The sequence below is a fragment of the Acetatifactor aquisgranensis genome, from assembly GCF_943193215.1.
Classification (GTDB): domain Bacteria; phylum Bacillota; class Clostridia; order Lachnospirales; family Lachnospiraceae; genus Acetatifactor; species Acetatifactor aquisgranensis.
The window spans coordinates 1-46,295 of the sequence record NZ_CALPDH010000037.1 but is presented as its reverse complement, the minus strand read 5'-3'; the positions used below and the strand labels follow the sequence as shown (position 1 = coordinate 46,295).

Sequence of the window (46,295 nt, the reverse complement as noted above, 5' to 3'; positions counted from 1 at the left end):
CTGCCCTGCCTTCTGCCCTGCCTTCTGCCCTGCCTTCTGCCCTGCCTTCTGCCCTGCCTTCTGCCCTGCCTTCTGCCATTCCAGATTCTCTGCTCTTGTTTCTCTCTTCCTCGATTTCTTCCTTCATAAGCGCTCGTAGTGCATCACACATGGCAAAATCCCTCCTTACCTCATCGTAGACTTTCTCATTCGCAGAAATGCTGACCTGCAGGACTGCCTCCACATTGTCCCTGTCCCCCGGTGCCGTCAACAATGCCGCCTTGCCTATGAAAGTCCTGATATCTTCCTCTCTGGCATTTCTGGATAGAATGCATAGCTCGCTGTGGGCCTTAGGGCTTAGCTGCCCTGTCACCACAATCTGTGTGGCGAACAGCACATTCCCCTCTATATAGTATATTCCCGGAAAACGCTGTTCAACCTTAAGTCCCGCTTTTTTCAAAGCTTTCAGCAATTCCCTGGGACATCTCTCCCGGAAAATCGATACTGTCAGCTCTTCCGCGGGAACTTCGTCCACCGTCTCCCCGAATCCTTTGTACAGACATGCATATCCTATCGTCTTGTAGTCGTCGTCTATGGACAGTCCATCCTCCGGACTTTTGTACTCTACTATATAAACGGCATTTAATTCTTGCCAGTCGTATAGCACAGCCAGTCATGCCGTTTATCCGGTTTTGGGGCAAGATTTAATCGCTACATATATATACATTGTATCTTTTGAAAATGCGCCCAATCTCATTCTCAATGCGTACATCCGCCAGCTTCTTTATAATGAGCAGATCCATCCGAAGCGGCGCTTTGCTCAGATTGTATTCTCTCTCAAACGCAAGCGCGTCTTTATTGGAAATCAATTCAAGCTCTGCCGCACTGTAGAAACCCGGGTGCCATTGAATCGTTGCCTTTTCAAAGGAATGCCCTTCTTCAAAGGAATGCCCTTCTTCAAAGGAATGCCCTTCTTCCTTGTTCCCCGCCACCGCAAGCACCTCCTGTCTGTACCTCCATTCTATCATCCGCCCCCCGGAAATGGCAAGTGCTTCGGTTGCTTTTTTCCGCCGATTTGTTTATAATGGAAAAAAGACATTACAAATGCAGCCCGTTTTCAGATAAGAGGTAGGTCATGTATCAGGTCATCATAGCGGAAGACGAGTTTTTCGTGCGTCTGGGCATCAAGAACAGCGTCTCCTGGGAAAAATACAATATGCAGGTAGTCTGTGATGCCGGCAATGGCGCGGAGGCCCTCCGGGCTATCCAAAAAAGCTGTCCTGACGTCCTGATCACCGACCTCCTGATGCCCGGCATGGGCGGACAGCAGCTGATTGAATCCGTGCGGGACGCGGGGCTGGAGCCCTATATCATCGTCATCACCTGCCTGGAGGAGTTCAAGACCCTCCAGAAGATGATGTCCCTGGGAGTGCGGGACTATCTGCTGAAGGCCACCATGACGGAGGCCGAGATACAGGCCTGCCTCCAGAAGGCCAGGGAGGCGCTGGACAAGCAGGCCAGGCAGCTCGAACCTGCCCGGGCTCCTGTGGGAACCCGCTTCTCCCAGCTCATGCAGGCCTATCTGGCAGATGAATCCCTCTGCAGGCAGACCCAGGGCGCGCTGGAGGAACTGAACTTATCGGCGGCAGGAGCCATCCCTGCCATCCTGGGATACATCGAGGAGATTTACCAGGGGGACAGCCCCGCCTCCGGTTTTCCTGCCGGGCATGCCTGCCAGAAATGGCTTATCAAATGGACACCCTGATGGGCAGCCTGTCGGGTATCCGTCTTCAGTTCATCCAAAACAAGGACATACGCTTCCTTTACGCCAGGTACGCGGACGCAGGCGCTTCCATCACCCTGTACGATGAAAACGGCAATTCTCTCCTGTCCGTCCCCGAGGCCTCCCCTGCGTCCGCCAGCCCCGGCTCTTACAAGGTATTCCAGGATACAGTCATTACCATCCCCCTGACCCGCACCGGGTGGTCCCTGACCGGCAGAATCCCCTTTTCCGTATTTCTGCAGGGCTCCCTCCCTCTGCTTTTGACAGTAGGCTCCATATTTCTGGTTGCAATTTTTATGGCTGTCCTGCTCTCCTCTGTGGCAGGGCGCAGACTGTTGAACCCTTTCCAGGAAATCACGGCTCAGATGGAGCCGATTAACTCCTGGGGCGACCGGCAGGCGCTGTTCACGGAAGAGGGCATCCGGATCAAAGGGCTCCGGGAATCGTTCCTCGATGCCGCCGGGTGCCCCACGCAGCCAAAAGCCCGGGAAGACAGAATCCTTTCCTGCCATGAAGGCCATAGGTATGCGCTCCGTGTGGCGGGCGGAACCGTTGCCGCCAAGGACGGCGGCTTCTTGATTTTGTCTCAGGAGGAAGAATTCACCCTTTTCCCGGAAAACATTTGACGTTAAAAGCGGGCAGGAACTTACCCTGCCCGCTTTTAAGCCTTCTTACTTCTAAATCACTGTCAAAATCCCCACCGATTTCAGGAAAAGAATCACCAAAAGCACTGGCGCGATGAACTTCACCATCACCACATACAGCCCGCGCCTGCCGAACCTGTCTCCCGTCTTCTCCACCTCATCGATGACAGCTTTGGGCTTCAGCAGCCATCCCACCAAGAGACAGGTTCCGATTGCCACCAGCGGCATGAACAGATTGTTGCTCAAATAGTCCATGACGTCCAGAATCTGCGCTATGGCCCCATTGGGCAGCTCCAGCTCGAAATACCACTTGTTATAGCCAAGACATACCACGATTCCCGCGGCAAGGGCCACCGCCATCTCAATCAGAGACGCCTTGAGCCTTGACCAGCGGAACTTGTCCATCAGGCTGGAGACCACAGCCTCCATTACAGAGATGGCGCTGGTCAGCGCCGCGAACAGCACCATGGCGAAGAACAGGCCGCCGATGACATTCCCGATTCCGCCCATGGCCGAAAAGACCTTTGGCAGCGATACGAACATCAGGCTGGGCCCGGAAGCCTCCATTCCCTCCCTGCCCATGAAAGTGAATACCGCCGGAATGATCATGACTCCGGCAAGGAAAGCAACCAAAGTGTCAAAAATCTCAATCTGATTGATAGAGCGCACAAGATTCGCGTCGTCCTTTACATAAGAGCCATAGGTCACCATGATTCCCATGGCCACGCTCAGGCTGAAGAACAGCTGCCCCATGGCGTCCAGGAGCACACTGAAGAACCCCTTCAGCGTGATTCCGCTCAAATCCGGCACCACATAGATCCGGAAGCCCTCAAGCCCCGTCCTGGTCACGCCGTCGGCATCTGTATGGGAAATCGTCAGGGAAAAGACGGCGATTCCCAGCACCAGAAGGATCAGAACGGGCATCAGCACCTTGGAAAAGTTCTCAATCCCCTTATTTACGCCCAGGATGATGACTACAGATACCACCGCAAGGAAAATCGCCAGCATCACGATGGGCGAGACCTCGGCGGTGATGAAACTGGTAAAATAGCCGTCCTCCGCCGCCTGCATGCCCTCCCCCGTCAGGTACGCCAGAAAATACCTGATCACCCAGCCGCCGATCACGCAGTAATAGGGCAGGATGATCACCGGCACCAGCGAGGCCAGCACTCCCAGGAATCCCCATCTGGGCCGCAGCTTTGTGTATGCCGTCAGGGGACTCTGCTTCGTCTTCCTGCCGATAGCGATTTCCGTGACCAGAAGCGTGAAGCCGAACGTCAGCGCCAGAATCAGATAGACGAGCAGAAACAGCCCGCCGCCGTCCTTTGCCGCCAGATAGGGAAACCTCCAGATATTCCCCAGCCCCACGGCGCTTCCGGCCGCTGCCAGCACAAAACCTACTGAGCCTGAAAACGCGTTTCTTTTTTGATGTTCCATAGTTTTCCTCCAACCTTTCTCCGACATGTCTGTTTTATGACAGAATTTCGATTATCCAAATGCCATTGTACCAATTGTCAAAAACTTTTACAATAGTCTTTTGATAAAGAATCTGCCCTTTGTCTGAAAGGAAAAAGGATTCGCGCCGATACGGCTTTGTTCAGCCCGCGGGTCTTCCCCCTACCCGCTCTCCCAGCCGAACTCTCGTCTCCCATCCCCGGCGGGAATTCTCCAGGATATCCTCATCCGGCAGGGCCGCGCCTTTCTTCGTCAGGAGAATGACCGTGGAGCCGCCGAAAGCGAAACGCCCTTTCTCCCATCCCCGGCGCACACGCTCTCCTCTGAAATGGTTATGAATCTTCCCCACCAGCATGGCTCCCACTTCCATCTGAATCATTTTGCCGAAATGCTCTGACCTTATCACACAGTACTCCCTGGTGTTCTCCTTATAGACAGGATACCTGTCGTTGGCCACAGGGTTCACCGTGTGCAGCACTCCCGGAATCCTCACGGATCCTGTCACCCTGCCGCCGTCCGTATAGATATACCGATGATAATCCTCCACGCACAGCCGGAACACCCACACATACCCTCCGGCGTATTCCGCCGCCAGCCTGTAATCCCGCAGGAGGCTCTGCGCTGTGTACCGTGTATGTTTGATTGTAAATTCGCATTCCCCGTCCACAGGATAGACGCTGACTCTGCTGTCGCAGGGACTGACCAGCGCCTGGGGAGAGGAATCTATGCTGCGCGCCCCTTTCGCCATTCTCCTGGTGAAGAAATCATTGTAGGATTCATACTCCTTTTGCTCATAATCCGCCATGTCAATGGAATGGCTGCGCATGAACCAGGGAATCAGCGCTTTTGAAAACCCTGAATCCAAAAAACCCCCAACCAGTCGCGAGACCGCCGGGGATACCAGGGGCTTCAGCAGCGCCCTGCCGAGCACATGGCCGTACAATCCCTTCAGGATACGGTCCTGCAGGGATTCAGCCTCCACGATTTTTCCTCTTCTGTCAACCACCAGACCCATAAGATACCTCCTTTACAGACTCCCCTTGATCAGGTTCCGCCAGCCGTGCCAGGCAAAGAGAATCACCGTCACTGCCACTGCCACCACAGCCACAATCAGGAGTACTTCCCTGACGGAGGGCTTGCGGAGCTGGAAATTCAGGATAAAAAGAAAACCCACCAGCGCCACCACGATATGCAGCGCCACCACAAAAGCCATATGGCTGGGAAACAGCGGGGAGACAACGAACAGGATGGGCAGCGCGATGGCCATGGAAGTGATGGGCAGGCCCTGATAATACTTACGCGCCCCCCCTTCTTCGGCCTGGCGCTTTGCCTCCATCACATTGAAATACCCCAGCCGGATCAGTCCGGCCAGCCCATACAATGCCAGAATCGCCATGCTCCAGATGCGGTCCATCCCCAGTTTGAAGCAGATGACAATCGGCAGTACGCCGAAGCAGACGATATCGCACAGGGAGTCGATCTGGATTCCAAAGCTCTTCTCATCCTCCGTGCGGTTCTTCTTGGTGCGGGCAATCTTCCCGTCGAACATGTCGCACAGCCCCGATAAGGCCAGGAAGAAAATCGCCCAGCGCAGATTCATGGTGCTGGCGCTGAAGATTCCCGCCACCGCCGATATAAAGCTGATATATGTAAGTATCACCGTGTAATCATAAAATCCTATCATGCGAACCCCTCCTCACATTCCGTCGCCCGTTCCAAAAGTCCTGTCTATACAATATGCCCGTCATCCGCGCAAATAGTCGTAAATAGCCATAATTAAACAAATAATACAAAGTATATATCGGCAGAGTTCCCCGATTATTTTAGCCCCCTTTTTCTGCCCGCCGGAAAGTGTAGTACAGCTGGGCCGCAATCGTAAAGAACGCGCTGATCAGAAGCTCTCCGTAATACCCCATCCCTCTGGACAGAACCATGGCCGGCAAAAGCACCGTCCCAAAGACCGGGGCGAATATGTTCATGAACAGGGCCTCGCTGATTCCCATGCCCCCCGGCAGCGGAAGCATATCCACCGAGACGGATATCACAGCCTGCAGGAACACCACATCCCACACAGAAGTGCCCCGCATGCCAAAGGCCTGATATACCGTCCATGTCACTGCGAACAGCGCCATACGCTGGACAAAGGTGACAAATATCACCCGCCAGATCACTCCCGCATGCTCTTTCAGGTACAGAGCAGTCTCCCGGTATACCTCCATGGATTCGCCCAGCTTTCTGCCCCTCTCCTTCTTACGTTTCAGGAAACGCCGCCGCTCCAGCCATTTCATCCCCCACCGCAGAATGGACTCCGTCAGGACCGGATGGAACACCAGCACTGTCATGAAAGTGACGCAGAACACATTCAGCGCAAGTCCCAGATAAAAGACCGGGAGGATTCCCTCCAGATACCGGTGCAGGAAATTCCGGCCGAAACAGACGACCCCCAGGCCGATGACCACAAGCACCAGCTTGTAGGTGATGGTCACCACCATCAGTATCACTGCTGCTACCGGGATGGGTATCTTCTCTTTTTTCATATAATATATCTGCATAGGCTGGCCGCCGCTGGCCGAGGGCGTGATGCAGCTGAAAAAGAATCCCACAGAGGAAAACAGAAAGCAGATTCTCTTCTTCAGGCGGATGCCAAAAGAGCCCAGCATATGCCAGAGAATGACGGACTCGCCCCAGATGAAGAACAGCACCAGCGCGGCGCCGGGAATCAGCCACCTTATGTCCGCCTCCCTGATGGCATCCATCATCCCTTCCAGGTCCTCCCCGTGAAAGACGCCGTAAACAGTGAGCGCGAAGACCGCGGCCACAAAAAGAGCATTCCCGATTATTTTTTTCCTGGAATTCTTTTTAACCTGGAATTCTTTTTCTTCCATAATCTCACGAGTCTCCTCCTTCCAGCCGAAGTCCTCTGTTGATTTTATTCAGAATCTTTTCATAAGTACCCCATACTTTCGGTTTTTTTCCGATGAAAAGACAGACTTCCGCAAGGAGGATTCCCCCGATTACATCCGGTACCACATGCTGCTTCGTGGTCAGCGTAGAGACGCAGACCATCAGCGCCAGCACACAGGAAAGCCCGCGGTACCATAAGGAGACGCTTCTTTTGCCCCGCAGCCCGATATAGCAGAACCAGCTCACCAGACAGTGGATGGACGGGAAGAGATTGTCCGCCGCGTCCGTGGCATACAGGCCGATTATCACCTGGTTCCAGAAGCCCCCCTGCTCCACCAAAGGCCTGGTATTCGTGGTGGGATAAAGCAGATAGAAGGCCAGGCACACACACCTGGACAGGAAATCCGCCGCAAAAAACTGACAGACATGTCGTTTCCCCTGCCTGGCAATCAGGATGTAATTGGCGATCCAGAACAGATAGCAGCCCAGGTAAATCACTGCCGTCCACGGCACGAAAGGTATCAGCCGGTCCAACTTTCCCTCTATATTATGGTGGGGCCATCCTCCGGCAATCACCCGGGATCCAAAGTACACCGTCATATTCCAGACGACAGCCACGATAAGCGGAATCCTGCCATAGGGCGGAATGACGGCATTCCATATTTTTTTCAACTTTTCCATATCTATTCCTGTTTTCTCTTTCCTATAAAATCCATTTCCTATAAAATCCATATAAGAATATAGCAAAATTTTCCCTGTGGCTCAATACGTTTTCCCATATCTTTAATAAATCTTTAGAGAATATTAAGTCCGAATCCCTCCCGCCCAATACGCAAATATGCCAACGTCAGAGGCAAGCCGTCCAACGTTGGCACATGGATTTATCATCTGTTTTTCGTATCTCTCACGCCCTCCGGCAGCGCAGATACTCAGTCCGCTTTCGCAAGCCTTGGCATCTCCGCCATGCGGAGGGTGGTGCATCCGTAAGGGTAGAGGCGCTTCGTCACCGCCGCCCCCGCAGGCCTGGCGGATTCCGGCTTTTCCTTACACATGCCGTCTTCTTTCCTCCAGTCCAAAGGCACCATCTCCATCTCCAGCATGACAGGGGGCTTCTCCCGGTCAAAGGGCATAGCGGGGAACTCTTCATGCACTACATTTATGTCTTCTTTCCCGAAGCCGAACGCCCAGTCCGACTTAGGTCTGATAGCGTAATCGCAGTAAGGGAACTTCCTCTCCACGCCGTCCCTCTCGTACTCAATCCGCTCATACTCCGCCTCTATGGGCAGCGCGTAGAACAGAGGGCCTCTCCGCAGAGCCGCCATGCCGCTTGGCCGTTCCACGAATTCCGGCTCAAAGGTAAAGGAAATCTCTATCTCCTCTTCTCCCCACATTTTCCGTTTCGTAAAGAAGGTGCCGGGGCAGGCCTGCTGCACTTCCTCTCCCATGCGTACCCGGGCCGACTTGGCGAAGCCCGGAATCCGCACAGAGATTTCAAACTCGAACCGCTCCTGCGGCAGGACCTTTATCCGGAGCGTATCCCGGAACGGATACCGGGTGTCCACCCACAGGCACACATTCTTGCCCAAAACGGATGTCTCCACCCGCACAGGCGCGATGGCCGTCACCGCCAGCCCCTCTTTTGTCCCCATCACCGCGGACAGGGCGAACTTGGGCCAGCCCTGGTTGAAATTCGCCGTACAGCAGCCGAAATTGGGCTCCAGGCCAAAGTTGTGGGACTCTCCGCTGTTGGAGCAGAAGACCACTTTCTCCTCGGGCACTCTGGTGCATTCCACCTGGTTGGTCATCTGGTCATACTGATGGGTCCACATGTCCGCGCTGACCGTAGTAGCCAGACCGTTAAAAGCTGCCTGTTCCAGCAGATCTCCCCAGAAAGGATTCCCGCCGACGGAAAGCAGTTCCTCGTAGGAATACATGGCCTCCACCACGCTGCAGCACTCGCTGCCCTGCAGAGGGCTGGTCCCGGCCAGGCACTCATCCCCCGTGAAATGTCCGATCGCCATGCCATGCTCCTTCATCAGCTTCCGGTAGAACTCCAGCGCAAAGGCATCGCAGTCCTCCCCTGTCAGGAGGCTCATCTCCGCCCTGGACTTTAACGCCATGGCTACATTCACCACATGATTCACATAAGTCCAATAGCGCTTCACATCGGGCTTCTTAAAGGAAAGCTTTGTATACAGCTTCTCATAGTCGATGCCGCAGCCCTCCAGCACATAGGCCAGTTCGTCCATCCAGGGCTCCGGTCTCCTCTCGTGGAGCCACAGCAGCGGAATCATGCACTCGAACCACCGGGCCGCGCCCCAGCCGAACAGGGTCTTTGCGCTGATATGGCAGAGCAGCTGCTTCAGCGCCCTGTACACCGCTTCCTCGATGCGCTCATCTTTGCTGCAGGCCTCATAGACCACCAGCACCTTGCAGATCAGGAAAGCCGCCCACACATCATACCGTTCCCTCTCCTCCACGCTGCAGGGACAGATCCAGCCGTCCTCCTGCTGCCCGGAGAGGATTGCGTCTATGTAGCGCTTCGCCCTGGCCTGCAAACCGGCATCCTCCAGAAGCCAGGCCAGCGGGATGAAGCCGTCCAGCCAGTAGGGCACTCTCTCCCAGCCCTCCCTGTCGCCTCCGATCCACTTGCTGTCCCGCACATCCGGCCAGATCAGGTCCAGATGCCCGGATAAGCCCCTGGCCTGGAGCTCCAGCTGTCTCTTGAGCCAGCCCTCCGGTCTGATATCTGCGGGGCTTAGATAAGTCAGTTTTCTGTTCTTCCACTTTGCCGCATTCTCTTCCATCGCTATCTCCTTTATCATCCTGGTTCATCCTGATCCACAGTATACCATGCCTGAATTCTTTTTACAATTTCCTTTCACAAAAAAATCCTGCCGCCCCCAGGGCACACTTGTCCGCACGAATCATTCCGCGCCCCTCAGCTCCCGGCAAGCGCATGCTTCACGGCTCTGTCGAAGTCCTCCTGCAGCAGATCCGCTCCCTCAAGACCGCTATGCAGACGGACCAGTCCCTTTTTCATGGTTTACCACGCTCACTCCAGGGCGTTCTTCATTTCCGGCGTTATGCAGTATATCTATTCCATCGGCGCCTGTCCCCTATTCTTTTACCGCGCCCGCGATATTTTCCACAAAAACTTCTTTCATGAAGCCGAACAGGACAATGGCGGGGAGCATGGCGATCAGGGTCCCTGCCGCCACATTGCCCCAGTTGATATCATACCGTTTCCTCTCGGGGAACGGAAAGGTCTACTCCATCGGGTGCCCTCCCCAAAATGCCGGCCGGATTCCCGGCGACGCGGACTGGAAGAGCCTGGAAAATGAGCTGCGGTGCAAGAGCCCTCAGGAAACCGCGGACAGGCTATGCTCTTACATCGACGGCTTATACCCTCTGGTGTATAACTTTGTGTACCTCATCCAGCCTATTTATGAATTGCTGATCCGCCTGAACTATGCTCCGTCAAAGGCGAACTGGGACTATTTTACCGACAATGCTTTCTGGTCCTCCCATGAGAACAGGAACGAGATTCTTCTCCTGATTAAAGAGGAAATCTCCCTCACCTGCCTCTCCAAATCCCCGGAGGACGATCTGCCTGTGACGGAGCGGGCCAAGGCTTTCCTCACGGAGCATTACCGGGAGCCGATTTCCATGGAGATGCTGGCGGAATCCTTCCATCTGAATCCCCGGTATTTTTCCACTTTGTTCAAAAAGAAAGAGGGGGCTCCCCTCTCGATTACCTCACCGGGATACGGATGGATGCCGCCAGGAATCTTTTGCTGAACACGGACATTCCTGCCTCTGAAGTCTCTTCCCTTGTGGGATATGAGGATCCCAGGTATTTTTATAAGGTGTTCAAAAAATATACGGGACAGACGCCGACGGATTTCCGCAGTTGACACTGCGCAGCTCCCTGCTCTTCCATTGAGGCATGGCTTTTAACTTATTTGTTTTTAAATTATACTTTATTGCTATAATACATCATATACTTATAAGGATGCATTCTCTTTTTCCGATTTACTGCACATCATTGCCATTCTGCCCATATACTGCCGGAAAGCTGGCAAAAGCTATTGACTTTTATATATTATTATATATACTTTAATATATTCAACTTTCCTTATCAATACGCTGTCCCACCCATATCCTACCACTTACGGAGGTAACTGACTATGCAAAATATGCACTGGATCCAGGGCGACAATATCTGCGAATCCCCTCTCTTCCGGAGAAACTTCTCTCTGGAACAGCTTCCCGCAAAAGCCCGGCTGGAAGTCTGCGGACTGGGCTATTTCCACCTGTACGCAAACGGAAAGCGGGTGGGCGACCAGGAATTCGCCCCCGCGCCCACCAATTATGCTTCCACTTTGGGATGCGATGCGGGCTATCCCATCTGGGAGGAGCGGACGGCCTACCGCTGCCTGTACCTGGAATATGACCTGCTGCCCTGGCTGGCCGAGGGAGAGAATGTCATCGGCTTCCACCTGGGAAACGGCTGGTTCCACCAGACCAGGCGCACCGCGGAGGGGACTTTTCCTTTCGGCTTCCCGAAGCTCCGCTATGAACTTCACTTAAGTTGGGCTGACGGAAGAGAAGTCCTGCTGGAAAGCGGCCCGGAGACTCTCTGGAAACCCAGCGGGATTCTGGAAAACAATCTGTTCTATGGAGAGATCCAGGATTTAGCCCTCCTGGAGGAAAACTGGTGCACGGCAGATGCCGACAGGTCCGGCTGGCAGCCCGCAAGGCCCTCCCACGGGCCCCAGACACAGCTCGCCAGGCAGGACTGCCCTCCGGACAAAGTCCTGGGCAGCTTAAGCCCCGTCCTGCTGTGGGAGGATGAGGGCAGAAAGCTGTACGACTGCGGCGAGAACATTGCCGGATGGGTCACGGTGCGCTGTTCCGGCAGGCCCGGGGAGGCCGTCACCGTGAAATACGCGGAGGAACTGACCCCGGACGGGCACAGCCTGGATTTCGCCTCCGCCGGCGGAGACGGCCAGATTCAGGAAGACCGTTATCTCTGCGGCGCGGCGCCCCTGGAAGCCCGCCCGCGGTTCACCTGGCACGGGTTCCGCTATTTCCAGACAGAGGGGCCGGGGGAGGCGCTGTCCGCGGCGCTGGTGTGCACGGACGCGGCCGTCACCTCTTCTTTCCGCTGTTCCGATTCCACTTTGAACTGGCTGTACGATGCCTATATCCGGACGCAGCGGAACAATTACCACGGCTGCATCCCCTCCGACTGTCCCCACAGAGAACGGCTGGGCTACACCGGGGACGGACAGCTGACCTGCGAGAGCGCCATGATGACCCTGGACACAAAGGGATTATATCGGAAATGGTACCGGGATATCCTGGACAGCCAGGGCGCGGACACCGGGCATATCCCCCACACCGCCCCTTTCCTGGGCGGAGGCGGAGGCCCCGGCGGCTGGGGCGGGGCGGTCTATCTCGTCCCCATGGCCTATTACAAAGTTTACGGCGACACCGCGCTGATAGAGCAGGGTTATCCCGCCGTCCTGCGCTGGCTGGAATATATGGACTCCCGCAGCAGCGGCGGCCTGATTGTCCGGGAGGAAGCGGGCGGCTGGTGCCTGGGTGAATGGTGCGCCCCTCCCGCGGAGGAGGGCATGGTCCCGCCCGAGTTCATCAACACTTATTACTATATCCTGGGAATGAAAGCTTTCCGACAGATGGGCCGGATGCTCGGCCAGACAGAGCCCGTCTGGCTGGAAGAGCGCATCCGCGCTTCCGAAGAAGCCCTCCTGCAGGCCTATTTCGATGAAACCACCGGGGATTTCTGCGGCGGCCGGGGCGGAGCCAACGCCTTTGCGCTGAACCTAAAGCTGGGGGATGCGCGGACAAAAGAAAACCTGGCCGCCAGATACAGCTCGCCGGAGAATCTGGACACAGGCATCTTCGGCACGCCTGTGCTGTTGGAGCGTCTCTTCGCGGACGGCCAGGCCGATCTGGCTTTCCGCCTGCTGACCGGCAGCGGCCCGGCCTCTTTCGCGCGGATGATGCAGGCCGGAGCCACAACGCTGTGGGAAGACTGGGACGGACATACCTCCCACGACCACCCCATGTTCGGCAGTCCGGTGAAACTGCTGTTCACGGAAATCCTGGGGATAAAGCAGCGGGAAGACAGCTCGGGCTTTGCGGACTGCTTCCTGGAACCGGCCGACATAGCCGCTCTCCAGTGGGCGGAGGGCTCTATTCGGACGGCTGCCGGAACCATTTCCGTCAGATGGCGCAGAAAGGACGACGGGAGCATGGAGGTCACTGGCGGCCCGGACTCCCGCTGCCCCTGACTCCCATACCAGGGCGGGAAATGCGTCCTGCCCGCGCAAAGGGGCACCTGTCAGCCCAGGTGCCCCTTTGTCTGCCTTATTCCTCTCCGTTCCTGTACTGGGACGGAGTCAGCCCCAATTCTTTCTTGAATTTCCTGCGGAAGCTGGACACGTTTTCATATCCCACCGCAACGCAGATATCCTCCACGGAATCCTGTGTGTTCCGCAGCAGAAATTTAGCCCTTTCCATGCGCATATTCCAGAGATAATCCGAAAAATTCTCGTGGAAATACTTCTTACACAGATAACTCATATACGCAATACTGATATGGAACCGATTGGCCAGCATGGCGATGGAAAATTCCGAGGAAGCGTAATGGGCTTCGATGAATTCCTGTATCTGCCCGCTCTGTATCGTCACTCCGGCCAGCTCCTCCTCAAACAGCTTTATCAGCGAAATCAGGGCATCGTAAATCTCTTTATTTTTCTCCTGGTAATCAAAGCTCCTGATATAATAAAGGGCCTCAAAATACGTGCCGTTATAAGCGCTGAACTTGATGTTCTGCTGGTTCATGTCCGTGATGATGGTCGTCAGCACCTCCGTCAGCACGCTCCTGTAATAAAAGGCCGGAAAGTCCGACTGCTCCAGGGATGCAAAAATATGACCCAGGGCCTGCCCGGCCTCCTCGAACTTCAGCTGCATGAGCCGTGAGGCGAATCCGTTCAGCTCACGATAGGGATAGGGGAATCCGTCGTCGCCGATATCATCCCCCAGCTCATCATAGAACAGAACGGAGGCGTTCTCCCGGTGATTCCAAGCGGAGCACACATTCGTGTACAGATTCGGAATGTCCAGAGGGGAGGGGGAACCGTTGCTCAGCACCACCAGGCACCCGGACTCTTTCTGATAGTCCCGCATCAGTTCCTTTAACACCGCGTGTTTGTCCCTGTCCTGCCCTCCGTAGTAAATCAGCCAGGAGAAATATTCCGGCGTCACTTCCAGGCAGACGCAGAAAGAATCATTGTCAGGGAAAGCCCTGAGGACATAGTCCTGAAAATCTTTTGCCGCCGAATCAGTGGCTTTTCCGTCTGCCGGCATGATCCGCACGATATAAATCAGGGAACTGGGTTCTCCGTTAAAAAGCCTCTCCATATTTTCCGCCGTGATTTCCTCCCCGTTTTCGTTTACGATAGTGTCCAGTATGGATTCTTTCATGATGCCATAATACTTATCGATTTTTTCCTGCAGCTTTTTCTGTTCCAGGAGCGTGGTGGAAAACATCGTGTCCAGCTGTGTCTCCAGATTCTTTTCCTTTTCCCGCCCGTCCGTGAACTTTTCGTGGAGCCTGTACAGCGGCGAGTAGGTCATGCGCATTCCGAACAGGATGAACATCAGTCCGATGCATCCTATCACCGAAAATACCAGATACAAATCGAAAAAAGCCCTGTTAGCAATCCCGATCAGGATGTCCTTGGAAAAGCATACTGACAGATCCAGATTCGTGTGCAGGGGCAGCGTGTATATCCAGTCATTTCCCTCATCTATCCTCTGGAGTTCATAGGAGCGTAGCATGGAAGAGGCCGGAAGTTTCCGGCTCTCCCCCAGGAAAGAAATCATATTGTCCTCTCCGTCGGTCAGATAGATGCCGGAGATTTCCTCGGACAGCATGTTCGTGCATCGCCTTGTTATCTCCTCTGCGTCAATGATATAGAAGAGGTCGTATCTTTTGCTCTTTGTGCTGGGGAACAGGAGCAGCAGGGAGGATTCCCGGTTCTTCACATATACCATGGAATTCCTGTTCTCATGCCCGTACTTTCCCACAGGAAGTTTCAGCGGATTGCCGTCCAGCATGATATAGTAGTCGCCTTTCGATTTGTATACATAATTCTTGCAGGCCAGGATAATGTCTCCGCCGTCCTGAATATAGATAATGTCGGATATCAGATGGTTCGCATCGGTAAACTGCCGCATGTCCTTGACCCCCAGCGAACTGTACCAGGAGGAATCGGAGGAATGCCGGAGCATCTTCAGGTTCGTGTTCTCACACAGATTGTAATGAATGTTGAACACCGCATCCAGATCGGTCTCAAAGCTCTGCCGGAACAGCAGGAGGTTCTGGCGGATGCGATTGTCCTGTTCGGTATAGTAAATTGTTCGGAGCTGATGCCGGAACGTGATGAAGAAACACATCAGCAGGGCGCTGAGCAGGAGAAAATAAGATAAAAAATATTTCAGCAGCGTGCTGTAATTGATCATCCGCAATTTTTTCCTTATTTTCTCCATATGCTCCTCCCCAAAAGGCTACGCAGGCATGGTATTCCTGCAGATATAATTTCCCTCTTTCAGCTCTTTCTCACAGAAGCCGTCCTCAAATTCCCAGCCGGCAGGCAGGCATATCCTGCCGCTTAAATTTCCTGAAATACGTATGTTCATCGATACTATTTCGTTTTTCTTTTGATTCTGCCCGTCCCTCTCCCATCTCAGGGCGATTTTGCCTGACGGCGTGCGGAAAGCCCCTCCGGCATGGCGCAGCTTCCGGATGAAATGGGGCGATACCAGAATACTGTCCGGATCCTCCAGATAAGGATTGGGCACGATTCCCGCCACAGCCTGCAGGAACCATCCGCTGATGTCTCCGAAAAAGTGGTGGTTCCGGGAATGGATGTCCGCTTCCGGCACCAGGAAGTCCTCCCAGAGAGAAGTGGCCCCTCTGGCGATCCAGTTGCCGTAGGAGGGATAATCCGGCCTCGTGATCATCTCGTATGCCAGATCCGCCTCCCCGCAGTCCGTAAGCACATGGAAGAGCACCCGCAGCCCCAGCGCCCCTCCGTTCATGTACCCGCCGTTCTGGCGGATGATTTCCAGGAGCCGGGAGAACGCCGCCCTGCGCTCCGACTTTCTGAACAGGCCGTAGCAGATTGCCATGGCCTGGGACGCCTGACAGCTTCCGGCCACGGTCATGGTAGAGAAGTCGATCAGATAACGCCTGAAGGCTTTTTTCAGTTCTCTCCGCAGCCTGTCCGCATATTGATACTCGGCCTCTCTGCCCAGCGCCCGGAACAGGACTTTCGCCTCTTCCAGGAGATGGACGCCCACGGCGGTGGAAGTCACCTCCACAGGGGCTTTCTGGCCGCCTCCGCTCTTGCCGGTCTCGCACCAGTCCCCCAGCCCCGTGTCCACCAGTCCTCTGTCGTTCCGGAGCCCTGAGAGACAGAACAGATACCGGAAGACGGACGGCGCAGCCTCTCGCGCCGTGTCCAGGTCCCCGCGGAGACGATACAGGCAATAGGGAATCTCCACAATCACCTGGTCCCAGGCAGGGCCGCATCCGTCCCCCCATTCCCCTGTGGGGACGATTCCGGGCAGGGAGCCGTCTTTCCTCTGGGCCGCCATCACATTGCGCAGCCACTCCCGGAGGGAATCCTCCACGGAAAGGTTCAGGAGCATATGCTCCGCGGAGAGGGCCGCGTCCCCTGTCCATCCGTTCTTCTCCCTGTGGGGGCAGTCCGTGGGGAACCAGAGGAAATTAGAGAGAGTCGCTCTCCTGGTCATCTCCCACAGCTTGTCAGCCGTGGCATCGGAGCTGGAAAAGTCAGCCATCTCCTGAAAGTCCCCGCCCAGCACATGGTAAGCCAGCAGGTTTTCATCCGCCTGCTCCTTATCGATTCCACGAACATAGGCATACCGGAAACCGTAATAGCTGAAAAAGGGCTTCCAGCTCTCCTCCCCCTCTCCCCGGCAGATATAGCAGGTATCCTGGACTCTTTCCTTATAGGGGGAATCGGATTCCGGGAACATCAGGTTCTTCCTGTCAAGAATCCCGTCATGAATCCATTCGCCATAAGATATCCTGATTTCCTGCCCGGGCCTGCCCCGGACTGTCAGCTCGCAGATTCCCGCCGTGTCCACGCCGAAATCATACAGATAGCCCTCCGCGCAGGGGGTGATGGAAACTGCCCTGCGTATCTCCCATACTTTCACAGGGGAGGCGGTGCACAGCCTCGGCTCCCCTCTGGGCGGCGTCCTTTTGACAACCGCATGCCATCCCTCCTCCCACAGAGAGGGCGAGCACCAGTCAGGGATTTCCAGCCTTGCGTCGTATATTTCACCGCTCCTGATGTCGTCCTCCAGAAGCGGTGACGGATGGGCCAGGAAAGACTCATCGCTTTCTATGGATAAAATATTTCCGTCCCCATACACCAGATCCAGGCGCAGCGCCGTCATGGGCGCGCCCCTCCACCGCGCCTTGTGGAAGTCCCATATGAAGCCCCCAAAGGCATTGCACATTCCGTTTCCCAGAATGATTCCTATCACATTGCCGCCGGTCTCCAGCCAGGGCAGCACGTCGTAGGCATCATAGTAGATAATGTCGTCCGGATTGCTGATATACGGCGCCAGGGCACATTTCGTAATCTCTTTTCCGTTGATAAATACACGGTAAAATCCCAGTCCTGTAATCAGCAGCTCCGCTTCCTCCGGCATCCGGTCCAGCGCGAATTTTTTGCGGATATAAGGTGCCGGCACCTGGCGGTCAAAATCCGCGTATTCTGTCGAGGCAGAGATGAACTGCATCGGAAACTCCTGTCTGTTCTCCATTCCTTCTTTCCTCCGTCGTTTTTTCTGTGTGTTCGGAATCCCGCAGCTTATCTTATTTTATGTTCCCCCGGTCCCATCTGTCAACCTTTCACGGATCCAATCATGATTCCTTTGACGAAATGCTTCTGCACCAGAGGATACAGACACAGCACAGGAACCGTGGATACTATGATAGAGCTGTATTTCAGCGTCTGGGCCAGCTGAGTCTTGCGCATGATTTCGTCCGGGCTCATGGAGCTGGAAATCTGCAGGGTCATCTGTGTGGTAAGCAGGAGCTTCCTGAGGACAGACTGCAGGGGCAGGAGCTGCTGGGAGTTGATATAAATCAGCGCCGAATAGAAGTCATTCCAGTGCCCCACCGCGTAGAAGAGCCCGATGACGGCCAGGATAGGCTTCGACAGAGGCAGGACCACCCTGAACAGATACTGCATGTTGCCCGCTCCGTCCAGCTGGGCGGCCTCCCGCAGTTCTTCGGGGATGCTGTTCATGAAATAGGTCCTGGTGATGATGATATTGAACACGGAAATCGCGTTGGGAATCACCATGGCCCAGACCGTGTCAATCAGCCCCAGCCTGTTCACCACCAGGTAGGTGGGAATCAATCCGCCGCTGAAATACATGGTCACCATAAGAATGAATATCAATATCTTCCGCGGCGGGAAATCTTTCCTGGACAAGGGATACGCGCCGCAGACAGTGAGCGCCATATTGATGGCCGTACCCAGCAGGGTATACAGGAGGGTGTTCAGATAGCCTGTCCATATGGTCTTATATTGAACGACTTCCTCATAGGCGTCCAGCGTGATTCCCCTGGGGAACAGGATGACATGTCCCTGCCAGACTTCTCCCGGATCGCTGACGGACGCAATCACCACGAACCACAGCGGCCATACGAAAACCACAAGGAGAATCAGCATAATCAGTAAATTCACAGCATCGAATACGCTGTCCGAATTCACCCGTTTCCTTTTTATCGTCTTTCCTTTGCTCATACGCACTCCTTTTACCACAGGCTTTCCTCAGTCAGCTTTTTGGACAGCTGATTGGCCGCAATGACCAGCGTCATGTTGATGACAGAATTGAACAGTCCCACAGCCGTCGAGTAACTGTAATTGTTCTGTATCAGACCCACTCTGTATACATAGGTATTGATGACATCCGAAGCTTTCATATTCAGATCATTCTGCAGCAGGAAGACCTTTTCAAATCCTACATTCATCAATGAGCCCATCTGCATGATCAGCAGCATGACGATGGTGGATTTGATACCGGGCAGGTCGATGTGCCAGATTCTCTGCATCTTCGTCGCTCCGTCCATAATCGCAGCCTCATGGAGAGAGGAATCCACCCCCGCCAGCGCGGAGATATAGATGATGGAACTGTAGCCCATGCCCTGCCAGACACCGCTCCAGACATAAATGCTCTTGAAATATCTCGGATTGCTCAGGAAGTCTACGGATTCCCCGCCCAGAGCAACGATAATCTGGTTAAAGATGCCCGTATCCGCGTCCATAAATATGGCGATCATGCCGCAGATTACCACTGTGGAAATAAAGTATGGCGCATAGGATACCATCTGCAGGGTCTTCCGAAGACGTCCATATTTTAAATAATTCAGAAGCAAGGCGAACAGAATGGGAATCGGGAATCCTGCCAGCAGAGAATATAAGCTGATTCCTATGGTATTCTGTAAGAGCAGGCCGAAGTTATATCCACCGAAAAACCGCCTGAAATGCTTCAGTCCCGCCCACGGGCTCCCGAAAATGCCCAGCTTCACCTTGAAATCTTTAAATGCCAGCACCACACCGCTCATGGGTATATAGGCAAAAATGATGAAATATGCCATGACCGGCAGAATCATCAGGTATAAGGCCCAGTTCTTTTTCAATTCACATGCCAGACGCTCGGACAGCGGCTTGCATGGCTTTCTTTTTTTTGCATTTATGGCAGATATCCTGTTCACGATTCGCATTCCTTTCCTTGTTGGTCATGTAACAGGCAAGGGCGCCGCTATAGCCGTGGCGCCCTTCGGCTGTCGACATATCATTCAGTTGTACCTGTTCTACTGAGCCTCCTGGAACGCTTTCAGATAGATATCGTAAAGTTCGGCAGCTCCCATGGTCTCCATGGTGGATTTATAATCGTCCCAGCTGGCATCCAGATCCAGCTCCCCGGTGATCACCTGCGCGCCGTACTGGTTGACATAGCTGTCCAGATCCGCTTTCAGGGAGGCAATCGTCTCGGTCTCTTCCGCCGTGTAGGACATCGCGGGAAGAGGAAGCTTACCCCACTCCAGCATCTTTCCTCTCTGTCCGATCAGATAGGATTCATCGGGATCCGTGATGCCGGTGAACCAAAGGTCAGGCTGTAAGCCGGGGAAAGCCGTCTGGTCTTTCAGGGTTCCTTTTTCACGTATGGTCTCGATATCATCACCAATCGGTCCGCCTATATTCCAGGACCAGGTACCGTCTTCATTCTTTACATGGGCACGTCCCTCTACACCAAGCCAGTAGAGCTCTCCTCCCTCTTCCGTGTAGAGCCGGTCAGCCCATGCAACCAGAATTTCTGGTTTCTCGCAGGCATCCGTTATCATCATGCTTCCATGCATGATACCTGTGGACAGCGGATAATCCTGTCCCTCAAAAGGATCGATAATCTGATATTTCTCGTCCTGCTCACGCCCGGCAAACTGGAAAGACGCCAGTGCGCAGAAGCACCCCAGCACATCGCCCGCGCTTCCTTTCGCCGCAATCTGATCGTAGTTCTGTGTGAAGCTGGCGGGATCCAGCAGGCCCTCCTGATAAAGCTGTGTGAAGTATCTCAGGAATTCCTTATAGCCGTCATCCGTGGGCACGTATACCAGATTACCATCTTTCGCGGCACAGCGGGTGCTGCCATCCATGTTATAACCAAAATAAGGAAGATAGTTCAGCAGATACCCCATTCCGTCAGGCACGGAAAGGGGAATTTCGTCGTTGGCATCCCCATTCCCATTGGCATCCTGCTCTTTGAACGCTGTCAGGATATCATGGAGATCCTCCAGGCTCTTCGGCGCCTCCAGGTTCAGATTCTCCAGCCACTGGAAGTTCAGCCAGATATGGAAACCAGCCTCCAGCTCAGCGCCGGAATTCAGCGCGGGCATTTCATAGACATGTCCGTCGGGGGCGGTGATGAATGGCCACAGTTCTCTTTCATCCAAAAGAGCCGTCAGGTTCGGCGCATATGTTCTGATATAGTCCTCCAGCGGTATGAACACGCCCTCGCTTCCGTACCTGTCGATATTATCCTTGCCCAGGCTTGAGAAGATGAACACATCCGGGTAGGTTCCCGAGGAGATAATCAGGCTCTCCTTTTCGGCCGCGTCCCCGGACGGAACGCTGTTCACTTCAAATGTCACATTGCTCTGTTCGTTCAGATACTGGAACGCGTCCACCTCCTCCATGGGGGTGTCTCCATTGATGACACACAGCATGGAGAAATTCTCCGTTTCGGCAAGAGGGAAAGTAATCTGTCCGCCAGCGCCGGCTCCGCTTTCCGGTGACGCGTCCGCCGCCTCGGCTCCCGCGTCTTCCGAAGATACAGATTCCTCCGGTGCAGCAGATTCGCTATCATCCGAACCTGCCGATTCAGAACCTGCGTTCCCGGCCTCCGGGCTGCTGCCGCAGCCGGTAGCCAATGACGCCAGCATCGCGGAAGCCAACAGTACCGCCAACATTTTTTTCTTCATAAAATCCTCCTTTTTATCGTCTGAAGAAACGACTTGTCAGTTACGAGCCTATTATAAAAAAGCAAACGCATCCTTCACAAGAGCCATAGTATTTCTTTCAGCCATAATACGGCACTGCCAAAAATCCAGTATTCATCAGCATTTTTCCACTTCCGTTCTGATGGTAGTACATTATTTCACATTATTTATGAAAATATAGCACCCTTTGAGCGCAAACAGACGGATTGCCTTTCAGCGTTCTTCTCAGCCGTCAGATTGCCAAACCAATCGTTTATTAATCTTGTTTTTTCTGTTTTTATAATGTATACTTTATTATAGTTTTACAGCAGAGCCATACAGAGCAGTCAGGGGGAATCGAACATGGAGACTAAGGCGACAAAATATGCCATTGTAAAACAGTCCATAAAGCAGCAGATTAAGAACGGCACTCTGGCCATAGACGCCAAACTGCCCACAGAGGCGGAATATGCGGAAATCTATCAGGTGAGCACCATCACCGTCCGCAGGGCCCTGACGGAGCTGGCGAAAGAGGGGTATATCAAAAGGCTCAAGCACAAGGGCACCTTCGTGACCTCTCCCGTAAGCGCCGCTGCCACCAGCCATCTGATCGCCCTGCTTCTGTACTCGGAGGACCGCAATGACAGCTCCTACATCCAGATTATCCGGGGAGCCCAGAACATGGCCGCCTCTTTCGGTTACTCCCTCATCGTGGAATGGATTGACGCGGATGCCGCACAGGAAGCGGAAGCCATGCGGAAAATGCTGGACCTGAATGTAGAGGGACTGCTCCTCTATTCTTTCGACCCGGCCAAAAGCGTGGAAAACTACCGCTATCTGGAGGGGAAGGGAATCCCTTTCGTGCTGCTGGACCGCTACGATCCCGGCTATCCATGCTATTTCTCCGGCTGCAACAATTATGACGGCGGAGCCATGGCCGCCCGTCTGCTTCTGGAACACGGGCATGAAAAAATACGGTTCGCCGGATATCATTTCTTCCTCAAATCGGAGCAGGAACGCTATGACGGCTTCTGCAGCAAGATGCGGGACGCCGGGCTGAATGTCTCCGGAGAAAACCTGATCATGGATATAGACTACGATATGCTGGCCGCACAGATCAGGGCCGGGGAAGTCACTGCCCTGTTCTGCTGCAATGACAGACTGGCAGTGAAGACAATCCGCAATCTGCGGGAAAGAGGCCTGCGCGTTCCGGAAGACATATCTGTCATCGGTTTTGACGACTGGGCGGCATGCCCTGACGTGGAGAGGGAACTGACCACGGTCAGACAGGACTTTACCGAAATCGGAGCCAACACCTCCTATCTGCTCCTGAGCAGGCTTCAGGGGAAGTTGACCGGAAACCCGGTGAAGATTCTCTCCGATGTGTCTTTGGTGGTGCGAAAATCTGTCTGCAGCAATCCTTTCCGGAATCCATGATGCCTGAGCCAAGACTTTCCCCATGATACGCCCATGGCAGGCAGGCGGTGAAGACCCGCCGGCCAGGCCACCGCACCCTAATCGGCTTCGCGCCTGACCATGGCTGCCATGAGACCGACGGCGGCCCGGGCTCCCGGCATCCTCTATTGAAACAGCAGCGGGCAGATTCCCTTTCCGTAATCTGCCCGCTGTTTCATATGTCACATTTTTCCTTATACTGCCCTCACCGTGAACCTGGCCCTCACCTCTCCTGCCTGCCCCGCTACAGGCACCTCCCACTGAATCAGCCACACATCCCTGCGCTGCCCGCCGTGGTCATAGAAGTCTCTGCGGATACAATCCACTTTTACCTCCTCTCCCTCTATAGCCACTGTGCAGCCGCTCTCATCTCCCCGAATCCGCACTGTATTTCCCTGCACTTCCGGCTTCCAGTGGGTTATCAGATTCTCCCGGATGGACTGCAGGCGCTCCGTCACCTGATAGCAGTCCTCCACCTGCAAAGTCCCGTCCGCCTCATCCCAGTCAAGGGTGCGGATCAAAGATTTCAGCGCAGGATTGGCATAGGCCCCGGCAAAACTGATGACCATCCTGCCCTCTTTTCCTGCCTCAAAGCAATCACAGCCGTATTCCCCTCCCGCAAGCTGCTCCCTGCCGTCAATGATGGGCACATTATGGCCCTCAGAGCGGCAGCACAGATGTTCATAACGCTTTTCCGAGAAATATTCTCTGGTATATTCTCCACATCCCAGATCCGTCAGCAGAAAATCCTTTCCTTTGGGCATCCGGCAGCACAATCCGGCCGATGGCCGCCTCTGCCGCAAATCCCTTTCCGGCCTCTGCCCCTGCCGCGTCGGCCTCTCCCTCCGCTGCACTATCGGCTTCTTCCCTGCTCAGGAAATCCATGTATTCTTTCGTCCAGATCAGATTGCGGTACAGCCCCATAAAACGGTAACAGTTGTCATCGTTCAGACCGGCCGCCCGTTCCATGGCCGGAATCCCGGCGCCGGGATATTTCATGGCCAGCAGGCAGCGCCCAGCACTCTTCGCTGCAGATATCCCTCAATATCTCCTCCAGCTTCAGGATATCCTCTTCCTGCCGGTCCAGAATGGCCTTCAGGCCAAAGACGGCAAGGAATTTTCTTCTCCTGAAATAAACATCCTCATAAATCAGGCGGTTCCCCGTATTTTCATAAACGGCGAACAGGTCCTCCGTAGGTTCCGGCATCTTCTCCTCCTGCAGGGCCTTCGCCTCCCGGCGGATGCTGCCGCAATACTCTTCATAAAAACGCTCCAATTCCTGTAACATATGAGCGTGCATCAACGTCCCATCCTTTAGTCTTCCTATGCCTCATCAGCCCAGGACGGTGCCTTCGGGCCGTCCTCCTCGCTGACGGTATCCGGCCCCCTGACACCAGCTTGACCATCTCCCAGATAGATTAGAAATGGGCGGACTTGTTCCTGTCCATCCAGGTGATACACCCCTGCCAGCAATAGTTCCGACAGTGCCGGACATGGATGGTGAACGTCCCAAGGGGCTTTTTATCCTTCTTGCTCCTCCATCAAAAACAACACCGCATAGCTCAGCGTCAGGTGGAACAGAGAAGTGTTCCACTTGGCGTCCTTCCCCCAGCCCTCAAAGGTGGTGGTGGCCCCTTCCCGCAGCATGCGCTTCCATGCCCCCTCGTCCTTCAGATACCGGTACAGCAGCTCCTTTCTGCCCAGGCGGCGCAGCCCCTCCAGGATGGGATAGGCGCCAAAGAGCATGACGGAGGTGAATCCTTTCTCCTCAATCAGTCCCAGAATCGCCTCCTCCGTGCCCTCCTCCGGGAACAGTCCGTACATGAACGGAAAAACGTTTGCAATCAGGCTGATGTGGTCATCCCCCTCTTTGTCCCGGAACAGCTTCTTCCCGGCATCATAGAACACTCCGCAGAACGCCTCCGCCACCGAAGTCTCGTCACAGTATCTCTCCCGCCCCGTTATGGCCGCGATCCGGTTCATGCACTGCAGCGCGCCGATATAGTGGGCATTGATCACATTGTGCAGTTCCGTGCACACTTTCCCCTCCTCCACACAGGCTGCATAGCCGCCCCGATACGCGGCGGGCCACTCCACCACGCACCATTTGTCCAGGTTGCAGAGCAGCCCGTCGTCCCGGGCGTACTGTTCCCGATAGAAATCCAGCACGCCGCAAAGGGCGTCATAGCATTCCTCCAGATACGCCCTGTCGCCGGAGAGCTCGTAATAGCGAACCAGCATATGGCACACCATCAGGGGAAATTCCGCGATTTCCTGCATGAAGGAGCAGGCGGCGCAGGTCATGAGCCCCCGGTTGATGAAGCTGCTGCGGAAACTGTCGTCCAACAGCTTCTTCAAAACGGAAGCGTCCCCTGTCAGCGCGTAATGGGCCAGCGCCGTATAGCAGCCGTCCCCCAGATAATTACCCTTTTCCCGTTCCATGCAGTCCTGTATCACTTCCTGCACGCCGTAGCGGAGAGAGTTCACGCACAGGTTCCAGACAGGGAGCAGCTCCTCGTCCTGAAAGCCCGGGGCCGCCTGCAGGGCAAACGGATAATGCCTGGATAGCAAACATACGTTCTCTACCGTGCATCCCGCCGGGACATTCAGGCGCACATAGCGAAAGGACTTGTAATCGAACTGGTTCAGCGTATCCTCCCCGCCGGACAGCTGCCATTCCTCCCGGTACTCACAGTTGCACCGCATCCTCCACCGCGGGCCGCCGTCCTCCTCCAGCTCCTGGGCCGACAGGATCTCAATCCGCTCTCCCCTGGCGCCCCTGGCCCGGGCCTGCAGATATCCCACATAGACCGCGCCGAAATCAGCCGTCACGCCCCTCTCGTCCCAGGTGAGCGCAGGCTCAATCTCCTCAAACGCCAGCATCCTGGTGGGCTGTTCATACAGCACATAATCCACATTCCTGCGCAGCTTCGCAGTTTCCCAGCAACTGTCGTCATAGGAGGGCTTTTCAAAGCCTTCCTGGGGGCTGCCGCTGGTATATCGTTCCAGGAATTGTGTCTCATACCCGGCAGTCTCCAGGGCCTGGAAACCGGTATGTACGGTACATCGGAAACTTTCATCCGACGACAAGATGATTTCCCCTCCCTGCTCCACGTCCAGAATCAGCCCGTGCCTGTCGTCGCCGCTGACCCATACGCGGTTGACCAGCCCCTGGTAATAGGTATGCACCGCAATCAGGTTGCTTCCCTCCCGGATATAGTCCGTGATGTCTGCCTTGTTGTAATAATAATGGAAAGGGTACCCCGGCGCGGGCCCCTGGCAGACAAAGCGGCCGTTGACGTAGAGCTTGTAATAGTCGTCTGCGGAGATATAAATCCAGGCCGGTCTGCCGCCCTCCGCTTCGAACCGCTTTCGGAACAGAATGTGGGAATTCTGCGGGGCTGTCGAAGGGATGTCGGTTTTGTCCAGCTGACGGTGGAACACGTTCACCGGCCGCAGCCCGCAGAAGCGCTCCGTGGTAATCCATCTGCCCTGGAAGTCTCGTTGTATTCCTTTTTTGTCCATTTCAGTCACCGTACCTTTCTGTGAACCGCATATTTGCGGCGGCTTTATCCTCTTTCTCCCGGTGCGCCATGCCGATGGTTGCCGCAATTATGGCTTCTATGGTACAAACATTATACTTCATCACGGCGGCCTTTGCCATGTTTATTTTTGATATCCCCTTTCTGGCATCCTGCCCATTCGTCCGCTTCTCAGGCCGGTTCTCCCCGGGAGCCCAAATGCATAGCCGCAGGGTACATTTTCTGGAAACCGAACGCCTTTCCGAAAGGAAGGCTTTCCCGGCATTTTAGCGATGGGGAGCAGTCCTCATCCCCGGTTTGTGTCATGGACAAAACACAGCCGATTAATGAAGAATATAAGAAATTCAACACGCTTGAAGCTGATATAGAAATGAAACGTAATGGACATGGAACGGAAAGAGACAAAAAAGAGCAAAAAGCACTTTTCAACTACATTTTTTCAGGCTATAATACCCATATAGCCTTGGTATCAGAGTATCGCTCCCACCACAGGTTACGGGAATGCAAGCCCTAAGAGATACAAAATGAAAGGAACCGACAATATTGCAGACAAGTACAGAACAGCTGGCACTCATCAAACAGCTGAACGTCATAGATGATGTGTTTTTCCACAAAATCGCAGAAGATAAAGCTGTTTGCGAGGAAATCTTGCGGATCATCCTCCAAAAGCCCAAATTGAAAGTACTCGATGCACAGGCACAACGTTTCCTGCGCAATATTAGCGCACATTCCGTAATCCTTGACCTGCTTTGCGAAGATGAAGATGGTTCCCGAATCAATGTTGAAATGCAGAAAGCCGATGATGACGATCATGTAAAGCGTGTCCGATTCAGCAGCTCCAACATTGACACCACTTTTACAGAAAAAGGATTAGACTATAAGGACTTTCCGGATATTTATGTTATTTTTATTTCAAAATTCGACATGTTTCAGGAAGGAAAGACTATTTACCATGCAGGTATATTCCTACATGAAACAGGAACAGTTATCAATGATGGCATTCATCGTATTTTTGTAAACTGTGCCGTAGATGACGGATCTGATATTGCGGAACTGATGCAGTACTTCAAAAACAGTACTGGCAAAAACAATAAATTCCCCAAATTATCAGATCGGGTATGCCATTTCAAGGAATCAAAGGAAGGAGTTGACGCAATGACACAGGTTGTGGAAGAATATGCAAACAAAAAGGTTCTTGAACGGGACAAAGAAACCGCCAAATCATTTTACGGAATGGGGCATCTGTAGAACTGGTAAAGAAATCCATTCCGACCCTTTCCGTAGAATATATTGAAACACTGAGCCGACAGCTTACAGCCGTAGAACAATAACAGTCTTATTTTACATCCAAGATATACTGCTGCCGGTTTTTGGAAAAGTATACTACAACAGCATAGAACTGTATAATAAACTGTAACGAATTCCAGTTAGGTATGCCGTACGTCTCAAAGAGTCGTAAATCGATGATTCCAGAAAATTGCATTTTGCAATGACATACGGAGTGGCATACCTAAAAAATTCGTCAGAAATTAAAATCAACCAGCTCAAAAAACTCTCTACAAACACATGAGTGCATAAACTATAAGCAGTTTACTTTTTTACGCAAATACATCCTAAACAAAACCCAAATCCACACCCCCGACAAAGCGAACGCAGGAACCATGGAAAGCAATTCATCCCCCCATGCCGCCCTCCCCATCCAGTAAGAAGGCAGCCAAAACAGCGCATACTGCACGTCCTCTTCAATAAAGAACGGAACCGCCGCCCCAAATACGGGCAGCATGGACAGCTTCGCCACCGCCATCCCCTCCAGCTTGTTTGACGAAACCGTCAGAATCAACAGCGCAACAATCACCCCCTGCAAAGCTCCCGCAGCCGCAAGCAGCAAAAGGGCGGCGGCCGAAAAAGCCGTCAGCCTGAAAGCAGGCAGCAGCACAAGAGTCACAAGAAACGCCGCAGCGCCGGGCACTCCGAGCCGCGCCGTCAGATAGCCCCTTCTCCCCAGCGGCGTAACGAACAGATAGGCCGCTGTCCTTTCGTCCGCCTCCTCCAGCGAAACCATTGCCGAGGCAAAGCAGAACATGGCAGGCGACAGCATCCCGAAGAATACGTCAATCAACCTGTAATAAGGCGCAATGATGGCCGGCACAGAAAGCCATTCCGTCAGTTCAGCTTCCAGGAAAGGGATGCCGAACCGGAACAATCCCCCTGCCAGCACCGGCGCGGCACAGGCCACAGCCAGCATCCTGTCCCGCCCCAGACAGGCCAGCATCTGCAAAAAACTCAACCGCACAGCCCTCATAACTTCCCACCTCCCCCGCTGCCCCACATGGCCAGGACAGCCTGTCCTGAAAGTCTCAGCAGAACCGCCGTCCATGCCGCCGCCACGAAAATCCCCGCCGGGGAAGGCACAGCGCCAGAGACCATCTCCATGCAGACATTCACAGGATAGTATCGAAGCCAGTCCGGCGTGATTCCGAATAGATGCAGTACCGCAGGCACAAAGCCCACGACCTCCACCGGCACTGTCCATAAGATGAACTGATTCAGGCTGCTTATCTTCGCTGCCACCACAATGCCGGAAAGCGTAAACATCCCGCCCGCCATGGCCGTGCCAAGCAGCACCATCGGCAGATTCCCCACTCCCGCGGTCAGCGCCAATACAGCGGCCACGGCAAGGGAAACAGCGGACAAAGAGCCCACTTTCCCAATCACATATTCCATGGGGCGGACGGGAGAGGCCGCAAACGCCCATGGCGTACGCTGGCTCTTTTCCAAAAGCACGATGGCTCCCATGAAGAACAGCCCCATGGACGCCGGGTCAGAGAATATCAAAATGGCAGCCGCCTTCTCCCGCCATCCTTCGGGAAGCGCATAAAGAACCATGCCGTAAACCACAGTCAGGACCGCGTATAAAAAATAAAAACCGTACCTTGCCTGAAAACGCATATCCGCCAAAAACATAGCTTTCACTCTCATAACAGCGTCCTCCCCATGATTTCCATAAAAATGTCATTCAAGGTGGGCTCGCTGCTGTGGATGGACTGCAGACGGTTCCCGGCAATCAGGCCTTTCAGCCGTCCGTCAGAGGACAGCCGCCCCAGCGGGCAGTCTGCGCTGTGCTCCCCGTCCTCCTCCACCCAGGTATAAGTCACCGTCGCCGCGCCTTTTGCCATGATCAGGTTGCGGGGGCTGTCAAGGGCGCATATCTTGCCGCCCACAATGAACGCCACCCTGTCGCAGAGCTCGGCCGCGTCCTGCATGTTGTGGGTGGTCAGCAGGATGGTCTTCCCCCTGGATTTTTCCGCCAGGATCATATCCTTCATCATGCGGCTGTTGGTAGGGTCAAGGCCGCTGGTGGGCTCGTCCAGACAGAGCAGGAGCGGGTCATGGAGCAGGGCTTTGATGAAGTTCAGGCGGGATTTCATGCCCTTCGAATACTGGGCTACCCGCTTGTCCCCGTCCTGCTCCAGGCCTGCCATCCGCAAAAGCGTCTCCATGGGGCGGGGCTTTTTCTCATACAGGGACGCGAAAAACCGCAGGTTCTCCCTTGCCGTGAGCTTTTCGTACATGGTGGAGAACTCGAAGTCTACCCCTATCTCCTCATAAAATGCCTTTGTGCGCTTTTTGCACTCAATCCCGTTTACCACGGCAGAGCCCTGGTATGTCCCCAGCATCCCAATCAGGATTTTCTGCAGCGTGCTTTTCCCCGCCCCGGAGGGCCCCAGGAATCCGAATATCTCACCTGCAGAGACGCTGAAATTCATGCCGGATATGAACGGCTGCCTGGTGTAGCTGAACGAAAGGTTGCTGACCTGTATCATATGTTCCTCCTTATACTGTATGACTAAATTTACACGAATAGTCAAATAATTTCCTGTGATAAGTCCGGCCTCTTGCCGGACTTTTCAAATTCGATAACTGAACCCATAAAACGCGGCAGCATTCGACGGCCTCCATAGTCATGCCATAAAACGTCAGGATTCCAGAATCTGCACGATAATACCGTAAATCATCATGCGCAGCGCCCCGTCATACTGCGCCTCCCCAATCTCCGCCTTATGCAGCGTGGCAAAATAGATTGCGTGGAAAGCGGCGCTGATAACCTTTGTGTCTACCTCTTTTTTGACCGGGAACAAAGCCAGCATCTTCTCAATCATATCCCTATCGTCCTGAAAATGCTCCTCCACGATTTCCCGCGGCAGCTTGCGCACAAGCAGCTCCACCTCCCCCGTGTCAAGCAGCTTCAAAATCGGCGTCCTCTCCGTCATTTTGTAAAAATCAAACACCAAATCCGTCAGCTTTTCCGCTGAGACCTCCCTGCCGTCCATCTCAGAGACAGCCTGATATAGCTGACGGTTGATATTTTCCTGCTGCTCCTGAATCACCTCGAACAAGAGCAGCTCCTTGGATTTATAAAAGAGATAGAACGTTCCTTTGGGAATCCTCACCCGTCTCACGATTTCATCCACCGTGGTGCGGCGGACGCCATACTTTGCAAGGCACTGGGCGGCCTCTTCCTTCAATCGCTCCCTGATGTATTCCCGCTCCTGCTCTGAATAGCTTTTCGGCACCCTAATCCTCCTGTTTGACCGTTTTAGCATTTACAGTCATTATAACTGGACTGAGGCCTCCTGTCAATGGCTTTCCGGAACTTCTATCCCACTTCCCATATTTTCAGATCTGCTGATTATATTACATAACACCAGAATTTACCATACTGCATTGGTTAAACGTATATGGCTGGCGTTATGACTTATTATCCCAAAGTGATGCCTTTTATAGGTTTACAACGAAAATGAATTTTGTTATCATAGACATGGAAACCTTTAATGACAATAGGCAAAACATTCTGATATGCTTAATCATTTCAAAATCCTCACCTCCATTGCCCCAATATTCCGGCGAAACAGCGCGGAATTTTCCGTGGAACAGGTTCTGGAAAATAGGCGCTTGAAACTGAACACGAAAGGAACTGCTGATGGAAATAGTTGGTTACATTTCCCAATCTGTTATTAAGACATTAAAGCTGAAGCTTGAGCCTGGCACCCCGGTGTTCATAGGGGAATCCAATATAGAGCATATCAAAAACCGACATCCATATGAGTATGATGTATATTATAAGGACATAGGCATAATAATCAATTCCCCCGACTATGTAGGGCTGAACCCAAAAGATGCATCGATTCTTTTTGTGAAGCTATTCAAAATAAATGCGGATTATGTCCGTGTGGCCGTTAAAATCACATCCGGCGGAAAATGCTTTGCAAAGACATTACATTCTCTAAGCACCTGCAATGCCGAAAGATACATTGAAAAAGGCACTTTAAAACGACTTGACACAAGCTGAATTTGTTGTATAATTAAGTTACCTACAACATAAGCTATATTGAATGAAATCTGAGGACGGAACAGGCGGCCGTCGCCCATGGTTAGGAGATGTGGATTGTCACCCACCTATTTCATTCAAGTTTGCATGGCAGATAACTTCGGTTATCTGCTTTCTTTATTGCCAAACGGCTGCGAGGCACAGCCCTCCCCGAACAGGAGAATCTATCCGGAACATAATCATAGCCACAACGCCTCACTTAAGATTTTCTGCGCCCTGACGTCTTCAAGGCATACCATCTTTACCAACAGCCACGCCCGCTCTTCTTCTGTCATTTCAGTCATCTTCCGCGCTGCGTGGGAGCTTTGCAGATTCTTGATGATCTCGCCCAGACACTCCTCTTTGTATCTGGCGGCATTCACGGTATCCTGCCATGCCTGCCGCTTCTTTTCAAGCATATCAAGCAATGGCGTTTCCCCGGTTTTCCCGTCCATAATCATCTTGATTTCGTCCAGAGAAAAACCGAATGCTTTTAATTCCAGCAGCGCATTTAACTGTTGCACTTGTTCTGCGGAATAATAACGATATCCGTTGGCGGCATCTACTTTCACCGGCTTAATGATCCCTTTCTTTTCATATAAACGGATTGCTTTTCTGGAAACCCCAAAAAAATCAGCAACCTCCCCAATCAGCATAAGGTCATTTTTCATAACATTTCTTGTATGATGTTTATAGAAGCAATACACCATAACTTCCTTTCTTTTTAATATCGTGGTTTAATACAACTCAGATACTGTGGACAATTGATTTTTTTCTGTAGCTTGACTACTCAACAGGAGTGTATTGCCGCTACCTTTATCTGAATTGTTTATTTGCTGGATGAGCCAGAGCATCTGTTCCTGAGTTCTTATTTCAATCAAGTCTACGATGATAATCGTTGGCGGATATCACGGTATCAGAATTTATGAAAGGGAGGTACAACCTCATGATTTACGTAGGCATTGACATTGCCAAACTCAATCATTTTGCATCAGCCATATCTTCTGATGGAAAAGAACTCATGAAGCCGTTCAAATTTACAAATGACGGTGATGGCTTCCAAATGCTGAATTCTCGTCTCACGGATCTTTCTTGTGAAGGCTCCAGCATCATCATCGGTCTGGAACGACGGCACACTACGGCGACAACCTTGTCCGGTATCTTGTTGCCTGTAACTACAACGTGTGTGTTGAACCCCATCAAAACATCGGTCATGCGAAACGATAACATCCGCAAGACCAAGACGGACAAAGCCGACACATTCATCATTGCCAAAACACTTATGATGCAGGACTCTTACAGGTTTGTCTCTTTCTATGACCTTGACCTGATGGAGCTTAAGCAGCTGGGACGTTTCCGCCAGAAGACCATTAAGCACCGGACACGGTTAAAAATCCAGCTGACTTCCTATGTTGACCAGGTCTTTCCGGAACTGCAGTATTTATAGTACTTTTCACCCTTTTTTCTTCTGATTCTTCAAATACAAAATCAGGCAAATCAACACTGTAAGTTTCGTTCATCACTATTACCTCTTTTTCAATGTTTTCTCTACAATGGAATATTTCCGTGCTTTTTGAATATTCCGGAGTCTGTATTCCTTCCCTGTAATACTATTAGTTTGTTTCCAAGCCACTGTCGCAATGCATCAGGCTCCACCGTTTCATCGATATAGCCCTGATCTATTCCATCCTTCGCAGTGATTTTTTTGCTGTATTCCTCCTTAAATTCCCTAATATATTTTTCCTTTTGTTTATCATCTTCGATGGCATCAATCTCCTTGCGATGAAGCATCACAATGGCGCTGTCAACGCCCATGACGCCTATTTGTGCATTTGGAAGTGCGCACACCGCATCAATCCCCAGTGCCTTACTTCCCATTGCTATATATGCTCCGCCGAATGCTTTTCTTACGATGACTGTTATCTTTATTGTAGTGGCTTCAACATAAGAATACAATAGCCCGGAATGTCAAATGCATCACAAAATCTTACAAATGCAGCCGCCTTATCACTGGCATCATAATTGATTACTCCCGCGTCAAATTGGGGCTGGCTGGCAAGAATTCCCACTGTTTTACCCTTGATTCTGCCCAGTCCTGTGAACATTGATTTCGCAAATCTCTCCTTTAGTTCGTAGAGATATCCGTTATCCAGATAATTCTTTACAAACTCCCTCATGTCATATATTTTGTTAGACTCCTGCGGTAGAACATATATCTCACGAGGTTTCTCGTTATCTTCATATTCAATCTGCTGGTTACATATCAGATCTATCAGTTCCCTGACCTTTGCTATAGCTTCCTTTTCACTGGAGCAGACTTTATGAATTTGCCCGCTTACGGAAGCATACAAATTTCTCTATACTTTCTTATTTGTTTTGCACAAAATAGCTTTGTACAATGTTTAATCAAGTTACAAATAATAATAAGCATTCAATAATGGACGAAAACTGTGTCATTTCAGTTACAATGCACATGAGTTTCCAGTCAGAAAGGTACACGAAATAAAACATCATCCTTTTTTATGAAGGCGAATCTGTGTCCCATTCTTCACTATGGCTGCTAACCTCTCATGTCTAACAGAATCATCTTTCGTAGAAGAGTCCTACATTCCTTCGTCCAGCCTACCCATAGAAAGGTGCCGCCTCTGCTCTATACCAGGGTCATGTCCTATAAAATATGCCCTACATTGCTAGAGAGCACCCCTGTAATACAGCACCAATTGAACTCTTGGCGGACATTATCTGCTACAGTGCGTGCTTTTATTATTGGCTGCTTCTGGTCTGATGATGTTCTTTCGGAACTTTTCCTCATCAAAGTCACAGCCTGTTTGTAATACTACATAGAATACTCGAATCGCTTTACATGCAACTGCTATCTTTGCCTGCATTCCACCAGGTGGATTCTTGGTTCGATTCCTGTAATAAAGGAATACATCCTGAAATGCCGGATTCCAGTTCATCAGTGCACGTGCTGATTCATACATTGCTCTTCATAGCTTTCGTCTGCCCCTCTTACTGATTCTTGGCTGACCTTTCTTTTTACCGGAGCTCTTCTTGACTATCTTTAGCCCAGCAAGCTTCTTTAACTTTTTCTTCCAGGTATTCATCAAGTCTTTTTAGCTGTTCTGCCTTAAGGATTTAGTCATTTACAAGTATCCATATCTCAAGTCTTGCAGCCTCACCGGCCTCCAGTCCTACACTGTTTTGCGCAGCCTCTACCAGGGTCTGAGCCCTCTTTATTCCTGCCGCACGTACCTTCGCATCACGCCATATCTGATTGATTCTATCTGCACCGATTTTAAGGATATCCTGTGGTAGTGATACCTCTTTTAGAAGCATAAGTCCACTACACTCAAAATACTCTGGAAAGAACTTCTGGAGCCATCCCTGTATCTGATTTGGCAGACGCACATGCTGTTTCATAATCTGGTCTCTGCAAACAGAGGCCTCTCTGATTTCCGCATATACTCCACTTGGAAGATAAGAAGTTGAAAATTGAGTTCCTCTGTCCAACGAAGGAAAGTAAGGAATCCCATTCCGGTATTGCTAAACTTAAATACTCTTCTTGAAAGTTCAAATCCACAATCAAATGCTCTGCAGAAGTAAGTCTGTAATCCAACATCACCTCCAGCAATAAGTGTGTCGCTTGTTACTTGCTTTAATCTGTCATTTTGTGTAAAATTCATTATAGAAACTTTCAGTGTTTATAAAGTGTTTTTCATCCGACCAAGATGAACACCTTTATTGTACCTAGAGGTTTTCTTTTATTCAATTGACATTATTTCTGAATTACAGGAATGCTCTTTTGTTTTTCTTAAGCAGATTACTAAGTACCTTGCCTCTGCCTGCTTCAATAAACACTTCCGTTCCGTCCTCTATCATTTCACAGGCAATATCATAAAATCTGACACATTCCCTGACCTGAATCGGCAAATATTCATATATTTCATCAACAGATTTATATGCCTTTCCCGTTACGTTACAGTACACCTTTCCCTTGGGAAATGTGATTTCGAAGCTGCTTATCAGTTCCTTCAGAGGCTCGATTATCTCATTCATACAGGGATTGTGAAATGCCGTCTTCACCTCGAGCATTTTCGTCTTTGCCCCTGCTGCCTCGAATCTTTCACCTACAGACTTCAAAGCTCCCCTTCGTCCCGAAATGACAATCTGTCTGATGTCATTGTAGGTCGAAATGCTTACATCTGTTCCGTCCTTTACGCAGGCTTCGGTCAGTTCTTCGACCTCAGGATATGCCATTCCCATTATGGCAAGCATTCCGCCATCTCCCATATCATCGCTGACCTTCTGCATCAGCTGTCCGCGCCTTCTTATAAGTGAAAGACCGTCTTCAAATCTCATTGCCCCGGAGCAAACCAGCGCAGCATATTCACCTACGCTGTGTCCGGCATATGAATCCGGCAGGATATCGTTTCCCTCAATAAATACCCTATAATAGGCAACGCTCGTCAGAAAGATGGCTACCTGGGTGATCTCCGTATCCATTATCTCAGTACTATCGGTGTCAAACAGTTTTTTGGAAAATGAGAAGCCCAGCAATTTGTCAGCCTCATCAAAAACCGCTTTTGCCACCAGGTATGTATTGTACAATTCTTTTCCCATTCCCCAGGCCTGTGTACCCTGCCCGGGAAATAAAACAGATGTTTTCTTCATATTATACGTTCCTATTTTGCATTCTGATTTTCATACCACTGTGCCTGTGACATGAACAGAACATAATATGTGCCTTTTTTATGAATCAGCTCATCATGGGTTCCGATTTCCGCAACACGGCCATTTTCCATAACAACGATTCTGTCCGCAATTCGGGCACTTCCGAGTCTGTGGGTTACAAGCACCGTTGTCCTTTCATCGGATATCTCTTTGAACTTCTTATATATCTTTGTCTCCTCAATGGGATCGATTGCTGCAGTAGGCTCGTCCAACACGATTACCTTACTGTCTCTGTTGATGCCTCTTGCAATAGATACCCTCTGCCACTGTCCGCCTGAAAGGTCGACGCCGTCAAACTCACGGGAAAGCATTGTCTCCAAACCATCGGGATAAGACTGTGATTCCATATCCACATCTGCTTTCTTTAAGGTTTCCAGCAGAGTTTTGTCTCCCCTTTCTGTATCAAGATTGCTGATCATAACATTTTCACGAAGAGTCATCTGATATTTCTGGAACTTCTGGAATACACCGGACATAAGTCCGTAAAGGCTCGATGACTTAATATCCTTTGTGGGTATACCGTCTATTGTCACACTGCCACCGGTGGGCTGATAGATACCTGTAATCAGTCTCACGAGAGTTGATTTTCCGGCTCCGTTATGTCCCACGATCGCAATGGTCTCACCCTTGTTGATCGTCAGATTGACATCTGTCAGGGATTCCTCTTTCGCTCCCGGATATGTAAAGGAGACATTCTTAAGTTCAATCTTTTCACGGAAATAATTTACCTTTGTTTCACCGTCTGTTTCGGGCATATCTATGAAATCAAGAAGGTTGTTGATCGAACCGCTGTTCTTACCTATATCGCCCACAAGATTGATCATTTCTCCCACCATTTCCTGCATCTTTACGATTGCCGTGAATATTGCGGCAAATGTACCCGCCGTAATATCACCTGTAAGCAATGCTCTGACAAAAAGCAGGAGGACGACCAGATAACCCGCAAGGCCTATCCCTTTTCCCGCAAGGTCGAACAGACAGGCTCTCTTTGCCACCTTAAGGCTTTTCTGATTCAGGACGACCATTGTGTCATAATAAAGCTTCTTAAAATAGTTCGTTACGCCCAGGATTCTCGTTTCCTTGAAATATTCCTTGGAGCAGATGGTGCTCTCATAATAATCATAGGATCTTCTCAGCGGAGCGATCTCATCCTCAAGATCAGCGTACATACTTACCTGCACAAGCTTTGTCAGAAGACAGGGCATCATGGAAACAACAATCACGATTGCCAGAACCGGCTTAATCGTAAAAATCCATATTCCCATGAACAGCACATAGGGCAGGAAAAATGCCATCATCATGATAAATGAAAATACCATGTTGAAGATATGGTTGATTCCCATCTCGGCCTTGTTGATGCTGTCCAGGGTTGACGCATCTTCATATTCGATGGCTCCAATTCTGGATATCTTAAGATGGACCTTCTGCATCAATTTCCCGATGACCTTCTGGTTAAATGGCAGATACAGGAAATTGTTGAGTGCGTTGACAAGCTCTGCCAGAATAATGACCACGCCGTACACAATGAGAGAACTGTATATGGTCTTTATGCTTCCGCCTGTATTTATCACTTCACTGCTGGCATCATAAAACTTCTGCAGGAACAAAACCTTTACTGCCCATGACAAGCCATGGAGTATTGTAATTACAAGGAACAATCCAAAAAAGAAAGGCGTTGCCTTAAATACAAGAGGCGCTATCCTCTTAAGTATCTTAATGGGACTTATTTTCTTTTCACTCATTGATACCACCTCCTCTGGCTGTCATACATCGTATAGTAAAGCTGCTTTGCAGCCATCAGCTCATCATGCGTTCCCTGTTCCTCTACATGTCCGTTATCAATTACGTAAATGTAGTCTGCCAGCTTGACCGAGCCCAGCCTGTGGCTGAAGAACAATGTGGTCCTTCCTTCACAAAGCTTTGCAAATTCACTATAAAGGTTACTTTCCGCAATGGGATCCAAAGCGGCTGTGGGTTCATCCAGCACACGGATCGGCGCTTCGCTTACAAAGCATCTTGCAAGGGCGATCCTCTGCCATTCACCGCCGGAGAAATCCTTGCCTTCTTGTGCCAGCTTGCCCAGCAATGTATCCTTACCATCCTCAAGGCCTTCCATGACCGAGTCCAGTTTAAGGGCAGTTATGGCATTGTCGATTGCTTCCTCATCCGCTCCGCCAACGCATCCTATGGCGATATTATCCCAGATTGAAATGGAGTACCTTGCAAAGTCCTGATAGACAACGGAATAAAAGGCTTTCAGCTGAGCTGCCGTATATTCTCTAAGGTCTCTTCCGTTAATAAGTATCCTGCCCTCATAATCCTGATAAAGACCTGTCAGAAGCTTGGCAATTGTACTCTTTCCCGCCCCATTCGCTCCAACGAATGCATAATGCCTGCCGGCTTCTATCTTCATATCCATACTTTTAAGAATATAGGTCTCTGTACCAGGATATTTGAAGGTTACATTCCTGAATTCCAAAGACTTAAACTCTATACCGCCTTCAGGCACGGCATCCGCATCATCATACTGTTCAAATGCTGCAAACTTTGTGATCTCCTTAAGGTATTCGATATGTGTGGATACAGCCTCGATCAATCTTGTCAGCGACCATGACATGGTGTGTACAAGGTCAAAGGCTGCATTTATCAGTGAAAAGAACATACCGATTGTAATGATTCCCGTTGCAACAGGGTTGATGAGCATTGCCGCAATAAAGGTACACAGAAATGCTGTTATCATGCTTCCGGATTTTAGCTTTACAAACCATTTGGCACGTGTCCTTGTTTCCATTTTTCTGGAAATCTCATACTGCTCAAACCACTTGTCATTCAGCTTTTCGTTATATCCGAATACCGTCCTCTCATCAACATTTTCCCTTCCCGTCATTACGGTAGTGAGATATTTGTATTTTCTCTGATATTTGGTGATCTCTTTATTGGCCTCATAGGTTGCCTTTCCGCTTATGAACGAAAGATAGAGAAGCGGTATGGCAACAGCTATGATAATCAGCGCGACCCAGGCAATCTGTGCAATCAGGACGATAAGAAGTCCCGCAATTGTCATGAACAGCGATATCAGATTGACTACATTTGTAAAGCCGTCGATAAACTTATGCTCCATTGTGTCGGCAACACGGTTCATTAAATCCATACTGTCCGTATTTTCAACATACTTAAACGCAATCTTTGAACATTTTTCAACATATGCGCCCTTAAGACTGACCCTCATTTCCATCTCGATTTTGTTGGCAAGATATGCCTTTATGGGCCAGGCAAGCCATTGATACGCTATCATCCCGATCACAATCGCCAGTGAAATATATACCGCTCTTTTTGTTGCAAAGCCGCCTATAAGTCCCAGCGCATTATCAATAAATCTTGCATTCATAATAACCTGGTAGGTTGGCAGAATTGCAGCAGCAAGAGACAGAATCAGATACAATATCGTACACACAGGTGAACTGATGATAGAAAATCTCAGGGAATCCAAATATGTATACTTTTTCTTCTCAAAACGTAATTTCTTCATTTTCCCCTTGTATGATGTTTATAGAAGCAAAAACACCATATTCCCTTTCTTTTTATTTTGTATCGTGGTTCAATACAACTCAGATACTGTGGACTTTGAATTATTTACCTGTAGCTTGACTACTCGACAGGAGTGTATTGCCGCTACCTTTATCTGAATTGTTTATCTGCTGGATGAGCCGGAGCGTCTGTTCCTGAGTTCTTATTTCAATCAAGTCTACGATGATAATCGTTGGTGGACATTAGTGTCAACTTCGTTGACACTGGTATCAGACTTTACAAAAGGGAGGTACAACCTCATAATCTACATAGGCATTGACATTGCCAAGCGGGGCCACTTTGCATCAGCCATATCTTCTGATGGAAAGGAACTCATGAAGCCGTTCAAATTCACGAATGACGGTGATGGCTTCCAAATGCTGCATTCCCGCCTTGAAGAGCTTTCCCGCTCCGGCGACAGCATCATCATCGGTCTTGAATCGACGGCACACTACGGCGACAACCTTGTTCGATACCTTGTCGCCTGTGGCTACAGCGTATGTGTGTTGAACCCCATCAAGACTTCGGTCATGCGCAAGGACAACATCCGCAAGACCAAGACTGACAAAGTCGACACGTTCCTCATTGCAAAGACGCTCATGATGCAGGATTCCCACAGGTCTGTCTCTTTCTACGACCTTGACCTGATGGACCTCAAGCAGCTCGGCCGTTTCCGTCAGAAGACCATCAAGCAGCGGACACGTTTGAAGATCCAGTTGACTTCCTATGTCGACCAGGTCTTCCCCGAACTGCAGTATTTCTTCAAGTCCGGCCTGCACCAGAAAGCCGTCTATGCACTTTTGAAAGAGGCTCCTACGCCCCAGGACATCGCTTCCATGCATATGACCCATCTGAGCCATCTCCTCGTGGCTGCCTCACACGGCCACTTCAAGAAGGAGCAGGCAAAAGAGTTAAGGGTTCTCGCACGGAAGTCTGTCGGCGCCAGCGACAACGCTCTATCTATTCAAATAACAAATCCATTGAAAATGGATTTTCTATCGCACAGATTGAGTTACTGGATAGCCAGTTGGACAGTGTGGAGGCCCAGATGGCAGAAATCATGAAGTTCCACGATTCTGTCATCATGACCATTCCGGGTATCGGCTACATCAACGGCGGAATGATACTTGGGGAAATCGGTGACATACACCGCTTCTCCAGCCCCAATAAGCTGCTTGCCTTCGCCGGTCTGGACCCTTCTGTCTATCAGTCTGGCAATTACAGCGCCAGGCGCACCAGGATGTCCAAACGCGGCTCCAGAGTGCTCAGGTACGCACTCATGAACGCAGCTCACAATGTCGTGAAGAACAACGCCACCTTCAAAGAGTACTATGATAAAACGATGGCGGAGGGCCGGACACACTACAATGCCCTCGGGCACTGTGCCGGCAAGCTCGTCAGGGTCATATCTGCCTAAGGCGTCCAAAACCGACTGTCCGGTATCCTGATCCAGCGCCGAGACCGGCTCATCCAGCAAAATGACCGGAGCATCCTTGCAAAGCGCTCTGGCTATCTGGATCCTCTGAGCCTGCCCGCCTGAGACCTGATTCCCCCGTTCTCCCACATTTGTGTCCAGCCCATCGGGAAGACTCTCAATCCATTTCGTGAGGCTTGCATTTTTACAGGCTGCCCATACGATTTCATCTGAAATACTATGGCCGCAGGTAATATTATCCCTTATGGACAGAGGAAAAAGGCTGTTATTCTGCATGACAAGGGCTACCTGCTTCCTGATTTCCTCCGGGAACCGCCCGCCTGCTATGACAGCCGTTCCGCTGTCAGGCTCATAAAGGCCGGCAAGGATTTTCAATACGGTGCTCTTGCCGCATCCGCTATCCCCCACAATTCCGATGTGCTCGCCGGGCCGTGCCCTGAGCGACAGATTTTTTATCACTACATGTTTCTCATAGGAAAATGAAATATCATCTAAATAAACTGCGTATTGATACATAATTTTTCCTCCAATCTCTCCACAGATGCGCTGAACCGCCGGAAAGAAGCGTATATATTCGGCATATTCTGTAAGAATCCGGAAACATTTCCCGACAGATTGATAAATATATAAAATATCCCCATGCTTATTTCTCCATTTATCACCATAAACCCGCCACATCCAAGCAATGCCAAAAGCGGCGCAAATGAAAGCACGCCTGAAAGCGACATCAGCCTGGCCGCGATCCGCTCTTTCTTAATATTTGCCTCTCCCCATTCGGAGAGCTGTTCCTTCATAGTATCCTGAACCATCTTATATGCGTCATAAATTTGAATCATCGGAAATAATTCCACCATCATGTCCGCCGACCCGTTGATTTTTTTCCGGCTGTTTTGGCATTGCTGTGTGTAATTTTTCAGTATCTTACTGGAAAAGGAACAGTAAAGAATCAGCGGAATCACCGGAACGATGGAAAGCATAGCCAATTTGAAATTCTGGCAAAACAGAAATACCACCGTGACGGCAAACGTCCCAAACTGCTTCATCAATGCAAAGAGATTTTCACTCAGATAATCAGAGATATCTTTTAGCTCATTTTGCATAGCAGACTGCTCTTCTCCCACATGAAGCTTTGAGAGTGTTCGAATATCGCTTTGCAGATAATATCGGGCATATCCCATCCGCATTTCATGCGCAAAAGTTTCGCAGGTACAGGAGGATAGAAACGATGATAAATACTCGCTGATTGCGTGGATAAGGACAATCAGGATTCCGGCTGGTAAAAACAGGTCCATTCCATTCCCTGCATAAAAAGAGTCTGTATTTTCCAGAATGTCCAACAGCTGTGCCAAAAATCTGTTCCAGCACAAATTTAAGATGACAGACAGGAAAGTGAACAGAACTGCCAGGCTAAAAAGAATTTTGTGCAATTTAACAAGCTGCTTTACAATTTTCATAAACGTCCTCCCGCTGCTTTTGCTTCACATATAGTGTAGGCCATGCCCCAGGGGCAAGGTCAAGCAGGAAAAACAGGTAAATGTACTTGTCCATATTGAAATCCTCCGCTATAATAGATTCGTACATATGTCACAGTTCCTCGATTGCCACATTGTCTTACTCCCTCTTCGAAACTGTAGCGCCGTTAGAAATGGATCTGCAAATATATACTCGTGAGCGCATTTGTCTGCCGATTTCTGTTCTTCACTGTAGAAGCGCCCACTCGTTATACAATTTCCACCGTGAAGCCGAGCAGCAGAAAATGGTGCTGAAAAGAGACGTCCCCTGCCAAAGCAGCCACAAAATCCAGCTGTACAGCCCCAAATACAGGGAACAGTATCTTGCGCTCCATTCCGATGACGGCTACTGGACGGCGGAGAAAGTCATAGACGCCTCCGACAGGTTCCGGATCATCCTGGCCCTGGAAGAAGACACGGTAGTAGGCTACATGGATATCACACATAAATTTGAGGAAAACGAACCTTTTGACCTCTTCGTAAAAGAAGAATACCGCCGCAGAGGCTACGGAAGAGCCATACTGGCCAAAGCCATAGAGCTCAACAGGCCCAAAGCCATGATGCTCCTGGTGGATACCGACAATACTGCCGCCATCTCGCTGTACGAATCGTTGGGCTTCGACAGATTCGTGGGCGGCAACAACATTACGGCTCATGTCTCATTATAGAATTCACCGGCCAAACCGAGCCACCTAAGCGCGGAATCTAAGCAACAACCCACAAGCCAAAAAACGCAATCCCCTTCGGCCAATGTGCCGTCTTCACTGATAAAGCCGGCTATGGCGAAGAACAACTTTGAATTTAACAACCTGACAAATCTTCGCAAGCCGGGAAATGTAATCATCTCAAATTGCTTCTATAATAGGCTTCAACAGGAGGAATAAAGTATGGAGTGGATAGCAGCAATGCAACAGGCAATTACTTATATGGAAGAACATCTTATGGAGGAAATAAACTATGAAGATGTAGCCAGGCATGTACACACTTCGAGCTATGAGTTTCATAGAGCATTTAGTTTTCTTGCAGGGATGACTGCCAATACCTATCTTCGCAACCGCAGGTTATCTTTAGCAGGTAGAGAAATTGTAGAAACTGATGCTAAAATAACAGACATCGCGCTGAAGTATGGTTATGAAACACCAGAGAGTTTTACAAAAGCATTCACAAGGTTTCATGGAATTGCGCCTAAATTTGCCAGAGAAGAATCTGCGAAGCTCCTGCTTTTCAATCCACTTGTTATTAAAATAACCGTGGAAGGTGGTAAAAGTATGGATTACAGAATCGTACAAACAAAAGAACAAAAATTTATTGCAGTGGTAAGAAGTTTTCAAAATGAAATCATTAATGACGAGGAAAATCATGATATTCCTGATTTTTGGGGAGAGTGTAATGACAAAAAACTTATAGAACCGATTTGCAATCTGCGACCGGAAGGAAAACGAGACTTGTATGGGTTATGTTCTCCGACGAATAAAGGTGCGGATACGTTTGAATATGGAATTGGTGTCTTGATTGATGAAGATACATCGGAGTTTGATTTCTCAGAAATGCAAAAAGCAGGTTATAGCATCTGGGATGTGAAACCGGGAACTTATGTTGTATTTGACTGCATCGGTGAGGATGGTGATTGTATCGGTGACACTTGGGCTAAATTCTATAAAGAATTCTTGCCACAAATGGGGTATGAATCAGAAGCAGAAACAGATTATGAAATATATTTTGAAAAAGGAAGAAGTGGTCTATTCTGTGAACTGTGGATTCCGATAAGAAGAAAATAATGAAGTCAGGTATGTTAAGAATGTGAAAATTTCAGCTTGATCTCCCCTCATTCTTTCTTTGATATTTCCCTATCAACAAATTTATAGAAAACCTGTTTTAGTCGTAATGTTCTTTGAAATATGCAAAACTCTATAAAAGTTATTTTTATCCTATTGACATGGCTGATATTTCTGGATATACTGTATATGTTTTTTAATATACGGTTGAAGAGAGGTGATTGCTTGCATATTGTAATATCAAATAGTTCTGATTTGCCGATTTATGCGCAGATAAAGGAACAGGTAAAAGAACAAATCTTAACAGGGGAACTTGCAGAAAATGAAACGCTTCCTTCGCTTCGGCAACTGGCAAGAGATTTAAAAATAAGTGTGCTAACCACTACACGAGCCTACAACGAATTGGAACAGGAGGGTTTTATTACAAGCCGTCAAGGTAAAGGCTTCTTTGTGATGTCAAGCGGCTCAAACTTAATTAGAGAGCAGCTAATCAAAGAAGTAGAAAAAAACCTTAACAACGCAATACTGGCAGCCGGGCGCATCCCTATGTCTGATGATGAAATTGTCAGTTTGTTAAAACTTTTATTGGAGGTAGACCATGACTGAAAAATGTTTGGAATTAAAAGGTGTAAGCAAGAACTTTCAAGGGTTTAGACTCAATCATATCAGTTTTGCTTTGCCGCAAGGTTACATTATGGGACTGGTTGGTTCAAATGGCGCTGGAAAGACAACAACGATACGGCTTATTCTTAATATGCTTGAAAAGAATGAGGGAGAAATCCTGGTTTTTGGCAAAGATAATGTACTTCACGAAAAGGCGGTAAAACAGGAAATCGGTGTTGTATTTGACCATATGTTTTATGTTGACAGTTGGACAGTAAGGGATACAGAAAAGGCGATTTCTATTTTCTATGACGATTGGCGGCACAATACGTTTGACGATATGATAAGTCGTTTTTGTCTGCCACAAAATAAAAAAGTTGGCGAGTTATCACGTGGTATGCAGATGAAACTAATGCTTGCCTGTGCCTTTTCACATAATGCAAAGCTGCTTATATTGGACGAACCAACAAGCGGGCTTGACCCTGTTACCCGTGACGAGTTTTTAGAAATTCTGCAAGACTATATAAAAGATGGGGAACGGAGTGTTTTATTCTCAACGCATATTACTTCTGATTTGGAGCAGGTTGCCGATTACATTACGTTTATCAATCAGGGCAATATGATTTTTACGGGCAGTATGGAGGATTTGATAAACAGTTATCGGCTTGTCAAAGGCAGACCGCAAGACCTCACGCCGGAGCTTGAAAAAAATATTGCCGGATTGCGTAAAACAAATATGGGATTTGAGGGGCTTATTACCGCAAATGAAGCAGCTCAATACGGGCATTGTATTCTTGATACTGCCACGATTGATGATATTATAATTTGTATGAGCAAAGGAGCATTCTGGTGATATGTCAAGGGTTTTTTGAAAAAGATTTTGATATGTTTTTCGGGAAAAAGGGTAACTTTAATAG

General features: G+C 50.5%; 46 protein-coding genes and 1 pseudogene. 16 read left to right on the top strand and 31 right to left on the bottom strand.

The window, feature by feature from the left end:
* A partial coding sequence (locus tag NFS35_RS23965; protein ID WP_251209580.1) for an RpnC/YadD family protein occupies positions 1–646 on the bottom strand: 646 nt, incomplete at its 3' end.
* 37 nt (positions 647–683) lie between these two features.
* Positions 684–1,007: a hypothetical protein gene (locus tag NFS35_RS23960; protein WP_251209579.1), complete on the bottom strand. Its 324-nt coding sequence runs from the start codon at positions 1,005–1,007 to the stop codon at positions 684–686.
* 107 nt (positions 1,008–1,114) lie between these two features.
* On the opposite strand from NFS35_RS23960, the gene NFS35_RS23955 reads away from it, so the two are divergent.
* Both NFS35_RS23955 and NFS35_RS23950 read left to right on the top strand, forming a co-directional pair.
* Positions 1,115–1,744, top strand: a complete 630-nt coding sequence (locus NFS35_RS23955; RefSeq protein WP_251209578.1) for a response regulator — start codon at positions 1,115–1,117, stop codon at positions 1,742–1,744.
* Positions 1,720–2,388, top strand: coding sequence for a hypothetical protein (locus NFS35_RS23950; protein ID WP_251209577.1), 669 nt, complete (start codon positions 1,720–1,722; stop codon positions 2,386–2,388). The genes NFS35_RS23955 and NFS35_RS23950 overlap by 25 nt, the downstream gene beginning before the upstream one ends.
* Before the next feature lie 51 nt (positions 2,389–2,439).
* Here NFS35_RS23950 and NFS35_RS23945 read toward each other — a convergent pair whose 3' ends face one another.
* The 6 genes from NFS35_RS23945 to NFS35_RS23920 form a co-directional block, all read right to left on the bottom strand.
* Positions 2,440–3,843 carry a sodium-dependent transporter gene (locus NFS35_RS23945; RefSeq protein WP_251209576.1) on the bottom strand — a complete coding sequence of 468 codons (1,404 nt, stop codon included), beginning with the start codon at positions 3,841–3,843 and terminating at the stop codon, positions 2,440–2,442.
* Positions 3,844–4,003: 160 nt separating this feature from the next.
* Positions 4,004–4,876, bottom strand: coding sequence for a phosphatidylserine decarboxylase (locus NFS35_RS23940; RefSeq protein WP_251209575.1), 873 nt, complete (start codon positions 4,874–4,876; stop codon positions 4,004–4,006).
* Positions 4,877–4,888: 12 nt separating this feature from the next.
* Positions 4,889–5,545: a CDP-alcohol phosphatidyltransferase family protein gene (locus tag NFS35_RS23935; protein ID WP_251209574.1), complete on the bottom strand. Its 657-nt coding sequence runs from the start codon at positions 5,543–5,545 to the stop codon at positions 4,889–4,891.
* Between the two features lie 139 nt (positions 5,546–5,684).
* Positions 5,685–6,746 (bottom strand): lysylphosphatidylglycerol synthase transmembrane domain-containing protein, encoded by a 1,062-nt coding sequence (locus NFS35_RS23930; RefSeq protein ID WP_251209573.1) that lies wholly within the window; start codon positions 6,744–6,746, stop codon positions 5,685–5,687.
* A 4-nt stretch (positions 6,747–6,750) separates the two neighbouring features.
* Positions 6,751–7,446, bottom strand: coding sequence for a phosphatase PAP2 family protein (locus tag NFS35_RS23925; RefSeq protein ID WP_251209572.1), 696 nt, complete (start codon positions 7,444–7,446; stop codon positions 6,751–6,753).
* A gap of 248 nt (positions 7,447–7,694) precedes the next feature.
* Entirely contained in the window at positions 7,695–9,590 is a 1,896-nt protein-coding gene (locus NFS35_RS23920) for a glycoside hydrolase family protein (RefSeq protein WP_251209571.1), read from the bottom strand.
* A 370-nt stretch (positions 9,591–9,960) separates the two neighbouring features.
* On the opposite strand from NFS35_RS23920, the gene NFS35_RS23915 reads away from it, so the two are divergent.
* The 3 genes from NFS35_RS23915 to NFS35_RS23910 all read left to right on the top strand — a co-directional run bounded on the left by NFS35_RS23915 (position 9,961) and on the right by NFS35_RS23910 (position 13,088).
* A complete protein-coding gene (locus NFS35_RS23915; RefSeq protein ID WP_251209570.1) occupies positions 9,961–10,566 on the top strand; it encodes a helix-turn-helix transcriptional regulator in 606 nt (201 codons plus the stop codon).
* Positions 10,539–10,682, top strand: coding sequence for a helix-turn-helix domain-containing protein (locus NFS35_RS29975; protein WP_408629654.1), 144 nt, complete (start codon positions 10,539–10,541; stop codon positions 10,680–10,682). The genes NFS35_RS23915 and NFS35_RS29975 overlap by 28 nt, the downstream gene beginning before the upstream one ends.
* 273 nt (positions 10,683–10,955) lie before the next feature.
* Positions 10,956–13,088 (top strand): family 78 glycoside hydrolase catalytic domain, encoded by a 2,133-nt coding sequence (locus tag NFS35_RS23910; RefSeq protein WP_251209569.1) that lies wholly within the window; start codon positions 10,956–10,958, stop codon positions 13,086–13,088.
* 76 nt (positions 13,089–13,164) lie between these two features.
* Here the strand turns inward: NFS35_RS23910 and NFS35_RS23905 are convergent, their stop codons facing one another.
* From NFS35_RS23905 to NFS35_RS23885, 5 genes are all read right to left on the bottom strand, one after another.
* A complete protein-coding gene (locus NFS35_RS23905; protein WP_251209568.1) occupies positions 13,165–15,351 on the bottom strand; it encodes a helix-turn-helix transcriptional regulator in 2,187 nt (728 codons plus the stop codon).
* Positions 15,352–15,369: 18 nt separating this feature from the next.
* A complete protein-coding gene (locus tag NFS35_RS23900; RefSeq protein WP_251209567.1) occupies positions 15,370–17,664 on the bottom strand; it encodes a family 78 glycoside hydrolase catalytic domain in 2,295 nt (764 codons plus the stop codon).
* Positions 17,665–17,744: 80 nt separating this feature from the next.
* On the bottom strand, positions 17,745–18,656 hold the full coding sequence (locus tag NFS35_RS23895) for a carbohydrate ABC transporter permease (protein WP_251209566.1): 912 nt from the start codon (positions 18,654–18,656) through the stop codon (positions 17,745–17,747).
* Positions 18,657–18,667: 11 nt separating this feature from the next.
* Positions 18,668–19,627 carry an ABC transporter permease gene (locus tag NFS35_RS23890; protein ID WP_251209565.1) on the bottom strand — a complete coding sequence of 320 codons (960 nt, stop codon included), beginning with the start codon at positions 19,625–19,627 and terminating at the stop codon, positions 18,668–18,670.
* 99 nt (positions 19,628–19,726) lie between these two features.
* On the bottom strand, positions 19,727–21,391 hold the full coding sequence (locus tag NFS35_RS23885; protein WP_251209564.1) for an extracellular solute-binding protein: 1,665 nt from the start codon (positions 21,389–21,391) through the stop codon (positions 19,727–19,729).
* Positions 21,392–21,751: 360 nt separating this feature from the next.
* Here NFS35_RS23885 and NFS35_RS23880 point away from each other — a divergent pair, with 360 nt between their 5' ends.
* Positions 21,752–22,825 (top strand): GntR family transcriptional regulator, encoded by a 1,074-nt coding sequence (locus tag NFS35_RS23880; protein ID WP_251209563.1) that lies wholly within the window; start codon positions 21,752–21,754, stop codon positions 22,823–22,825.
* A gap of 212 nt (positions 22,826–23,037) precedes the next feature.
* Here NFS35_RS23880 and NFS35_RS23875 read toward each other — a convergent pair whose 3' ends face one another.
* From NFS35_RS23875 to NFS35_RS23860, 4 genes are all read right to left on the bottom strand, one after another.
* Positions 23,038–23,607 (bottom strand): hypothetical protein, encoded by a 570-nt coding sequence (locus NFS35_RS23875; protein ID WP_251209562.1) that lies wholly within the window; start codon positions 23,605–23,607, stop codon positions 23,038–23,040.
* The gene (locus NFS35_RS23870; protein ID WP_251209561.1) at positions 23,525–23,812 is read right to left on the bottom strand and encodes a hypothetical protein; all 288 of its coding nucleotides are present in this window, start codon (positions 23,810–23,812) and stop codon (positions 23,525–23,527) included. The genes NFS35_RS23875 and NFS35_RS23870 overlap by 83 nt, the downstream gene beginning before the upstream one ends.
* Positions 23,784–24,131 (bottom strand): hypothetical protein, encoded by a 348-nt coding sequence (locus NFS35_RS23865; protein WP_251209560.1) that lies wholly within the window; start codon positions 24,129–24,131, stop codon positions 23,784–23,786. The genes NFS35_RS23870 and NFS35_RS23865 overlap by 29 nt, the downstream gene beginning before the upstream one ends.
* 233 nt (positions 24,132–24,364) lie before the next feature.
* Positions 24,365–26,368 (bottom strand): family 78 glycoside hydrolase catalytic domain, encoded by a 2,004-nt coding sequence (locus tag NFS35_RS23860; RefSeq protein ID WP_251209559.1) that lies wholly within the window; start codon positions 26,366–26,368, stop codon positions 24,365–24,367.
* A gap of 321 nt (positions 26,369–26,689) precedes the next feature.
* On the opposite strand from NFS35_RS23860, the gene NFS35_RS23855 reads away from it, so the two are divergent.
* Positions 26,690–26,899: a hypothetical protein gene (locus NFS35_RS23855; RefSeq protein WP_251209558.1), complete on the top strand. Its 210-nt coding sequence runs from the start codon at positions 26,690–26,692 to the stop codon at positions 26,897–26,899.
* Between the two features lie 29 nt (positions 26,900–26,928).
* Positions 26,929–27,633: an Rpn family recombination-promoting nuclease/putative transposase gene (locus NFS35_RS23850; RefSeq protein ID WP_251209557.1), complete on the top strand. Its 705-nt coding sequence runs from the start codon at positions 26,929–26,931 to the stop codon at positions 27,631–27,633.
* A 331-nt stretch (positions 27,634–27,964) separates the two neighbouring features.
* Here NFS35_RS23850 and NFS35_RS23845 read toward each other — a convergent pair whose 3' ends face one another.
* The 4 genes from NFS35_RS23845 to NFS35_RS23830 all read right to left on the bottom strand — a co-directional run bounded on the left by NFS35_RS23845 (position 27,965) and on the right by NFS35_RS23830 (position 30,959).
* Positions 27,965–28,687, bottom strand: a complete 723-nt coding sequence (locus NFS35_RS23845) for an ABC transporter permease (protein WP_251209556.1) — start codon at positions 28,685–28,687, stop codon at positions 27,965–27,967.
* A complete protein-coding gene (locus NFS35_RS23840; RefSeq protein ID WP_251209555.1) occupies positions 28,684–29,364 on the bottom strand; it encodes a fluoroquinolone export ABC transporter permease subunit in 681 nt (226 codons plus the stop codon). Before NFS35_RS23840 ends, NFS35_RS23845 begins: the two co-directional genes overlap by 4 nt.
* Positions 29,361–30,209, bottom strand: a complete 849-nt coding sequence (locus NFS35_RS23835) for an ABC transporter ATP-binding protein (protein ID WP_251209554.1) — start codon at positions 30,207–30,209, stop codon at positions 29,361–29,363. The genes NFS35_RS23840 and NFS35_RS23835 overlap by 4 nt, the downstream gene beginning before the upstream one ends.
* Positions 30,210–30,362: 153 nt before the next feature.
* On the bottom strand, positions 30,363–30,959 hold the full coding sequence (locus NFS35_RS23830) for a TetR/AcrR family transcriptional regulator (RefSeq protein ID WP_251209553.1): 597 nt from the start codon (positions 30,957–30,959) through the stop codon (positions 30,363–30,365).
* A gap of 407 nt (positions 30,960–31,366) precedes the next feature.
* On the opposite strand from NFS35_RS23830, the gene NFS35_RS23825 reads away from it, so the two are divergent.
* Positions 31,367–31,735, top strand: a complete 369-nt coding sequence (locus NFS35_RS23825; RefSeq protein WP_251209552.1) for a PBECR3 domain-containing polyvalent protein — start codon at positions 31,367–31,369, stop codon at positions 31,733–31,735.
* A gap of 218 nt (positions 31,736–31,953) precedes the next feature.
* Here the strand turns inward: NFS35_RS23825 and NFS35_RS23820 are convergent, their stop codons facing one another.
* A complete protein-coding gene (locus NFS35_RS23820) occupies positions 31,954–32,424 on the bottom strand; it encodes a MerR family transcriptional regulator (RefSeq protein WP_251209551.1) in 471 nt (156 codons plus the stop codon).
* A 275-nt stretch (positions 32,425–32,699) separates the two neighbouring features.
* Here NFS35_RS23820 and NFS35_RS23815 point away from each other — a divergent pair, with 275 nt between their 5' ends.
* The gene (locus NFS35_RS23815) at positions 32,700–33,200 is read left to right on the top strand and encodes an IS110 family transposase (protein ID WP_251209550.1); all 501 of its coding nucleotides are present in this window, start codon (positions 32,700–32,702) and stop codon (positions 33,198–33,200) included.
* A 101-nt stretch (positions 33,201–33,301) separates the two neighbouring features.
* Here NFS35_RS23815 and NFS35_RS23810 read toward each other — a convergent pair whose 3' ends face one another.
* The 7 genes from NFS35_RS23810 to NFS35_RS23785 all read right to left on the bottom strand — a co-directional run bounded on the left by NFS35_RS23810 (position 33,302) and on the right by NFS35_RS23785 (position 40,016).
* On the bottom strand, positions 33,302–33,709 hold the full coding sequence (locus NFS35_RS23810; protein ID WP_251209549.1) for a carboxyl transferase domain-containing protein: 408 nt from the start codon (positions 33,707–33,709) through the stop codon (positions 33,302–33,304).
* Positions 33,679–34,104, bottom strand: coding sequence for a carboxyl transferase domain-containing protein (locus tag NFS35_RS23805; RefSeq protein WP_251209548.1), 426 nt, complete (start codon positions 34,102–34,104; stop codon positions 33,679–33,681). The genes NFS35_RS23810 and NFS35_RS23805 overlap by 31 nt, the downstream gene beginning before the upstream one ends.
* 639 nt (positions 34,105–34,743) lie before the next feature.
* Positions 34,744–34,860, bottom strand: coding sequence for a transposase (locus NFS35_RS29970; RefSeq protein ID WP_408629653.1), 117 nt, complete (start codon positions 34,858–34,860; stop codon positions 34,744–34,746).
* A 31-nt stretch (positions 34,861–34,891) separates the two neighbouring features.
* The gene (locus tag NFS35_RS23800) at positions 34,892–35,176 is read right to left on the bottom strand and encodes a hypothetical protein (protein ID WP_251209547.1); all 285 of its coding nucleotides are present in this window, start codon (positions 35,174–35,176) and stop codon (positions 34,892–34,894) included.
* Between the two features lie 366 nt (positions 35,177–35,542).
* Positions 35,543–36,427 (bottom strand): ACP S-malonyltransferase, encoded by an 885-nt coding sequence (locus tag NFS35_RS23795; protein ID WP_251209546.1) that lies wholly within the window; start codon positions 36,425–36,427, stop codon positions 35,543–35,545.
* 11 nt (positions 36,428–36,438) lie between these two features.
* On the bottom strand, positions 36,439–38,229 hold the full coding sequence (locus NFS35_RS23790) for an ABC transporter ATP-binding protein (RefSeq protein ID WP_251209545.1): 1,791 nt from the start codon (positions 38,227–38,229) through the stop codon (positions 36,439–36,441).
* Entirely contained in the window at positions 38,226–40,016 is a 1,791-nt protein-coding gene (locus tag NFS35_RS23785; protein ID WP_251209544.1) for an ABC transporter ATP-binding protein, read from the bottom strand. Before NFS35_RS23785 ends, NFS35_RS23790 begins: the two co-directional genes overlap by 4 nt.
* A 244-nt stretch (positions 40,017–40,260) precedes the next feature.
* Between NFS35_RS23785 and NFS35_RS23780 the strand changes: the two genes are divergently transcribed.
* Together NFS35_RS23780 and NFS35_RS29775 are read left to right on the top strand one after the other, a co-directional pair.
* Complete coding sequence (locus tag NFS35_RS23780) at positions 40,261–41,118, top strand: IS110 family transposase (protein WP_251209543.1); 858 nt, start codon at positions 40,261–40,263, stop codon at positions 41,116–41,118.
* The gene (locus NFS35_RS29775) at positions 41,103–41,471 is read left to right on the top strand and encodes an IS110 family transposase (protein WP_334303565.1); all 369 of its coding nucleotides are present in this window, start codon (positions 41,103–41,105) and stop codon (positions 41,469–41,471) included. Before NFS35_RS23780 ends, NFS35_RS29775 begins: the two co-directional genes overlap by 16 nt.
* A gap of 54 nt (positions 41,472–41,525) precedes the next feature.
* Here the strand turns inward: NFS35_RS29775 and NFS35_RS29770 are convergent.
* Positions 41,526–42,005 (bottom strand): annotated as a pseudogene (locus NFS35_RS29770) (ATP-binding cassette domain-containing protein); the annotation flags it as partial.
* On the bottom strand, positions 41,981–42,943 hold the full coding sequence (locus NFS35_RS23765; RefSeq protein ID WP_251209542.1) for an ABC transporter transmembrane domain-containing protein: 963 nt from the start codon (positions 42,941–42,943) through the stop codon (positions 41,981–41,983). The pseudogene NFS35_RS29770 and the gene NFS35_RS23765, both read right to left, overlap by 25 nt.
* Positions 42,944–43,245: 302 nt before the next feature.
* Between NFS35_RS23765 and NFS35_RS23760 the strand changes: the two genes are divergently transcribed.
* From NFS35_RS23760 to NFS35_RS23745, 4 genes are all read left to right on the top strand, one after another.
* Positions 43,246–43,668, top strand: coding sequence for a GNAT family N-acetyltransferase (locus NFS35_RS23760; protein ID WP_251209541.1), 423 nt, complete (start codon positions 43,246–43,248; stop codon positions 43,666–43,668).
* A gap of 219 nt (positions 43,669–43,887) precedes the next feature.
* On the top strand, positions 43,888–44,778 hold the full coding sequence (locus NFS35_RS23755; RefSeq protein ID WP_251209540.1) for an AraC family transcriptional regulator: 891 nt from the start codon (positions 43,888–43,890) through the stop codon (positions 44,776–44,778).
* Between the two features lie 222 nt (positions 44,779–45,000).
* Positions 45,001–45,381 (top strand): GntR family transcriptional regulator, encoded by a 381-nt coding sequence (locus NFS35_RS23750; protein ID WP_251209539.1) that lies wholly within the window; start codon positions 45,001–45,003, stop codon positions 45,379–45,381.
* Positions 45,374–46,231 (top strand): ABC transporter ATP-binding protein, encoded by an 858-nt coding sequence (locus tag NFS35_RS23745; RefSeq protein ID WP_251209538.1) that lies wholly within the window; start codon positions 45,374–45,376, stop codon positions 46,229–46,231. Before NFS35_RS23750 ends, NFS35_RS23745 begins: the two co-directional genes overlap by 8 nt.
* The last annotated feature ends 64 nt before the right edge of the window (positions 46,232–46,295 follow it).

Bases quoted from the DNA above. Each gene is read 5' to 3' on its own strand.
- NFS35_RS23960 (WP_251209579.1), bottom strand. From the start codon at position 1,007: ATGATAGAATGGAGGTACAGACAGGAGGTGCTTGCGGTGGCGGGGAAC.
- NFS35_RS23955 (WP_251209578.1), top strand. From the start codon at position 1,115: ATGTATCAGGTCATCATAGCGGAAGACGAGTTTTTCGTGCGTCTGGGC.
- NFS35_RS23950 (WP_251209577.1), top strand. From the start codon at position 1,720: ATGGCTTATCAAATGGACACCCTGATGGGCAGCCTGTCGGGTATCCGT.
- NFS35_RS23945 (WP_251209576.1), bottom strand. From the start codon at position 3,843: ATGGAACATCAAAAAAGAAACGCGTTTTCAGGCTCAGTAGGTTTTGTG.
- NFS35_RS23940 (WP_251209575.1), bottom strand. From the start codon at position 4,876: ATGGGTCTGGTGGTTGACAGAAGAGGAAAAATCGTGGAGGCTGAATCC.
- NFS35_RS23935 (WP_251209574.1), bottom strand. From the start codon at position 5,545: ATGATAGGATTTTATGATTACACGGTGATACTTACATATATCAGCTTT.
- NFS35_RS23930 (WP_251209573.1), bottom strand. From the start codon at position 6,746: ATGGAAGAAAAAGAATTCCAGGTTAAAAAGAATTCCAGGAAAAAAATA.
- NFS35_RS23925 (WP_251209572.1), bottom strand. From the start codon at position 7,446: ATGGAAAAGTTGAAAAAAATATGGAATGCCGTCATTCCGCCCTATGGC.
- NFS35_RS23920 (WP_251209571.1), bottom strand. From the start codon at position 9,590: ATGATAAAGGAGATAGCGATGGAAGAGAATGCGGCAAAGTGGAAGAAC.
- NFS35_RS23915 (WP_251209570.1), top strand. From the start codon at position 9,961: ATGGCGATCAGGGTCCCTGCCGCCACATTGCCCCAGTTGATATCATAC.
- NFS35_RS29975 (WP_408629654.1), top strand. From the start codon at position 10,539: ATGGATGCCGCCAGGAATCTTTTGCTGAACACGGACATTCCTGCCTCT.
- NFS35_RS23910 (WP_251209569.1), top strand. From the start codon at position 10,956: ATGCAAAATATGCACTGGATCCAGGGCGACAATATCTGCGAATCCCCT.
- NFS35_RS23905 (WP_251209568.1), bottom strand. From the start codon at position 15,351: ATGGAGAAAATAAGGAAAAAATTGCGGATGATCAATTACAGCACGCTG.
- NFS35_RS23900 (WP_251209567.1), bottom strand. From the start codon at position 17,664: ATGGAGAACAGACAGGAGTTTCCGATGCAGTTCATCTCTGCCTCGACA.
- NFS35_RS23895 (WP_251209566.1), bottom strand. From the start codon at position 18,656: ATGAGCAAAGGAAAGACGATAAAAAGGAAACGGGTGAATTCGGACAGC.
- NFS35_RS23885 (WP_251209564.1), bottom strand. From the start codon at position 21,391: ATGAAGAAAAAAATGTTGGCGGTACTGTTGGCTTCCGCGATGCTGGCG.
- NFS35_RS23880 (WP_251209563.1), top strand. From the start codon at position 21,752: ATGGAGACTAAGGCGACAAAATATGCCATTGTAAAACAGTCCATAAAG.
- NFS35_RS23875 (WP_251209562.1), bottom strand. From the start codon at position 23,607: ATGCCCAAAGGAAAGGATTTTCTGCTGACGGATCTGGGATGTGGAGAA.
- NFS35_RS23870 (WP_251209561.1), bottom strand. From the start codon at position 23,812: ATGGAACGGGCGGCCGGTCTGAACGATGACAACTGTTACCGTTTTATG.
- NFS35_RS23865 (WP_251209560.1), bottom strand. From the start codon at position 24,131: ATGTTACAGGAATTGGAGCGTTTTTATGAAGAGTATTGCGGCAGCATC.
- NFS35_RS23860 (WP_251209559.1), bottom strand. From the start codon at position 26,368: ATGGACAAAAAAGGAATACAACGAGACTTCCAGGGCAGATGGATTACC.
- NFS35_RS23855 (WP_251209558.1), top strand. From the start codon at position 26,690: ATGGACAAAACACAGCCGATTAATGAAGAATATAAGAAATTCAACACG.
- NFS35_RS23845 (WP_251209556.1), bottom strand. From the start codon at position 28,687: ATGAGGGCTGTGCGGTTGAGTTTTTTGCAGATGCTGGCCTGTCTGGGG.
- NFS35_RS23840 (WP_251209555.1), bottom strand. From the start codon at position 29,364: ATGAGAGTGAAAGCTATGTTTTTGGCGGATATGCGTTTTCAGGCAAGG.
- NFS35_RS23835 (WP_251209554.1), bottom strand. From the start codon at position 30,209: ATGATACAGGTCAGCAACCTTTCGTTCAGCTACACCAGGCAGCCGTTC.
- NFS35_RS23825 (WP_251209552.1), top strand. From the start codon at position 31,367: ATGGAAATAGTTGGTTACATTTCCCAATCTGTTATTAAGACATTAAAG.
- NFS35_RS23820 (WP_251209551.1), bottom strand. From the start codon at position 32,424: ATGAAAAATGACCTTATGCTGATTGGGGAGGTTGCTGATTTTTTTGGG.
- NFS35_RS23815 (WP_251209550.1), top strand. From the start codon at position 32,700: ATGATTTACGTAGGCATTGACATTGCCAAACTCAATCATTTTGCATCA.
- NFS35_RS29970 (WP_408629653.1), bottom strand. From the start codon at position 34,860: ATGAATACCTGGAAGAAAAAGTTAAAGAAGCTTGCTGGGCTAAAGATA.
- NFS35_RS23800 (WP_251209547.1), bottom strand. From the start codon at position 35,176: ATGAAACAGCATGTGCGTCTGCCAAATCAGATACAGGGATGGCTCCAG.
- NFS35_RS23795 (WP_251209546.1), bottom strand. From the start codon at position 36,427: ATGAAGAAAACATCTGTTTTATTTCCCGGGCAGGGTACACAGGCCTGG.
- NFS35_RS23790 (WP_251209545.1), bottom strand. From the start codon at position 38,229: ATGAGTGAAAAGAAAATAAGTCCCATTAAGATACTTAAGAGGATAGCG.
- NFS35_RS23785 (WP_251209544.1), bottom strand. From the start codon at position 40,016: ATGAAGAAATTACGTTTTGAGAAGAAAAAGTATACATATTTGGATTCC.
- NFS35_RS29775 (WP_334303565.1), top strand. From the start codon at position 41,103: ATGGCAGAAATCATGAAGTTCCACGATTCTGTCATCATGACCATTCCG.
- NFS35_RS23765 (WP_251209542.1), bottom strand. From the start codon at position 42,943: ATGAAAATTGTAAAGCAGCTTGTTAAATTGCACAAAATTCTTTTTAGC.
- NFS35_RS23760 (WP_251209541.1), top strand. From the start codon at position 43,246: ATGGTGCTGAAAAGAGACGTCCCCTGCCAAAGCAGCCACAAAATCCAG.
- NFS35_RS23755 (WP_251209540.1), top strand. From the start codon at position 43,888: ATGGAGTGGATAGCAGCAATGCAACAGGCAATTACTTATATGGAAGAA.
- NFS35_RS23745 (WP_251209538.1), top strand. From the start codon at position 45,374: ATGACTGAAAAATGTTTGGAATTAAAAGGTGTAAGCAAGAACTTTCAA.